This is a genomic window from Allorhizobium paknamense, assembly GCF_030815125.1.
GTDB classification, from domain to species: Bacteria; Pseudomonadota; Alphaproteobacteria; order Rhizobiales; family Rhizobiaceae; genus Allorhizobium; species Allorhizobium paknamense.
Genome location: NZ_JAUSWH010000005.1, coordinates 56,309 through 113,979, shown reverse-complemented (window position 1 = coordinate 113,979; position 57,671 = coordinate 56,309). Strand labels below are relative to the sequence as shown.

The window sequence follows — 57,671 nt, the reverse complement described above, 5'->3', positions numbered from 1 at the left end:
TGCCTGGCTTGCCGTCGCCATTGCCTTTACCCTGCATGCCAGCGCCTTTCTGGGCGAAATCTGGCGCGGCGGCATTCAGGCGGTTCCGAAAGGCCAGACGGAAGCCGCAAAGGCGCTGGGCCTGCATTATCCTTCGATCATGAAGGATGTGATCCTGCCGCAGGCCTTCAAGATCGCGCTTCCCGCAACGATCGGCTTTCTGGTGCAATTGATCAAGGGCACCTCGCTGGCGGCCATCGTTGGCTTCGTGGAACTGTCGCGGGCCGGGCAGATCGTCTCGAACCAGACCTTCCGGCCGCTCACCGTCTTTGCGCTGGTTGGCCTCATCTATTTCCTGATCTGCTGGCCGCTGTCGCTCTGGGGCGCGCGCCAGGAAGCGCGGCTGCAGACCGCTTCGCGATAAACGGACAACAATCAGAAGCATAGTTTTTTTTGCAAGGAGGAGCAAAATGAAGAGTAAGTCCATTCTTACATATAAGCGCCGCAGCCTGCTGGCGCTGATGGCGGCGGCAGCGGCCCTGCCGCTGGTGATGCCGAAATCCGCCGAGGCTGCGAGCCTTGCCGATGCCAAGGCGAGAGGCAAGGTGATCATCGGTATTCAGGGCGATAACGCGCCCTGGGGCTTCGTAAATTCCAGCGGCGTTCAGGATGGGCTCGATGCCGATATCGGCAAGGCCTTTGCCGAGTCTCTCGGCCTGAAAGCCGAGTTCGTGCCGCTGGCTGTCGCCAACCGCATCCCGGCCCTGATGACCGGCAAGGTCGACGTGCTGTTTGCCACCATGGGCATGACGGCAGAACGGGCCAAGACCATCCAGTATTCCAAGCCCTATGCCGGTAACGTGCTGTCCGTTTACGGTCCGAAGGACAAGAAGATCGGCAGCTATGCGGATCTCGCCGGCATCAAGGTGGGCGTGCCGAAATCGAGCGCCATGGATACGGCCCTGACCGCTGGCGCCGGATCGACGGCAAGCATTCTGCGGTTTGACGATGACGCGGCCAATATCCAGGCGCTTCTGTCCGGACAGGTGGAAGCGATTGGCGGCAACCAGTTCTACGGCGACCGTCTCGATGCCGCAGCCAAGGGCAAATATGAAGCGAAGTTCGATCTGACGACGCTTTATAACGGCGCGGGCACCCGTCCGGGCGAGAAGGACTGGAACGAAGCGATCAACACCTTTCTCGACAAGATCAAGGCCAATGGCGAGTTGAAGACGATCTACGCCAAGTGGATGAAGCGCGACGTGCCGCCATTCCCGGAGCAGCTTCCCGATATTCCTTTCACCGTGAAGTAATACCAGGGCGAGGATGCGTAAGCATCTTCGAACCTTGATATCAATGGAGGGTTCCATGCCACAATCCGACAGTGCCCATGCGCCGCTGATCGCTCTCGAGGGAGTGGGAAAGTGGTATGGCTCCTATCATGCGCTGAAAAACGTCAATCTGACGGTTCGCAAGGGCGAGAAAATCGTGCTTTGCGGGCCGTCCGGCTCGGGAAAATCCACGCTGATCCGCTGCATAAACCATCTGGAGGAAATCCAGGAAGGGAGCATCACCGTGGAGGGAACGCGCCTGACCGATTCCGGCCGCAGCATCGATGCGGTGCGCCGGGAGGTGGGCATGGTGTTCCAGAGTTTCAACCTCTTCCCGCACAAGACCATCATGGAAAACTGCATCCTGGCACCGATGCGGGTGAAGGGGATGGAAAAGGCCAAGGCGGAGGCTGTTGCCCGCACCTATCTGGAACGGGTGCGCATTCTCGATCAGGCGGACAAATATCCGGCCCAGCTTTCCGGCGGCCAGCAGCAGCGGGCGGCCATCGCCCGGGCGCTATGCATGGAGCCCAAGGCCATGCTGTTTGATGAACCGACCTCCGCCCTTGATCCGGAAATGGTCAAGGAAGTGCTGGATACGATGATTGGGCTGGCCCGTGACGGCATGACCATGATCTGCGTGACCCATGAAATGGGCTTTGCCCGGCAGGTGGCGGACCGCGTCGTCTTCATGGCCTCGGGCGAAATCATCGAGGAAGGGGAACCGGAGATCTTTTTCCGCAATCCCCAGCATCAGAGAACCCGTGCCTTTCTGGGAGAAATCCTGGCGCATCACTGATGCGGTGCAGAACCTGAAACAAACCTTACCGCAGCGCTTTGAGCCTGCGGTCGGTTTTTAGAGCATAATCCGACCGGAGTGAAACGGGGACGATCAAGATTATGCTTCAAAAATAAAGCGTTAGAGCGCCGCTCTGATTCAATCGGATCGAAAAGCGCTCTGGTATCGACCTCCGGGCGGGTGATCTTTACCGGCATCGGAGACTAAACCGGAGCAGGTCTCCTGCCTCCTTCAAAGCCTGATGCAATGCAATGGGATGGACCCATGAGTGAGAAGACCTCCTTTCACGTCGGCCTGATCGGCGCCGATATCCAATTGTCGAAATCCCCGGCGCTGCACATGCAGGAGGGCGCGGCCCATGGCCTCGATTACACTTATGAACTGGTGGATATTCATGCCCGGCAGGTGACGGAAAGCGCCCTGCCCGAGCTTCTGGACGAGTTGGAAGCGCGCGGCTTTGCCGGCACCAATATCACCCACCCCTTCAAACAGGCAGTCATTCCCTATCTTACGGAACTCTCCGAGGATGCCCGCATGCTCGGCGCCGTCAATACCGTGGTCTTCGACGCTGGTCGCCGCATCGGCCACAACACCGACTGGTACGGTTTCTACGAGAGTTTCCGGCGCGGACTGAAGGACGTGGCGCGCGATCGCGCGCTGTTGATCGGAGCCGGCGGTGCAGGCGTTGCGGTTGCGCATGCCGCCCTGAAGCTGGAGATCGGCAGGCTCGATATCTTCGACCAGGAGCTTGAGCGGGCAGAACGTCTGGCCTCGCAATTGAACACCCGCTTCGGTGGCATCCGCGCCTTTGCGGTCTCCGATCCGGCCGTTTCGCTTGCCAGCGGAAATGGCCTGATCCATGCCACCCCGGTTGGCATGCCCGCCCATCCCGGCATGCCGGTATCGGCAGACCTGCTACAGCCCCATCATTGGGTCGCGGATATCGTTTATATGCCGCTGGTTACGGAACTTCTCGCAACAGCTTCCGCCAAAGGCTGTCGCATTCTGCCGGGCGGCGGAATGACGGTGTTTCAGGCTGCCGAAGCCTTCCGGCTGTTTTGTGGACGCCTTCCCGACACAGACCGCATGAGCGCTCATTTCGACAGTCTGTGCCGGCAGGAGCAGGCCGCATGAGTCCCCGCGACGCCGCGACAGCCAAGTGCGCCATCTATGGCGCACAAAGGCTTGCTGTAGCGCTTCTGCCTTTCCCCTTTTCGTGGAAAGGCTTTCGCTCAGCCCGGATCGTGCCGGTCCGGCTGTCGCAGCACATAGCGCAGCACCATGTCCGCCACATGGCGCGAAAGCTGCTCCTGACCTTCGGGCGTAAACAGCACATCGCCGAAGATCAGCGAAAAACTGGCGGCATTGGAGACGTTGAAAAAGGAAAGCGCGCTGATCTGCCAATGCAGTTCCAGTGCATCGATGCCAGGCCGGAAAAGTCCCTGCGCCTGCCCGCGCTTCAGCACGCTTTGCAATTCCTCGATCGCCGGACGGTTGAGGCCGCGAATGGTGTCGGAGAGCTGCATATGGCGGCCATGATGAATGTTCTCGATCATCACCATGCGAATGAAGGCGGGGTTGCGCCGATGGTGATCGAAGGTGAAGCGACAGAGCTTGTCCAAGGCCGCCACCGGGTCGAGGCCGGAAAGCTCAAGATCGCTTTCGCCACCTCGCACCTTGCGATAGGCCTCCTCCAGAACGCGCTGGTAAAGGCCCTCCTTGTCGCCGAAATAATAGTAGATCATCCGCTTCGACGTCCGCGTGCGGGCCGCAATCTCATCGATCCGCGCCCCCGACAGGCCGTTTTGCGAAAACTCCTCCATGGCAACCGTCAGAATATCCCTGCGGACACCCTCGGGATCCCGCTTGGCAGGTCGCATCTGTTTGGTGTCTTCCGCCGTCGCGTCCTCGGTCATCGCCATGCCGCCGTCCAGCGGCCCAATCTTCGTTGCTTCAATTAACCAAGCAGTACATAAAGCCGGAAAGGAAGGCAATATGGTTAGCTTAGCCCCAGGCAGACACCAGACGACCTTGCAGACCTCGATTGCAACTGTCTCCATTGGAGGCGAATTTCCGGAAAAGCTGGCCGCCATTGCCAAGGCAGGCTTTACCGGGGTCGAGATCTTTGAAAACGACTTCCTCACCTATGACGCCTCTCCGCGTGAGGTGGCCGCCATGGTGAAAGATCATGGCTTGAAGATCACGCTTTTCCAGCCCTTCCGCGATTTCGAGGGCATGCCGGAGCCGCATCGCAGCCGGGCTTTCGAGCGAGCCGAGCGCAAGTTCGACATCATGGGCGAGCTTGGCACCGATCTCATGCTGATCTGTTCCAACGTCTCGCCGGTGTCCCTTGGCGGCATAGACCGCGCGGCTGCGGACTTCCAGGCGCTTGGAGAGATGGCCGCGAAACATGGCGTGCGGGTCGGCTATGAAGCGCTGGCCTGGGGACGGCATGTCAACGATCATCGTGACGCCTGGGAGGTCGTCCGCCGTGCCGATCATCGCTGCGTCGGTCTGATCCTCGACAGTTTCCACACGCTGTCGCGCAAGATCGATCCCAACTCCATCCGCTCCATTCCCGGCGACAAGATCTTCATCGTGCAACTGGCCGACGCGCCGCTGATCGATATGGACCTGCTCTATTGGAGCCGTCACTTCCGCAACATGCCGGGCGAAGGCGATCTGCCGGTGGTGGATTTCATGCGCGCCGTGGCAGCCACCGGCTATGACGGGCCGCTTTCGCTGGAGATTTTCAACGACCAGTTCCGCGGCGGTTCCGCCCGGGCAATTGCCGAGGACGGACATCGCTCGCTCGTGAACCTGATGGACCAGGTCCGGCGGCAGGAGCCGGATATTTCGATCACCATGCCTGAGATGCCGGACCGCATCGTCACGGCGGGCGTCGAATTCGTGGAATTCACCGCTTCGGTCGAGGAAAAGCAGCAATTGGCCGCTCTCCTCGGCACGCTGGGTTTCGTCAACACCGCGCGGCATCGCTATCGCCAGCTGGACCTCTTCACCCAGGGCAATATCCGGCTGGCCATCAACACCGACAGCAGCAACCAGAGCTTTGCGGCGGCCTCCTATGCCGTGCATGGAACGAACGCCTATGCCTTCGGCCTCAAAGTCAAGGATGCGCAGGAAGCCCAGAAGAGAGCGACGGCGCTGGACGCCGTCGGTTTTTCGGAACCGCGCAAGCCGGGTGAAGTGCTGCTGCCGGCCATTCAGGATGCCGGAAACGGCATTATCTACTTCCTCGATGACAGCCCGGAACTGGCAAGGGTCTGGGAACAGGAATTCGAGCCGGTGGAAGCCGCACCCGCGCCCGGCCCGGAGCAACTGACGCGCATCGATCATCTGGCGCAAACCACGCAATATGACCAGATGCTGACCTGGCTCCTGTTCTACACCTCGATTTTCGCCACCCGGCGCACGCCGATGGTGGATGTGGTGGACCCGGGCGGGCTGATCCGCAGCCAGGCCATCGAAAGCGTGCCCGACCGGCAATTCCGCGTGACGATGAACGGCGCCGACAACCGCAAGACCTTTGCGGGCAAGTTTCTGGCGGAAGGGTTTGGCACCAGCATCCAGCACATTGCCTTTGCCAGTGAGGATATCTTCGCAACGGCCAGGGCGCTCAACGCACGCGGTTTCGAAGCCCTGCCGATTTCCTGCAATTACTATGAGGATCTTGAGGCCCGCTTTGGTCTGGAACCTGAATTTTCCGATGCCCTGCGGGCATCGAGCATTCTCTATGACCGCGACGAACAGGGGGAATATTTCCAGATTTTCAGCCGCACCTTCGGCGACGGTTTCTTTTTCGAAATCGTCGAAAGGCGTGGGGATTATGCCGGTTACGGCGCCATGAACGCCCCCTTCCGCATTGCCGCCCAGCGCCGCCTGCTCAAGCCTGCGGGCCTGCCGAAATAACAATCTACTGGCTCCAAAGAAGGGGCACACTCAATGCCCCTTCTCTTCACCCGGCGGCGGGTTTGCGGCTGACGAAGCTGAAGGCGAGCACCAGAAAGATCAGCGTGCCCGTGCCCACCTGCTGCCAATAGAAATTCAGGCCGCTGATCAGAAGACCATTGGCAACGATGCCGAGCAGCAGCACGCCGATGGCGGTTCCGGCGACGTTGGGCCGCCGGTTGGGTGACAGGGTCGTGCCGATGAAGGTGGCGCCGATGGCGTTCAGCAGGAAGGCATTGCCCGAGAGCGGGATGTAAACGGTGACCGTCGCCGTCAGCACGAGACCGGCAAGGGCTGCAATAATGCCGGAGGCGATGAAGGCAACGGCCACCGTGCGTCCGACACCAAGCCCACTATAGCGCACGACGCTGGACTGGATGCCGATGGCGGTCACGATGCGCCCAAAGCGTGTCCCGGTCAAAATCACCGTCCCGAACCCCACCACCAGCAGCGCCAGAAGCAGCGGCACCGGAAGTCCAACGACCGTACCATGACCGATGAAGCGGAAGGCGTCTGGAACGCCGTTCGGCGGAAGATAGACAGGATTGCCGCCATTCGTCGCCAGTTGCTGCACGGAGCGCCCGATAAATAGCGTGCCAAGGGTGGCGAGAAAAGGGGAAACGCCGATGCCGGAAATCAGGATGGCATTGAAGAGACCGACAACCCCTCCCGCCAGCAGCGCGGCAATGATGGCCAGCGGCACGCTATAGCCGGACAAAACCAGCGAGACGAAGGCAAAACTGGCGAAGTCGATGGCCGTGCCGACGGAAAGATCGATGCCCCCGGCAGCCACCGCCAGCGTCATCGCCACGGAAACGATGGCCAGCAGTGCAAAATTATTGACCAGAATGCTGAGCAGGTTGGCCGGCGTGGCGAAGGTTGGCGCAATCAGGGTGAAGACGGCAAAGACCAGGACCAGCGCTAAAAGAAGCCCGTAACGGGACAAAGCGGCGGACCAGCGCCGGGCGGAAACGATCACAAACGCCATGATGTCAGCGCTCCTTCCGGCGCAGCAAGGTGGTGGCAGAGACGACGAAGAGGATCAACAGCCCCTGTACCCCGCTGACCAGTGTGCTGGAGATGTTGAGAAGCTGAAAGCCGTTGATCAGCAACCCGACAAACAGCGCCGAGAGCAGCGTGCCCGGCACTGTCGGCACGAGCCGCCTTGAAAAGACGGAGCCCAAAAGCGCGGTGACGACCACAGGCAGCAGCATTTCGGCGGAGCCTGTCGTGCTGCCGCTGAGATAGGCAGCGGACAGGATGCCCGCCACTCCACCGCAGAGCCCGCTGGCGATGAAGGCGCCCGCCAGCAGCCGTCGCACCGGCAGCCCCACGGCCCGGGCCGCTTCCGGAAAATCGCCAAGCGCATAAAGCCATTGGCCGATTGCCGTCTTCTGCACGGCAAGCGTGGCCAGCAGGCTGAAGGCGACCAGAAGATAGGCAAGCACGGGAATCCCGAACCCGTCATAGGAGGACAGGAAGCCCAGAAGATCGCTGCTGGCAGGAATGACGGTATTTTGTGTCAGAACCAATTCCAGACCTGCCACCACATTCATCACGGCAAGGGTTGCCAGAAGCGGCACGATCCGGGCCAGCACCACGGCGGCGGCATTGACGAGGCCGATAACAAGACCCGTGGCAAGCGCGGCCACGCTTGCTGCGGCATCACCGTAACCGTCACGGGACAGAGAGGCGAAGACGGCAGCGCTCAGCCCCATATTCGCCGCAAGCGACAGGTCGATGCCGCCGGTCACTACATTCGGTCCGCCCGCGATCAGCACGACCGTGAGTCCGATGGCAAGAACGCCGAGGACTGCCGACTGGCCGAGAACATTGGCGATATTGCCGAGGCTGAGAAAATAGGGTGTTGAGACGGCAAAGACCGTCAGGATCAACAGAAAGGCAAGGATGGAGCCGGACCGCACCGCCGAAGCGGCGAGGTTTCCGCTGCTAGTGACGGGCGCGACAGGATCGGCAGTTCCCAGGGTGGAATAATCGACATCAGCCGACATGGCGCAGCCCCTCCGAGGCCCCTGTCGAGAGCGCCAGGACCTCATCCGTTGTGGTGGACGATGAATCGAGATCAGCGATGATCCGCCCCCGGAACATGACGAGGATGCGGTGGGTCAGCCCCACAAGTTCCGGCAGGTCGGAGGAGAGAACGATGACCGCCGCCCCTTCCCGCGCAAGTTTGGCGACCAGCGCATAGATTTCCGCTTTCGAGGCGATATCGACGCCGACCGTCGGCTCGTCCAGCAGGTAGATGCGGGATTGACGCCCCAGCCATTTGGCGATGGCGACCTTTTGTTGATTGCCGCCGGACAGGGTGCGCACCGGTACATTCGGACCATCGGTCTTGATGCCGAGCTGGTGAATGAGCCGCATCGCCTGCTTTTGCTGCGCCCGCCGTCGGAGAAAGCCGAACCGGGCGAAACGGCCAAGATCCGGCAAGGTCAGGTTTTCCGTGAGCGTCAGATCGAGCGCGACGCCGTGGCCGCGCCGGTCTTCCGGCACCAGGGCCAGCCGCTCCCCCACCGCCGCGCCCGGATGCGACAGGGTCTGGAGCTTGCCATCCACCTCGACACGACCGGCAACACCCGCTTCAAGGCCGAAAAGCGCCCGCATCAACTCCTTGGCTCCGGAGCCGAGCAATCCGGCTATGCCGATGATCTCGCCCTCGTGCAGCGTGAAATCGACGCCGGAAAACCGGCCTGAACAGCTGAGCCCGCTGACAGACAGGATGGGCCTGCCCGTCTTCGAACCCCGCTCCGGGAAGAGATCGCCGATATCGCGGGCAATCATGCGGCGGGCAATGTCTGCCGCATTGGTCTCCTTCAGCGGCAGGGCGGCGACATCGACGCCATTGCGAATAATGGTCACGTCGTCGCATAATTCCTCGATCTCGTTGAGGTAATGCGAGACATAGAGAATGGTGACGCCTTCGGCCCTGAGCCTGCGGATCAGGCCGAACAGGATATCCGCCTCCCGCCGCACGAGAGCTGCCGTCGGCTCATCGAAAACGATGATTTTCGGCTGGTCCATCAGGGCGCGGGTGATCTGCACGATCTGACGCTCTGCCGTTGACAGATCACCGATCAGCGCATCGGGGTCGAGCTGCAGACCGAAATAGCGGCGAAGGATGTCCGACGCTTTCCGGCGCATGGCGGCGCGGTTGAGGAAGGGGGTGCGCGCAAGACGGACCTCCCGTCCCAGAAACAGCGCTTCGCTGACCGTGAAGCTTGTCGGCAGCAAGCGATCCTGATGAATGAAGCGAATGCCTACGGCATCCGCCTCATGCGGCGAAAGCGCCGGAAATATCTTGCCATCGATTTCGACCGTGCCTGCATCCGGTTTGTGGATTCCCGCCAGGATCTTGATCAAAGTCGATTTTCCGGCGCCGTTCTGCCCCACCAGACCGTGCACAGTGCCGCGCCGGACAAAGAGTGAGGCACGGTCCAGCGCCCTTGCCCCGCCGAAATGCTTTTCGATGGCGGAAAGCTTCAAAATGAGGTCTGCGGGCGCGGCCATGGCTCAGCCCAGACCGAGCTGGCGGCTGACCTCTCCGACATTCGCCTTGTTGGCGAGCAGCGCGGGAACATAGGTTTCCCGCGGCAAGGTCTGACCGGCCAGAAGGCGGGCGACATTGCGAATGGCGGTACGGCCGATTTCTGCCGGTTGCTGCGCCGCATCGGCGGCCGCAGGTGACTTGGGATCGGCCACCAATTGCAACACTTCCGGGCTTCCATCGACACCATAGGTCTTGATTTCCGTGCGTCCGGCAGCGGCAAGCGCCTGGGTTGCTCCGAGCTGGGGAATATCCCAGGCAGACCAGATGGCCTTGATCGATCCCTTTTCCGGATATTTGTTGAGAATGGCCGTGATCTGGGTGAAAGCGTCCTGCACGGTGTTGGGAATAACGTCGCGCAGTTCCGGCTGCAGGATCTTCACCTTCGGGAAATATTTGACGACATTGACCAATTGATCGTAGCGGATGGCGCAGGGGGTGACCCCGTAGAAGCCGTTGAAAACGACGATATTACCCTCGCCGCCAATATCGGAAATAAGTTGCAGGGCAAGATCCTTGCCGATGCCCCAATTGTCGGAGGTGGTGTTGTTCAGGGAGTTGGTGGAGCCGACATCCACGGTCAGCACCGGAATACCGGCATCGCGCGCGCGCTTCAGCCATGGATCGATAACGCTGAGGGTGCCGAGAATCTGGACGATGGCATCCGGCTTTTGCGCAATCAGCGTTTGCAATTGCGCCACCAGTTTGCCGTCATTACGGCCTGCATCGACGGCAATCGGCTCGCCGCCCAGCCGCTTTACCTCGGCGATCTGGGCATTATAGGCTTGCAGGTCGAAGAAGTGATCCGTGCCGGTGGCGCTGATGGCGATCCGCTTGCCTTTGAGCGACAATCCGTCATCGGCAGCGGCGGCCCGGCCTGTGAGCGCGCTGACGCCCGCCATGGTCACGCCGGCTGCGGCGGCAAGTTTGAAAAGATCCCGGCGGACAAGGCTATGGGATGGGGTATCTGTCATGGTGAAATCCCTCTCTCGTTTATTCCCTATAAAATATATGGAAAAAATCGAAATAAGAGGAATTTCGTTTCAATTACGAGCCGGAACGGGAACGGACATCATTGTCCGCTCCCGCCCCGCAGTCCTTCCGTTTTAACGCCGGTCTGGCTTCATGTGCCTATTCCGCGGGTGCCGGAATGGGTGTCACCCCTGCCTTGTCATGGGAAACAAGCGGACGGTTGCCCGTCATGCGCCGCACCAGCAGATAGAAGACCGGCGTCATGAAGATGCCGAACAGGGTCACGCCGATCATGCCGGAGAAGACGGCGACCCCCATGGCGGCACGCATTTCCGAGCCTGCCCCGGTGGAGACCACCAACGGCACCACACCCATGATGAAGGCCATGGAGGTCATCAGGATCGGGCGCAGACGCAGGCGGCTTGCTTCCACGGCTGCATCGAAGGGCGTCTTGCCGTCCAGTTCCAGTTCCCGTGCAAATTCCACGATGAGAATGGCGTTCTTGGCGGAAAGCCCAACCAGCACCACAAGGCCGATCTGGGTGAAGATGTTGTTATCCCCGCCCGTGTACCAGACCCCGATCAGGGCTGCGAGAACCCCCATGGGGACGATCATGATGATCGATAGCGGCAGTGTCAGGCTTTCATATTGCGCGGCAAGGACCAGATAGACCAGCAGCAGCGCCAGCGGAAAGACGATGATGCTGGAATTGCCCGCCAGGATCTGCTGGTAGGTCAGGTCGGTCCACTCGAAATCGATGCCGGGAGGCATGGTCTCCCGCAGGATCTTTTCGATGGCGGCCTGCGCCTGCCCCGATGAATAGCCGGGTGCCGGAGCGCCGTTGACGTCTGCCGCGAGGAAGCCGTTATAGCGCGTGGTGCGCTCCGGCCCTGCAGAGGCGTCCACCTTCAAAAGCGCCGACAGCGGGATCATCTGGCCACTGGCCGAGCGCACCTTCAACTGGCCGATATCCTCGGCCCGGGCACGGTAACGGGCATCCGCCTGTACCCGCACGCTGTAGGTCCGGCCAAAGGCGTTGAAGTCGTTCACATAGAGCGAACCCAGATAGATCTGCAATGTCTGGAAGACATCCGTGACGGCCACGCCGAGCTGCTGGGCCTTTTCCCGATCGAGATCGGCAAAGAGCTGCGGCACGTTGATCTGGAAGCTGGAGAAGATGCCGGTGAGTTCCGGCGTCTGGTAGGCTTTGCCGAGAGCGGCCTTCACCGTCTCGTCCAGGGCCGGATAGCCAAGACCCGCCCGATCCTCGATCTGCAACTTGAAGCCGCCTGTGGACCCCAGGCCATTGACCGGCGGCGGCGGGAACATGGCAATGAAGGCATCTTCAATACCGGCATATTTCTGATTGAGCGCCATGGCGATGGCCCCGCCCGACAGCGCCGGATCCTTGCGGTTTTCGAAATCATCCAGCACCACGAAAACGATGCCGGAATTCGAGCCGATGGTGAAGCCGTTGATCGAGAGGCCCGGGAAGGCCAGCGCATTCTTCACGCCGGGCTGTTTCAGCGCCACGTCGCTCATCTGCCGGATCACCTGCTCCGTGCGGTCAAGCGTCGCCCCGTCGGGCAATTGCGCAAAGCCGATGAGATATTGCTTGTCCTGCGCGGGCACAAAGCCGCCCGGCACGGCGGTGAACATGCCGTAAGTGGCCCCGACCAGCGCCAGATAGACGATCATGATGATGCTCTTGCGGCCAAGCAGCCCGCCCACCGTGCGGCCATAGCCATGCGAGGCTTTGGAAAAGCCGCGATTGAAGGCGCGGAAGAACCAGCCGAGCAGCCGGTCCATGATCCGCGTGACCAGATCGCGCGGGGCGTGGTGATCCTTGAGCAGCAGCGCCGCCAGTGCTGGTGACAGCGTCAGCGAATTGATGGCGGAGATCACCGTGGAAATGGCGATGGTCAGTGCGAATTGCCGGTAGAACTGGCCGGAAAGCCCGGAGATGAAGGCGAGCGGCACGAACACCGCCACCAGCACCAGCGCAATGGCGATGATGGGACCGGAAACCTCCCGCATGGCGCGGTAGGTCGCCTCCCGGGGAGAAAGCCCGTTTTCGATGTTGCGCTCGACATTTTCCACCACGACAATGGCGTCATCCACAACGATACCGATGGCCAGCACCAGGCCGAACAGCGACAGCGCATTGATGGAGAAGCCGAAAACATACATCACCGCGAAGGTGCCGATGATCGAGACCGGCACCGCGATCAGCGGAATGATCGAGGCTCTCCAGGTTTGCAGGAAGAGAATGACGACCAGTACCACCAGGGCCACGGCCTCCAGCAGCGTATCCACCACCTTGTCGATGGAGGCGCGGACGAATTTGGTGGTGTCATAGACGATCTGGTAATGCACGCCCTCCGGCATCGCCTTCTGCATGTCATCCATGGCATGTTGCACGGCATCGGAAATGGCGATGGCGTTGGAGCCCGGGGCCTGGAAGATTGGGATGGCGACGGCGGGCTTGCCGTCGAGCAGCGAGCGCAGGGAATAGTCCGCCGCTCCCAGTTCGACGCGAGCGAGGTCCTTGAGGCGGGTGATCTCGCCGTTCTGCCCGGTCTTGACGACGATATCGCCGAATTCCTCCGGCGTCTGCAGGCGGCCACGCGCATTGACGTTGAGCTGAAGATCGACGCCCGGAACCGAAGGCGAAGCACCGATGATCCCGGCTGCCGCCTGAACGTTCTGCGCGGCGACGGCATTGGTCACATCGGTCGCGCTCAGGCCATGCTCGGCCACCTTCTGCGGATCGAGCCAGATGCGCATGGAATAATCGCCCGCGCCAAAGACCTGGACCTGCCCGACGCCATCGATACGCGCCAGCCTGTCCTTGACATTGAGCGTGGCGTAATTGCGCAGATAGGTAAGGTCGTAACGATCGCCAGTGGAGACCAGATGCACGACCATCATCAGGTCGGGCGAGCTTTTGACGGTGGTAACACCGAGCGTGCGCACATCCTGCGGCAGGCGCGGCTCAGCCTGCGACACCCGGTTCTGCACCAGTTGCTGGGCCTTGTCCGGGTCCGTACCCAGGCGGAAGGTGACCGTCAGGTTCAAAACGCCATCCGATGTCGCCTGACTGGACATGTAGAGCATGCCCTCGACGCCATTGATCTGCTCTTCGAGCGGCGTTGCCACCGTTTCGGCGATCACGGCAGGGCTTGCGCCCGGATAGGTGGCTTTCACCACGATGGAGGGCGGCACCACCTCCGGATATTCGGAGATCGGCAAGGCTCTGAGGCCAATCAGGCCCGCCACGGTAATGAGGATCGAAAGGACACCGGCAAAGACCGGCCTGTCGATGAAAAAGCGGGAAATATTCATGTCGAAACCCTCGGGAGCGCGTCTCTGACCGATGGCGCTCAAGCTTTCTCTTTTGGCGGCAAGATCGCGATTGTCCTCGTCACGACGAGGCCGGATCATGCTCTGGCAAGACAGAAGACGGCCATCCCGCAGCCAGGCGCTGTAAGGCCGCAGGTGGCACCTCGATGAAGATGATCAGGAACGATGAGAGGGTGGCGTGGGTGTTGGTTGAAACCCGCACCCACTTCGCCCTCGTCAGTTCGCGGCAGTCTGCTCCTGCGGCTGCACTGTCGCGCCTGGCCGGATGCGTTGCAAACCGTTGACAACGATCCGCTCACCGGCCTTGAGGCCGTTTTCGACGATGCGCCCGCCTTCGACGGCAGCCCCCAGTTCGATCTGGCGATAGGCGACCTTGTTTTCCTGATCGACCACGAAGACATATTTCTTGTCCTGATCCGTGCCGACGGCGCGCTCGCTCACCAGCAGGCGTTCCTCAGCCTTGGGCTGGCCCATGCGGATGCGCACGAACTGGCCGGGCATCAGCCGTCCTTCCGGATTGGCAAAGACCGCACGCACCTTGATGGTGCCGCTGGCGGTATTGACCTCGTTGTCGATCAACTGCATCCGGCCTTCGACCGGTGCGGAGCCATCCTGCGGCGTGATCTCCACGGGAATGCGATCAATGGCGGCGCGCCCATCCTTGGCAGGGAGCAGGGCCAGCGTTCTCAGCAACAGATCCTCGCTGACATCGAAATTGGCATAGATCGGATCGATGGAGACCAGCGTGGTCAGAGGCTGCGAGGTGGAGCCTGCGGCAACGAGATTGCCGGCTGTCACCTCCAGCCGTCCGGCGCGCCCGGAAATGGGAGCGCGGATTTCCGTATAGCCGAGATTGAGTTCCGCCACCTTGCGCGCGGCTTCCGCCGATTTCAGCGCGGCAATGGCGGCGCGGTAATTGCTCTGGCGCTGGGCCTGCTCGCTTTCGGAAATCGTATTGCGGGAAAAGAGCGTCTTGCCGCGCTCGAGTTCCGTGGTGGCAAGTTCCAGCTTCGCCTCGGCGGAGGCCACGTCGCCTTCCGCCTGGGAAACGGCGGCCTGATAGGGCTCGGGATCGATGCTCACCATAAGGTCACCGGCCTTCACCAGCCCACCTTCCGGAAAATGCACAGACTGCACGACACCGGCAACGCGCGAGCGGATTTCCACCCGGTCAACGGCCTCCAGCCGCCCTGAAAAGGCATGCCAGGTCTGGACGCTGCGCGGCTGAACACTCGTCACCGTCACCGGAATGGCCTGCGGCGGGGCGGCGGCGGAGGCTGCCTCGGCATGGTTCGTGATATTGAGGGAAGCGACACCTGCCATGAGAACCAGAACAGTCCCCAGGCCCGCGCCCCACAACGCGGTTTTCTTGATCCTTGCGGTCATGATCGTCTCCTTCGATCAAGGCACAGGCCCACCCTCCCCAGCGCCTTACAGCGCCGTGCGTTTTATAAAACGCACAAAGGACGCTGTAAGACTTTAAATCTGCTGCATAATTTTCACCTTAAATCGATTCCGATTTAAGGAATTATGCAGTAACACTGAAGTGACATGATCCTGCCCTTTGCAGACCGGACGAAAGCTGAACGGCTCGCCGGACATGCACTGTTTTGAAAAAATGGCGGCGTTTGAAGAACGTCTGGCCGGAAAACCTGACAGCACCCGTATCAGGTCACGTCTTTCCGGTTCAGCCTTGCAAGCCTGCAAGGAACTGGGAGAGTTCCTCGCAAAGCTCCTGCCTCCAAAGGCCGGTTTCGCCCCGATAAAGACTGGTCCAGTCCTGTTCGGCGGCAAAGACTTTCCGCCTGACCGCCACATCGGCAGCGGTCAGGCGATCGATATAGCCCAGCGTCTCGTCGCGCAGCGGATCATCTTCCGATGTCACGACCAGGGCCGGAGCCACACCTGCCATGCGCGAACACAGACACGGTGTGGCATAAGGATGCTGGTAGCTGCAAGCCGGACCCAGATAACGGCTCCAGCCATCCGCCCAGCGATTTTGCATGCCCGCATCGGCCCCCAGGAAGGAGGAGGTCGCCATGGAGGCATCCACCATCGGAGAGAGCAGGACCTGACCCGCCAGCTCTCCGGGGCGATAGTCGCGCGCCTTCAGCGCAACGCTTGCCGCCAGGTTTCCGCCGGATTCGTGCCCTGCCACCACGAAACGGGACTTCGCACCGGCAAAGGCCTTTCGCCGCGCGGAAATCGCCATAAAGGCCCGGAACGCATATTCCAGCGCCTTCGGAAAGAGATTGCCCGAAAGGCTGGCATAATCCGCCTCCACGACAACCGCGCCCGCATCCGCAAAACATTGGGCCGCATCGGACCGTCTGCTCATATCGGGCGCAGGCTGGAAGCCCGTACCCGCCAGATAGAGAACGAGCGGCGGAGACCTTGACCCGGTCTTTCCGGGATAAAGACGGTAGGGAACGGATAGTCCGCTCTCATCCGTCTCCAGCATCTGCCAATCCGCTGCCATCGACTGTGGCCTTGCTTCCTTGAACGCTTGCTGCACTGCCTGTCTGGCCTTGCATTTGATAGGGTTTATATTATTATTCGTCTCATCTGCACAAGTTGGTGAATTCTGATATCTCTGTTCCGAAATTCGGAATAATCCCAGCAAAGGGGCGACGTATGGATCAGCTCAGCGCAATGCGCGTCTTTGTGCGGGTGGTGGAAACCGGCAATTTTTCCCGCGCCGCCACATCGCTGAAAATGCCGAAGACCACCGTGACCACGCTCGTCCAGGGTCTCGAAAGCCATTTACAGACCAAGCTCCTGAACCGCACCACGCGCCGCGTCGTGGTCACCACCGATGGCGCCCTTTATTACGAGCGTGCTTCGCGCATTCTGGCGGAATTGGCGGAACTGGATGGCAGCCTTTCCAGCTCACAAGCCCTACCCTCCGGCAAGGTGCGCGTGGCCATGTCCGGCGGCTTCGCCGACAGGATCGTCATTCCCAATCTCTGCGATTTCCATAGCCGCTATCCGCAGATCCAGCTCGATTTCGAGCTGTCGGATCGGGTCATCGACTATGTTGCGGAAAATGTCGATTGCGCGCTGCGCGGCGGCACGCTGAACGATCAGTCGCTGGTGGCGCGCAAGGTGGCGGATTTCCGGCTGAAAACCTACGCCTCCCCCGGCTATCTGCAACGCGCCGGAATCCCGAAACATCCCCGCGACCTGGAGCACGGCCACAACTGCATCGGCTATATGAAAGCCTATGAGGGGCGGATCTTTCCCATGGAGTTCCGCAAGGGAGAGGACGCTATCACTTTGCAGCCTCCCTATGTCATCTCGGTCAACGAATTCCGCAGCTATATGAGGGCCGCCGCTGCCGGGATCGGCATCATCCAGACCTCCGCCTTCATGGCAAAGCCGGAACTGGACAATGGGGAACTCGTCGAAATCCTGCCGGACTGGTCGCGCGACCCCATTCCGCTTTACGTGGTCTACCCGCAAACACGGCACTTGAGCAACAAGGTCCGTGTCTTCGTGGATTGGCTGGCGGAACGGGTGCGCCAGATCGACAGCCCATCTCCGCCGGCTGAAAAGGGCAAGGCAAAGACTGCGCGGGAGCCCGCCGCCGCCCTGTCGTGAAGTTCTGGCACCGGCGTCGCTGTAACGCTTTACATCTGCTGCATAATTTTCTCCTTAAATAGATGCCGATTTAAGGAATATGCAGTAGCCCTACAAACGGTAAAACCGGGCGGCGTTATCGTGGAAGAGAGCCTGCCTCTCCTCTTTGGAATAGGAAGCCGTGATCTGGCTGAACGCATTCCAGATCGCGCTATAGGACGAAAACAGCTTGTCGACCGGGAAGTTCGAAGCGAACATGCAGCGCTTCACGCCAAAAGCGCCAATCGCCTCTTCCACATAGGGCCTGATGCTTTCGGTCGTCCAGGTCCAGTCCCCCATGCCGAGCCCGGAAATCTTGCAGGCGACATTGGGTGCCTTGGCCAGCCCATGCATGGCCTTGCGCCAGCCCTCGAAATGCTCAGGCCCGTCCACCTGCATGCCGGTGTGGTTGAGGATGATCTGGACATCCGGAAAATCACCGGCAAGCTCCAGGAATTCCTCCATCTGCCAGTAATAGAGCTGGAGATCGAAGCTCAAGCCCCGGCGCGCCAGTTCCTTGAAGCCGCGCCGCCAGTCCGGCGTGCGGCTGACATGCGGTTCGCTCAGATAGGTCTTGGCGGGATCGGTGTGATAATTCATCGACTGGCGAATACCGCGGAAATTCGGTGACTGCATATGCGCATCCAGCAGGTCACCGACATCCGGCTTGCGAAGATCGGCATAGCCGACAATGCCCTGCGGGAAACCATGTTGATCCGCCACGCCCTGCAGCCAGCGGGTCTCGCCCGCCGGATCGCGTGGATCGAAACCGACATCGAGATGCACGGCCTTGACGAGGGTAAGGCCTGCCGCATCCGCCAGATAATCCTTAAGCAGATAGGTCTTGTTGATGGCCGTATAATCGCCAAATGCCGATGGCTTCACACCATCGGACAGCCAGGGATAGTAATTGTTTTCCAGATCCCAGAGGTGGAAATGCGGGTCGATGATCGCAAGATCGGTCATTGTTGTTCTGTTCCCCAAATTCGATGCTCGGTATCGTCACGCCGTCAGGCTGGCGGGAGGCCCAAGGAAGCAAGCCTTTGATCGAGCCATGCCCGGCATGAAAGGAGCGCATGCCGGGCATGGCAGAGCTGATATTACTTGGCCGGCGGGAAAACGCGCGCGATAACCGCCTTGGCTTCGGGCGTGTCGATCTTCTCGGCCGTGACCAACGGCATGACCAGGGCGAGATCCTTCTTCACCGGCGCACCGGTCAGCGCGTTATAAACCTGCTGCGTCCCGTCAATGCCCTGACCCACGGCCTCCTGGAAGAAGATGCCCTGGATGGCCTTGGCCTTGAGAAGGCCGATGGTCGTGGGGCTTCCGTCCGCCACGGCAACCCCGACCTTGCCGGTCAGGCCGCGGGTTTCCAATACCTTGGCAGCCCCGGTGCCTGCCTCGTCATACATGCCGTAAATCGCCTTGATATCGGGATGGGCAGTCAGCATGTCATTGGCCTGGGTCACGGCTTCGTTGACGGTCAGGCCCCGCGTTTCCAGCATCTGCGCCAGTTCGCACCCATCCGACTTGAAGGATTCCTCCGCTCCCTTCAGATATTTCTGGGCGTTCTCCCGGTCCTGCGGCAGCGAGAGCATGCCGACCTTGTTGCCGCCCCGCTCCTTTGCCAGTGAGCAGACGAAAGCGCCTTGCGCCTTGCCGGTCTCATAATTGTTGGCCGTGACGGAGGAGGTGTAATCCGTCTGGCCCGGCTGCGGGCCGATACCGGCGAAGGCCACCGGGATCTTCTGCGATTTCAGATAGGCCAGCAGCGGCGGCGTGCTGGTGGAACTGACGGGGCCGATGACGATGGCGTCCACACCCTTGGTCACGGCCGTGCGGGCATTGTCCATCTGCTTGGCGGGGGAGTTTTCCGAGGTGAACTCGACATAGTCCATGCCCAGTTCTTCCGCCTTTTTCTTCACCCCATAGCCCACCCACTGCCAGTAGGAAATGTCGAGCGAGGGCGCGAGATAGGCAACGGTTTTCTTGTCCTTCGCCTCCGCCGGGGCGATGCCGCCCAGACCGGCGGCGATGAGAACACTGACGGCAAAAGCCAGGTGTGTTTTACGGGTCTTTCTCATATTTTCTCCTCCTCCAAGGACTAGCGGTGTTTTTAGAGCATTTTCCGTCCGGAAATCTGTGAAAACAAAGAGTTAGAGCGTTTCTGTGCTCCCATGAAACACTGAAGCGCTGTAATGTTTCAGCCGGCACCGCGCCGGGATTTGCTGAAGCGGTCGATCAGCACGGCGATCAAGATCGCGACGCCCGTCACCGAACCCTGCCAGAAGCTGTTGATGCCGATGAGATTGACCCCGTTCTGGATGACGGTGATCATCAGAGCGCCCAGCACCGCGCCCACCGCCGTCCCTGTGCCGCCAAGCAGGCTGGCCCCGCCAATGACCACGGCGGCAATCGCCTGCAGCATGAGGCTGGAACCGGCGGTGGATTCAGCGTTCAGGATGTAGGAAATGGTCAGAAGCCCCGAAAAGGACGCGAGCGTCGATGAGGCGACATAGGCGAAGAAGGTGGTGCGCTTGACCGGAATACCCAGGAGATGCGCGGCAGGCGCGCTGCTGCCGACGGCATAGAACCAGCGGCCTGCCACCACTTTCTTCAGGAAGACTTCGATGATCAGCAGTAGCGCAAGGCAGAACAGGATGTAGTTCGGCATGCCGGGAATGAGGCTGCCGCTGTTCAGCAGCCAGAAATCCGGATCGCCGATCGGCATGGACCGGCCATTGGTGACGATGAAGGCCAAGGATCCGGCCACGGCAAAGGTAATCAGCGTCACAACAAAGGGTGCAAGACCGGCAATCGTCACCAGAAAGCCGTTGATCGAGCCGAAGACCAGACCGACGGAGAGACCGATCAATCCCGCCTCCACCCCGCCGAAGCCATGGGCCATGGCTTGGGCGGTCACCATGCCCGTCAGCGAAAACACCGACCCGACGGAGAGATCGATACCGCCGGTAATCACCACCAGCAGCACGCCGAGCGACATGATGACCAGCGGTGCGGCGGCCTGCGTAATGTTGGCGAAATTGCCAAAGCTCAGCGCTTGCGGCACCTGCGAGCCGACGGCCAGCATCAGCACGATGATCGCGGCGGCAATGGCGATTTCCGTCCGGTAGGCGCCGATCACGCTTTCCCTCTGGCGGATCGCAGGCAGCGGCTTGCCGCCATGGGTGGTCTGTTGAGTTGTTGCCTCAGTCATGCGGCCATTCCTGTCAATTCCGCGAGCCTGTCCTCGCTCAGTTCGTCATGATCGATGATGCCCGCGCAGCGTCCTTCCGTGTCGAAGGCCAGCACGCGGTCGCAGATTTCCATCAGTTCGGCGTTTTCGGTGGACCACCAGAGAATGATCGTGCCGCTGGCCGCCATGTCGCGGATCAGCTGGTAGATTTCCTTCTTGGTGCCGATATCGACGCCGCGGGTGGGCTCTTCCAGCACCAGCAGCCGCGAGGGCACGCCCAGCCAGCGGGCCAGCAGCAGTTTCTGCTGGGTGCCGCCGCTCAAGGTATTGGGCAGATCCCAGAGCGACGCCGCCTTGACCTTGAGGGCCTGCAAAAGATCAAAGCATTCGATCCGCTCGGCGGTCCCGGCGAAGCGCGTGCCCCGGACGACCCGGCGCGAGGCCAGAACATTGTCGATGATCGGCAGGCTGTGCAGCACGCCCTTGTTCCACCGGTCGCCGGTGATGAAGCCTGCGCCGAGATGCGCCGCCTGACGCGGCGATGAAAAGCGCTCGGGCCAGCCGGTCATGGACACGGTCCACCGCTTTGCCCGCGCCGCGCCGACAAGGGCTGCAATCAGCGTATGGGGACCGGCCGGAGCACCGGCCACGCCCAGAATCGTGCCGGGAGACAGCGTCATCTCCAGCCCCTCCTCCCGGATCGTCAGACTCTCGCCATCCCGCTTTCGAGGCTTTGCAACGGTTTCCACCGGCAGTGAGGCGGAAAGCTGGCCCATCTTCTCGACGATATCGGCATCGCTCAGCGTCTCGATGGGTTGCCGGTCCACCACGGTCCGGCCATCGCGGATAATGGTGCAGACATTGGCGATCTGGCGGATTTCCTTCATGCGATGAGAGACGAAAACGACCGAAAGCCCGTTCTCCCGGGTCAGACGCCGCAGGACGGTGAACAGCCGCTCCGTCTCGGCTGCGGTAAGGTTGGCAGTCGGTTCATCCAGAAGGATCAGTTCAGCCCCGGAGGACAGCGCCCGGGCGATTTCCACCATCTGGCCTTCATGCAGGGAAAGGCTCCCGACAAGACGATGCAGCGACTGCCGGGCAAAGTCGCTGTCGATGATCGAGAGCGCGTCGAAGGCCTGATCGAACGCCCGTTTGCGATCAAACAGCGACATGCCGCTGGCATAGCGGGGCAGGACAATGTTTTCGGCGACAGTCAGATGCGGCAGCAGCGCCAGTTCCTGATGGACGACAGTCACACCCTTACGGCCTTCGGCCTCCGAGCGAACCTGCCCATCCGCATCCCGGAAGCTGATGGAGCCGCCATCGTGATGGACAGCGCCGGTGATGATGCGGATCATCGTGGATTTGCCCGCACCATTGCCGCCGAGCAGGGCATGAACCTCACCGCGCGCCACGGAAAAGCCGACCCCTTTCAGCACCGAGGTGGCGCCATAGGATTTGACGAGCCCCTCCACCTTGATCAGAAAATTATCCTGCGCCGGCATCCTGTTATCCTTTCGTCCGAATCCGTCCAACTCGTCCCATCAAAGAAAGCCCACCGAAATCCAGGGAACGGCCGCCACGACAGCAAGCCCCACGAACATGGCCAGCATGTAGCCGATGATGGGTTTCATCCCCTCGTCCGGCTTGATACGGCTGATCGCGCAGGCGGCGTAATAGCCGACGCCGAAAGGCGGCGCGAAAAGGCCGATGCCCATGGCAAGGATGACCACCATCGAATAATGCACCTCATGCACCCCGACATCGCGCGCGATGGGGAAAAGCAGCGGGCCGAAGAGAACGATGGCCGGAATGCCTTCAAGCACGGACCCCAGAATGATGAAGGCCATGATGGAGACCGCCATGAAGGTGATGGTGCCACCGGGCAGGCTCTTCATCACCTCCGCCAAGGTGGAGGAAAAGCCGGATTGCGTCAGCGCCCAGGCCATGGCTGTCGCTGCACCGATGATCAGCAGAATGGCGCCGGACAAGGCTGCGGTATCCACCAGCATCGGATAAAGGCGTTTCCAGTCGAAGCGGCGATAGATCAAAAGCCCCGCCACCACTGTGTAGGCAATGCCGATGGTCGAGACCTCGGTTGCCGTCGCGATACCTTCGATGACGGCGGCGCGGATCACGAAGGGCAAGGCAATCGCCGGCAGCGCGACGATGAAGCTCACCCCAATCTCTCGCCAGCTTGCCCGGCGGACATTCGAAAGGTCTTCATTGCGGTAGCGCCACCAGACCACGAAAGCCAGGCCTATGCCCAGAACGACAGCAGGCAAGAGGCCACCCGTAAACAAAGCGGCAATCGAAACGCCCGTCACCGAACCGATGGTGATCAGCACGATCGACGGCGGAATGGTCTCGGTCTGCGCGCCGGTCGCGGAAAGAAGCGCCACAAGATCGCCGGGCTTTGCGCCACGCTGGCGCATTTCCGGGAAGAGCGCCGGCGCCACCGCCGCCATATCCGCCGCCTTCGAACCGGAGATACCGGACACCAGATACATCGCGCCGATCAGAACATAGGAAAGGCCGCCACGGACATGGCCGAGCAGGTTGGCGAGAAAGCCCACCATGGCCCGCGCCATGCCGGTCATCTCGATCAGCAGGCCCAGCAGCACGAAAAGCGGCACGGCAAGCAGGATGATGTGGCTCATGCCCTCATCCATGCGCCCGACAATGACCATAGCCGGGGTCGTCGTGGTGGTGACGATATAGCCGAAGGTTGCCAGCCCGAAGGAAAAGGCAATCGGCACCCCGAGGAACACCATGGCCCCCACGCCGAAGACGAAGAACAGCAGAAGATTCCAGTTTCCAAGCCCGCTGAAGAGCGGCGCGAGCAACGCCACCACGCCGATGACGGCGGCGACGCTGACAAGCGCCGTCAGCGCATGGCGAAGACCCCCGGTCTTGAAAAGACGGATGAGCCCGGTGATCATCATCAGCAAAATGCCGACGGGCAGTGCGGAGGCGCGCCAGGAATTCGGGATTTCCAGCGCCGGTGTCGTAACCCAGACCTCCTCGGCGGCAAACTCATAGGCCGGCTCGACCACCAGCGCCAGAAAGGCAAGGGCTGCGGCTATGGCTACAAGATCGAAAAAGGCCTGCCATTTCGGTTGCAGTCCCCCGACAATCGCGGTCATGCGCATATGTTCGCCGCGCTGAAACGCCACCACAGAACCCAGCATGGCCAGCCACAGGAACAGGATGCCCGCCAGTTCATCGGACCAGATCAGCGGCTGATGCAGGCCATAGCGCCAGATCACCCCCATCATCAGGACAACCACTTCCGCCAGCACCAGAAGAGCCGCAGGCACCTCGATCAACAGGCTCAGGCCTTTTTCCAGCCGGAATGCCAGGCCGGACCGGGATCCCGCCAGGGTCTCCACCTGCTCTTGCGCATGCACGTTCGCACCGCCATGGGTCGCTGCCATCGCTCCTACTCCTCCCTCAATGACTTTATGACTTTTTAAAAATATGCGGCTGCTTCAGGCCCCATGCCGGGCGCGCAACCTTTTACAAATGACACGAAACGGAACCAGTCTTTATGCGCCGCCAGAACCGCTTTTCCTGCTTGTCACATCTGATGCGGCATCGTCTGCACTGCATCGCCGCCACCTCAGCCGAGGGGACCGGAAACCTTTTCCAGCAGGCTCCAGGCCTCTTCGCCGTATTTCTGCTTCCAGTCGCTGTAGAAGCTTGTCGCGGCAAGCGCGGCGCGGAACTCCTCCTGCTTCACCTCGACCAGCGAGATCCCCTTGGACTGGAGATCGGCCTTCAGGCTTTCGCTGAGACGGGCAATGTCGGCGCGCTGATCGCTCGCGGAGCGGTCGATCTCACGGCTGATGATGGCCTGGATGTCCTCGGGCAAGCGGGCGAAAGCCTTTTTATTGCCCAGCACCCAATACCCATCCCAGACATGGCGCGTGAGGCTGCAACTCTTCTGCACCTCGTAAAGCCTTGCCGTGGAAATGATTGCGAGCGGATTTTCCTGTCCCTCGACCACCTTGGTCTGGAGCGAAGAGTAAAGCTCGTTGAAGTTGATCGGCGAAGGGGCTGCATCCAGCGCCTTGAACAGCGAGGTCAGCGACGGTGCAGGCGGAACCCGCAGCTTGAAGCCCTTGAGATCGGCAGGCGTCTTGATTTCCCGGGTGGAAGACGTGACCTGCCGGAAGCCGTTATCCCAGATCCGCGACACCGCGAAGATCGGCGTCTTGGCGATCTGTTCACGAATATGGCTGCCGAGGTCGCCATCCATGGCAGCCCAGACCTGATCATAGTTCTTGAAGGCGAAGCCGAGGCTGGTGATACCCGACACAGGCACGAAAGTGGCCAGCACCAAAGACGAGAGATTGAAGAAATCGATCGCGCCGCTGCGCACCTGGGCCAGAAGATCGGTATCGGCGCCAAGCTGGTTGGCCGGGAAAAGCTTGATATCGACCCGGCCGGAACTTGCCTCGCGAATACGGTCAATGGCTTCCTGCGCACGAATGTTGACCGGATGGGTCGGATCCTGGCCGGTGGCGTATTTCAGATTGAATTCAGCAGCCGAAGCCGGCCTTTTCAAAATCGAAACCAACGGCAGGGCGGCCGCACCGGCAAGAACCGTTCGTCTCGTCAACGTCAGATTGTTTTTCCCCATAATGCTCCTCCTGAAATATGCTGAAGGATGACAGGCCCCGTTGGCCCATCTCCTTCTTTTCTTCGAAACGGACCACTGATCTCCTCAATCCTCGGCCCGCCCTCTCCCGCAGACAGCAGAGCGAGCCTCAGAGCCAGCCCTTGATCTGCGCGATGACGGCCTGCGTCGAGATGCCATACATGTCGTGCAGCGTCGGCAGTGCTCCCGCTTCCAGAAACTGGTCTGGAAGACCGATCTGCCGGAAAGCTGAAGGCCGGACATCGGAGCGCATCAGCGTCGCGGCGACGGCCTCGCCCAGTCCGCCGATCACCGTATGGTTTTCGGCGACGACGACCAGCCGGTTCTGCTTACGGCATTCGGCAAGGATGGTCTCCTCGTCCAGCGGCTTGATGGTCGGTACATGCAGAACACCGGCATCGATCCCGTCCTTCTGCAGGGCTTTGGCTGCCTCCAGCGCCCGCATGGTCATCAGCCCGGAGGAGATGATCAGCGTGTCGCGACCGTCGCGGATCAGCTTGGCCTTGCCGAATTCGAAGCTATAGCCATACTCATCCAGCACCAGCGGCACATTGCCCCGCAGCAGGCGCATGTAGACCGGGCCTTTGTGAGCCGCGATCGCCGGCAATGCCTGTTCGATTTCCAGTGCATCGCAGGGATCGATGATCGTCAGGTTTGGCATGCCGCGGAACATGGCGATATCTTCCGTTGCCTGATGGCTGGGGCCATAGCCAGTCGTCAGCCCCGGCAGGGCGCAGACGATTTTCACGTCCAGCATTTCCTCGGCAATCGCCAGGCAGATGAAATCATAGGCGCGGCGCGATGCGAAGACCGCATAGGTGGTCACCCAGGGCTGTAAGCCCTCCCGCGCCATGCCCGCCGCCGACATCATCAGCAATTGCTCGGCCATGCCCATCTGGTAGAACCGTTCCGGGTGCGCGGCGCGGAAAATGTGCAGGTCGGTATATTTCGCCAGATCCGCCGACAGGCCGACAATCCTGTCGTCCTTTTCGGCCAGAGCCGACAGGGTGTGACCGAAGGGAGCCGGTTTCGTCGGCTGATCCGCACCCGCTATGGAGGCGATCATCGCCGATGTCGTCAGACGCGGTCTGTCCCCGCCCGCGATGAGATGCGTGGGTCTTTCATATTTCGAGCGTCTCATGCTGGAACTCCCGCGTCGATGATCCGGATGGCTTCCGCCCATTCCTGCGGCTCGACCCGCAGGAAGTGATTGCGCTCGCGCGCCTCCAGAAAGGGAACCCCCTTGGCCATTCTGGTGTCGCAGATGATGATGCGCGGCTGATTGCCCTCATGATAGCGGGCGGCATCGAAGGCCCGAACCAGCGCATCGATGTCATTGCCGTCGACGCGCTGCACGAACCAGCCGAAGGCCTCGAATTTCGGGGCGAGCGGCTCGAAATTCATCACGCCGAGCGATGGCCCGTCAGCCTGCATCTGGTTGACATCGACGATGCCGATCAGGTTGTCCAGCTTGTAGGAGCCGGCAGACATGGCCGCTTCCCAGGTGGACCCCTCATCGAGTTCGCCATCGGAAAACAGATTGTAGACAAAGGATTTGGACTGCTTGCGCTTCAGCGCGAGCGCCATGCCCACCGCGATGCCAAGACCATGGCCGAGGGAGCCGCCGGTGATTTCCATGCCGGGCGTGTAGGCAGCCATGCCGGACATCGGCAGGCGGCTATCGTCCGTGCCATAGGTTTCAAGTTCGTCCTCGGGAATGATCTTTGCCTCGATCAGCGCCGCGTAGAGCGCAATCGCATAGTGACCGATGGACAGCAGGAAGCGGTCGCGGCCTTCCCATTCCGGATCGTCCGGACGATAGGTGGTAGCGTGAAAATAGGACACCGCCAGCACATCCGCCACGCCGAGCGCCTGCGCAATATAGCCCTGCCCTTGAACCTCGCCCATGCGCAGGGCATGGCGGCGAATGCGCCGCGCCCTTTCCGCCAGGCTGACATTGTGACCGATCTCAGTCATGCTTGCTCTTCCTTTTCTGGTCTTGAACAGCGGCCACTCAATGGATGAGCATGCCGCCATTGACGTCGATCACCGCGCCGGTGACGTAGGCAGACAGATCGGAAGCCAGGAAGAGGTAGATATTGGCCACGTCGCGCGCGTCACCCAGACGGTTGAGCGGAATGCCCTTGAGAATGTCTGTGCGCATCTCAGGGGTGAGCTTGTCACCGGTGATGTCGGTCTGGATCAGGCCGGGTGTGACGGAGTTCACCCGGATGCCCGCCGGGCCGAATTCACGCGCCATGGCCTTGGCCAGACCGAGAACGCCGGCCTTGGCAGCGGAATAGTGCGGACCACCGAAAATACCGCCGCCGCGCTGGGCGGAGACCGAAGACATGCAGGCAATCGAGCCGCCACCATGATCGCGCATGTTCGGAATGAAGACCTGGCTGAGGTTCAGCACGCCGGTCATGTTGACGGCGACGATGCGCTGCCAGTCCGCATCCGAAATCTCGAGCGTCTTGACCGGCTGGGTGATGCCGGCATTGTTGATCAGAATATGAGTAACACCAAAGGCGGCGATGGCCGCATCGGCTGCCTGCTGGCAGGAGGCACGGTCGGCCACATCGCAGCGAAGGCCGATATGAGCACCTGTGTCGACCTTCGGCAGTTCGGATGCGGCAGCCGCGGCGGCATCCGCATCAATATCGAGAATAGCAATACGGGCCCCATGTTCGGCAAACAGTTCAGCCGTTGCCCGGCCAATACCGCGCTTACTCGCCGCGCCGGAAATGACGGCGGTCTTCCCTTTCAACAACATTTGTAAAATCTCCTCCCGACGCCCTTCCCAAAGCCATCGGACATGTCCATTCGCCACGGCGACCACTCGCTCGTGTGACGGAAAGGTGACGGATGACGCGCCGGCTTTCAAACGCCAAGTTTACATCGGTTGTTGAATCTGGTTCACTAATCCCATGCTGCAAATGACCTCTCTTTCCGCCATGCGCATCTTCGAGGCCGCCGCCCGGCTAGGGTCCTTCCGGGCTGCCGCCGAAGAGCTCAACCTGTCGCCAAGTGCCGTAAGCCACGCTATTGTCAGGCTGGAACGCGATCTGGGCATCGCGCTTTTCGAACGGACAACCCGGCAGGTATCCCTGACCCTCCAGGGCCAGACACTGCTGGCGCACGCCTCCAATGCCTTCGAGGAATTGCGGCGGGGAGTTGAACTGATTTCATCCAACAAGGCGCAAACCCTGCGCGTGCATTGCGCCCCGAGCTTTGCCGCCCAGGTGCTTTCGCCGAAACTGCCGGAGTTTCTCAAAGCCCATCCTGGCGTCGAGGTGCGCATTGCCGCCAGCACTAGCTATGCGCGTTTCGTGGACGGGCTGTTCGATGCAGACATCGTTTACGGCGAACCGCTGAACCGGGAAGATCTGATCATCATGCCGCTGGCGGAGGAAATCGTCTCACCACTCTGCTCGCCCGAGGTTGCAGAGCGGCTGCGCTCCCCGAAGGACCTGTTTCGGGAACCGCTGATCCGGAGCGACCTGAAGCGAATTCAATGGCTGGACTGGTTCGAGCTCAATAATCTGGGCCGCCCGCCCGCCCCCTCCATGAGCTTCGACCGCAGCTTCCTGGCGCTTTCCGCAGCCGTCAACGGGCTCGGTATCGCGCTGGAATCCGATGTGCTGGCGCGCTCCGAGCTTGCAAGCGGCAAGCTGGTGCGGCCCTTCTCCGGAACAGGACGAGACAATCGCTATATCGGCCATTACGTCGCCTACCCGAAATCCGGCAGCCAGAGACGGCTGGCGAGAAGCTTTGCGGATTGGCTGACGGGGGTTTGTTAGAGCATTTCCAGGAAAAGTGTCGTCGCGGTTTTCCGTTCGGAAATGCGTAAAAACAAATGCTTAGAGCATAAGCCGACCGGTGAATCTGTGGCGGTCGCACCTTGTGCCGGATCAAAAGGGCTTCAAGCCGATCTCGGCATTCTTCTCGTCATAGAGCACCGCAAAGTGCTTGTAGACCTCGACACCGATCAGAACCCGGGTTGGCGGCTGCTGGTAATAGGGAAAGGGCCCGACCAGCACGGTGGTGGAATCCCCCTTGGCGCGGCCAACGGTGAAGCCCGCTTTCAGCTGCGACGCCTCGTCTGGACCGAAGGCCATCGTCACGGGCGTGCCCGGCGGCAGCCTGTGTTGTGGCTCGTCGGTGATGACGGTAATCACCGGATTGCCGCTATCGAGAACGATGGGACCGCAATATCGGCGCGCGGGATGGGCAATGGTCAGGCAGCCGGGTATGGGGTTGTCCCGTCCGCCGCCGACATTGGGACCCGTCCCGGCAGGGAAGCGCTTAAATCCGGCAACCTCCTCAGCGCTGGGGTTGAGGATGATCTGCCCTTCCTTGTGGCCGGGGCGCGGCAGATCCAGGATCCAGGAATCGGCAAAGCGGGTCAGCGGATTGGGAATGGGTTTTTTCAAGGTCGCCGAGGGCATGCTCACGCCGATGATCGCCTGAAAGGCGCCCTTGCCGAGAATGTCTCCCGTCTTCCGCTGCTCCGGCGGCAGCGTGCAGCGCTTGTTGGCGGGATCGCAGTTAATGTCCTGGATGAGACCGATCGGCACCTTCTGCTGCACACTGCCATCGGCGAAGGAGAGATCTGCTATGGCAATGTCGCCCTGCAATCGCTGGCCATTGGAATAGCCGGTATGCATCTGCCGTCCCGTTTGTTCGAACGTCTGGCCCTGCACGGCATCAGCCAGCACATACAATCCCGTCGAGCCGCTGTCGAGCAGAGCCTCAACCGGAACGCCGCCGATCCGAACCTCGATTTCATAATGCGTGATACCGTAACGCTCCGTGGCGTGGATCGGGATCACCATACGCTCCGCGGCCTGGAGCGGTGAGACGCCGGCGACCTGCGGCGCAAAAGCAAGGAGGGCAAGGGTCAGGGCTTTCGATTTCATGCTGCATTCCTTCCTGAAAAAAGCAAGCCGGCGTCTTATGCGAAGAGCCATTCTCGATGGCTCTTCGTATCACCGCTCATGCAGAGCGGAGCTGGCGACATCCACGAGCGGGGCGAAGAGGTAGGCGAGGATCGTTCTGTCACCGGTATTGATATCGGCGGAAACGGACATGCCCGGAGAAAGGTAAGCGCCGCTTTGCTCCGTGCCGATATAGTTGCGCTCCAACTGGACAGTGACCGGAAACACCAGCGTATCGGAGGATTGGCCGCTGCTACCGGCGCCCGCCGTGTTCATGGTGAAGGAGGGATCGGCAAGATCGGCCTGCGCCTGCGCCGCTGACACCGCGTCCTTGCCAACTTTCACGACCGTGCCCTTGATGGTACCATATTGCGTATAGGGATAGGCGGCGACCTTGATGGTCGCCTCCTGCCCGACTTTAACGAAGCCGATTTCATCATTGGTGATGAAGGCCTGGATATCGAGATGGCTGCCTTCGGGCACCACGCGCATCACTTCCGCACCGCTGGCAACGACCTGCCCGATCGAGGTGAGGGTCGAGGCCTCGATGGTTCCCTCCACCGGGCTGAGCAGCGTCATGTCATCGAGCTGGGCCTTTGCCTCCCGCACCTGCTGAGTCAGTTCCTGCACCTGCTCATCGGCGTCCTCCAGCTTTTGGGCATAATCGGCAAGGAAGGTCTGAATGGTCGAAACCCCCTGCCGCTGCAAAACGGCAATATCGGCATCTGCATCGCTTTTCTGGCTGATATCGCTTTGCAGGGCCACCTGCTCCTTCTCTTCCTCCTGCAGGGCTGTCAGCCACTCCGCCGTAGACATGGCATCGTTGCGGCTCAAGCTCTCGCGCATGGCGGTGAGCTTGTTCATCGTGGCCAACAGGGTCTGCTGGGCGTTCACCGTAGCGGCGAAGGCATTGGAATCGATGGTTTTCTGGGTGATCTGGCTATCGATAAGATAAAGTTCGGCAGCCAGTTGCTCCATATCCCGGTCGAGAACGGTCTGCTCGCGATGGCGCAGAGTGGCATTGATATCCTCGGGCCAATCCACCACGATATGCGTCGTCCTGGACTGGAACCAGCCCGGTGACGAGACCGTGTCGATCACCGCCTTGCGGCGCGCACTTTCCGCCTCGCTCGCTGCCAGTTGCTCCGACAGATTGTCATATTGCGACGCGGCAGCCGCGTCGTCGAGACGGACAAGCACATCGCCCTTGCCGACATGATCGCCGTTCTCCACCAGTACCTCAGAAACCTTGCCGGTCGCGAGGGGTTGCACGATCTTGACCTTCAGGGTCGGCTCGATCTTGCCTCGCGCGGTTGCGATAATATCGATCCGGCTGATGGCCGCCCAGGCAATGGCCGTGGCAAACAGGACCGTCAGGATGACGATCAGGGCCATGCGGACCGGCGACGGCGGCGTTTCGAGAATTTCCAGCGCAGGCGCCAGAAATTCCTGATCGGACCGCAGGGGGTTCTGGCGTTTGCGGAACAGGCGGACCGGACCGGCTGGCTGTTTGAAAGGTGCGTTCATCACACACCCGCCGGATCGTTCTGCAGCGCCCAGAGCCGGGCATAGATGCCTTCCGGTCTTGCCAGCAGTTCCGCATGGCTGCCGACCTCGGCAATCCGCCCATCCGCCATGCCGACGATGCGATGACAAGGCCGAACAGCGGCCAACCGATGGGCGATGATCAGCACCGTGCGGCCTTGGGATATCTTGCTCATATTGTTCTGGATCACCCGTTCGCTTTCATAATCGAGCGCCGAGGTCGCCTCATCGAAAATCAGGATGGGTGGATTGGTGGCAAGCGCCCGGGCAATGGCAATCCGTTGCCGCTGACCACCGGAGAGATTGGCGCCACGCTCCTCGATCAGCGTGTCATAGCCCTGCGGCAGCTTGGAGATGAACTCATCCGCACCGGCCAGATTGGCGATGGCAATCACCGTGGCCCGTGGCAGGGCGGGATTGGCAAAGGCGATATTGTCGTGAATGGTTCTGTTGAATAACAGGTTTTCCTGGAGCACGACGCCGATCTGGCTGCGGAGCCAGGCGGGATCGAGCTGGGAAATATCCGTACCGTCGAGCAGGACCTGCCCCTGTTCCGGGCTGTAGAGCCGCTGCACCAGTTTCGTCAGCGTGGATTTTCCGGAACCGGATGAGCCGACGATGCCGATGATTTCCCCTGGCCGGACCGAGAGGCTGACGGATTTCAGGATTTCCGGTCCGCCTGGCCGGTAGCGAAAGGTGACGTCGCGAATGTCGATGCCGCCGCGAGGACGCGCCAGCGTCAGCGCCGTCTTTGGCGCATATTCCGTCGGGAAGTTGAGAATATCGCCGAGCCTGTCCATGGAAATCTGAACCTGCTGGAAATCCTGCCACACCTGCGAGAGGCGCAGGATGGGCTGGGAGACCTGCCCGGCAATCATGTTGAAGGCAATCAGCCCGCCCACCGTCAGGTCGTTATCGATGACCGCCCTGGCACCGAACAAGAGGATAAGGGCGGTGGAAATCTTGCTGACATATTGAATAGCGTTCTGACCACCGGCGCTCAGCATCGTCACCTCGAAGCTGGTGCGCACATAGGCCGCCAGCCTCTCCGCCCATTGCGCCTGCATGACAGGCTCCACGGCACCGGCTTTCACCGTGTGGATGCCAACGACAGCCTCCACCAGAAACTGCTGGCTGATGGCCCCACGGTTGAATTTCTCGTTGATCTTGCTGCGCAGGGTAGGACGGACCAGAAGAGCAATCAGCACATAGAGCGGAATCGAGGCGACGACGATCAGCGTCAGCCAGATCGAGTAGAGGGAAAGAACGCCGATCGCCACGATGGTGAAGAAAAGATCGATGACCGAAAACAGCGCCTGCCCGGTCAGGAAATTGCGGATGGTTTCCAGCTCTCTTACTCTCGCCACCGTATGGCCCGCAGGCCGGGTCTCGAAGTAACCGAGCGGCAGATGCAGAAGATGGCGGAAAAGACGCTGGCCGAGTTCGATGTCGATCCGGTTGGTGGTGTGCGACAGCGCGTAGCTGCGCAGATATTTCAGCACCACATCGAAAAGCCCGACAATGGCAAGCCCGACGACCAGGACGATGAGCGTCGAATAGCCCTTATGCGTCAGCACCTTGTCCACCACCACCTGAAAGAACAGCGGCGAGACCAGCGCGAAGATCTGGACGAAAAAGGAGGCCAGCAGCACATGCATGATCGGCCTGCGATAGCGCCAGATCGACGGCAGGAACCAGCTCAAGCCGAATTTTCGCGGATCGGTGCCCTGGCCGCCAACCTTCAATCCCACCAGGACGAGCTTGCGGCCCAGTTCCGCCAGCAGGGCTTCGAGGGTGAGCTCACGCGCCACCTTGGTGATCGGATCGACCACCCGATAGCTGCCGCCCGGCGTCTTGCCCGCATAGACCTGAAAGCCGCCATCGCTCATGCAGGCAATGGTCGGCACGGGCACGGTATTGAGCCGCTTTTCCGTCAGGCCGGTGATGGTGCGCGCCTTGAGGCCGATCATGGCGGCAGCCCGCACCAGATCATCCTCATCGGCGCTTCGCCCGATCAGGGCGAGTTCCTTTTGCAGATGCCGGGGATCGGCCGCGATCCTGAAGAAGGCGGCAATACCGCAAAGAGCAGACAGTCCGGAATCCACCGCTTCCGGGAAAACGTCAGCATTCAAAGGTGCCTCCCACAGACACGAGGGGGGGCCTGAAGCAGGGGTTCCGCTTCAGGCGATTGTTTGGTGCCCTTCCAGTTCAGGAGAAGCTGAATTTGTTCTGCTGAAGGTTCGAAAGCGCCGTGTTCTTCAATGTCAGCGTGTCGTTGGCATGGGAGGTGATGATCACATCCTGGCCGGACTGTTGCGCATTGGACAGGAGATCCGCCCAATCCGAAAAACTCGTGCGGTCAAAGGCAATCATGTCCGCGCTGCTGCCGGAGGCCTGATAGCCCGAGATCACATCCTGGCCGAAGCCTGCATGGAAGACAAAGTTATCATTGGCCCCGAAGATTTCGAGCGCCGTATACTGACCCATGGTGATCGTATCCTGCTCACCGGTCAGGGAGAGCGAGGCTCCTGCATCCAGCGTCACGCTCGATTGACTCACCGCTGTCCAGGCGCCGGCGCCCTTCACCTCGACAATGTCGTGCAGGCCAGTGCCATCGGCGGTATCCATATCGCTTCCGGCATTGAGAACCACGCTGTTGTTATTGCCGTCGACCATCACCTGAGCGCCCTCGGCAATAGTGACGGTTCCGCCCGAAAGCACGGCATTGTTGCTGCTGCCGCCGCTGACATTCAGGATATCGCCGCTACCCGTCACCGTGACATCGGCGGAACCGGTCATGACCAGCGTCGCATTCGAGGTGGTGATGCTGGTGCCGCGCCCTTCGATGGAAATGACATTGCCGCTGCCCGAAAGGGTCAGGCTTGCCCTTGTGTCCGCCTCTATGGCCAGATCGTCGCCCGTCATCGTGACGGCGGAGTCCGTGCCGACGGTGACGCTTGCATGCGACAATGCGACTGTTTCATCCGTCCCCACAATGGTCAGGGTGTCACCGCTCTCATTGCCGTTGATGCGGTTGTGATCGCCCCACACCGCGACAGTCGCATTGGCTTTGGTAATCGTGATCGTATTGTTCTCACCGTTGATGGTGGAAAAATCGCCATCGACCTGAATGCTGGCCGTGGAGATCGAGGCGAATGTCGCATCGCCCTCAATATCCAGCCTGCCGCCAGAACCGCTGGCATCGAGCGAGGAACCATCCCCGGCAAGGGTGATGGCATCGCCATCTCCTGCCAGTGAAAGGCTGGCGGCTTGCGTGACCGTCCCGACAAGAACGGTTCCGCCCGACAGCGTGGCATTGTTGCTGTCGCCAGAGACAGTCAGCCTATCGCCACCCCCGGTGACGACGGCATCCGCCGAACCTGTCATGATGATCGTTGCATTCGAGGCCGCGGCGGTCGTGCGTCGTCCGTCGATGGAGATGGTGCTGCCGCTTCCCGAAAGGGTCAGGCTGGCATCTGTATATTCATCGATCGTCAGGCCATTGCCGACCAGGGTCAGGCTGCTGCCGGTTTCCACGACAACGCTGGCATTGGAGGTCATCACCGTATTGTTTGTGCCGAAGGCTGCGACCGTATTATCGGCACCGCTGGCGATGGAGAAGACCGCGTTTCCATAGAGCGCGATGGCGTTATCATCTCCCGTCACCGTTCCCGACGCATTCTCGCCGACGGAAATGATCCAGCCGGAAAGCGCCGCATTGACGCCCTGGCCGATAACATCGAGCTCATCGTCACTTGCCGTTCGATCGGTATCGACAAGAACCGAGCCGTTGTGGGCTGCAACCTGATCGTCATCACCGCTGAGGAGGACCGTTGCCCCATCATCGATGGAGATTGTCGTGGAGGAGGCGTCGAGCCCCGTGCCGTAACCGGAGATTTCGACCGTATTATTCCTGTCGCCGCTCCAGATCCGAAGCTCGCTGTTGCCGTGCAGGACAACGCTGTCGTTTCCTCCCGAAAGGATCAGCCCGCCACCATTATCGATGACAACGGACGCATTGGAAACCGTGGCGATATTGTTGCGCCCGCTGACCTCCAGGCGTTCATTGGCCCCGTAGGCTGCAATGGTGGCAACGGTATTTCCGATTTCATGAACGGTGTTATCGTCCCCGACGAGGGCGACCTGATTGATGCCATTGCCAAGAATGATCTGGTTGGATTGGCCTTCGACGTCGATGGCATCATCGCTTCCGGATATGCTGCGGCTCGTATTGTCATCCGACACGGTTTGCGTGGTCGCGGGCTGAAAGGTGGACCGGCTGGTGCTGGTCTGGCCGGTGGCGCTGATGGTGGTGGTGGTCGATTCCGCCACGGAACCATCGCCATTCAAATCGCTGATGGTTTCGACTTCGCTTCCATCCGCCCGCATGACGGCCTTGTCGATATGGTCGATCATGCCGCTATTGCTGCTATCCTCATAGAGGATCGTCGTCAGACCATCGGCACTGATGGTTTCGAGGCCGCGCGCCGCGATCCAGCCATCGGCACCCATGTCGCTGATCGTGGCGATCTGCGATCCGTCGATGTTCCTCGTCCAGCTTTCCTGATGCTCACTGATGCCATCGCCGTCATAGTCCGACAGCACGGTGCTGCTCATGCCCGTGGAGTCCGTTGTCTGGATGCTGCTGGCCGCAACCTTCTGGTCTTGAGCGGCAAAAGCGGAATGCCAGAGCACCGTGCCGAGATGGCTTTGATAGCGTTGCGCCACTGCATTGGCGGTGGTGGTCGTGGTCTTCGACCCGTCGGCATGCGTCACGTCCGTCACAACCTTGTCGACACTGCCATCGCCATTGACGTCGGTTGTGGTGACCGTTGTCCTTCCGTCCGCGCTCTCGCTGCGCTGAACGGTCTTGATCAGCACGGGCGTGATCGCCGATATGGCACCCGATGCTGTCGTGCCGCTCGTTGCATAAGTCTGCTCCAGCAGCCTGCTTGAGCCATCGGCATTGCTGGTCGTGGTGTCGACGATCTTCCGATCCGCCAGCCCGTCGCCGTTAAGATCCTGGCTGGTCGTCATCACCAGTCCATCTTCTGTCGTCGTGGAGACAACCCGGCTGGCCGTGGAACCATCGGCATTGTAGTTGGTCTTCACCGTCTGTATGCCGCCGTCTACGGCCTGGAGGCTATCGATCACCTGATCGACCGAGCCGTTGCCATCGGCATCGGTGCTGGTGACCACATGCCGCCCGTTCAGGGTGGTCTGGGTCGTCGTCTTGTCGAGAAGAGTGCCTGCGGAATTGCTGTCGGACACCACGACAGAGCTTGAGCCGTCCGCAAGCATCGTCACGGTCCGGTTCATGATCTTCTCAAAGACACCGTCGCCATCCTCATCGATATCAGTGATGACACCGAGACCATCCGCCTGGGTGGTGACGATGGATGCCGACAGGTCCAGTCCAGGCAGAGCCACGGAATTCGTCGTCAGCACCGTCGAACCATCGGCTTCGACCACCTTGCTTGAGGAGGATTGCTGGGCTGCGGTTCCGGAGCCGGTCGCATCCCAGGAGGTCGTCGTGGTCAGGCCATTGCCGCTGACGGTGGTTGATTTCCGGCTGGCCAAAACCCCTTGGCGGACCATGCTGACGGTCTCGGTTGTCGATCCATCACTGCCGATCGTTTTCACATCGCTCTTGCTTTCGTCATAACTGCCGGAGCCGTCGAGATCCCATTGCGTGGTGGTCGTGAGACCATTAGCGCTTGAGGTGATTTGCGTCCGATCATCGACCCGGCTGTTGTAAGCAGGATTTGCCGAACTGGCATCGCCCCCGGACAAGGTCTCGTGCTGAAGGGTGGTGACGTGGCTGCCATCGGCATTGATCACCGTGGTGGTCGTCTCAGCGTTTTCGGCCAGACCGTCGCCGTTGGCGTCATAGAGAACGGTCTTGGTCAGGCCGTCCGCACTGCCGGTTTCATAGCGCCCGTCCTGAGCGCCGAAAGACCGGTCGGACGCCATTTCAACGGCTCCATCCATGGCCATGATGGTGCCGGAGCCATCAAGGTTGACGATGCTCTCAACCGTCTGGTCAACGGTCCCGTCACCATTGATGTCACGGGTGGTGGTGATGTTTTCCTTGTCGGCGCTGGTGAGCACGATGGTGCGATTATGCAGCGAACCGTCGGCATTGGTGGTAGCAGTGGTGACGGAATTGGAGCCATTCGCGTTCAAGACGCGTGTTGTGGAACTCGAATAATCGATACTGCCATCGCCATTGTCATCCCATTGCGTCACGCTCGAAAGACCATCGGCGCTGGTCTGATCGACCGTCCTGTCGACAAGCCCACCTCCTGCCCCGAAATCCGAGAATGTCTGCGTGGTGGAACCATCGGCATTCAAGGTCTTGACGGAGGTGCTCGAACGGCTGGCCGTCTGGTCCGGCCCCAGGGTCAGGGCCGTGGATTGACGCAAGCCATCGGCACTGACGGTTTTGTTGAAGGTGGATGCGAGCTGGCCGCTCCCATCGAAAACCGCCGTGATGGACGTGCTGGAGCCATCGGCATTGACGGCCAGTGTCTGCGTCTGATGCGCCGTTGTGCTGCCATCGAGATAGATGCTGACAGAGCCCGTATTTTTCACCGAATTGCTGGTGGAGACGGTTTTCGAGACGGTGCTGTTATTCGCACTCGATGCGGTGCGCGTTTCCGTGGTCGAACCATCGGCATTGAGCACGGTGATATCCGTAACCACGCTATCGAAAGCGCCATCGCCGTTGACATCGGTGCTGGTGGTGGTGCTGAGCCCGTTGCCGCTCGTGATGGTCTGCGAGCGGCCCAGAAGATGCGAACCGTCGCCGCTGAAGCTGGAGAGGGTTTCCGTCGTGGACCCATCCGCATTCAGCACCTTGATATCGGCAGTTTCGCCATCGAAGCTGCCATTGCCGTCGCTGTCCGTTCGGGTGACGACAGACAGGCCGTTGGCGCTTGTCGTTGTCTCAGTCCTGCTGACCAGATTGGCAACAGCCGTGCCGGAGCCATAATAGGTTGCGGCCGTCGTGACCGTCGAGCCATCGCTTTCCAGCACCGCTTGCGAAACGGATGTCGCATCGATGACCCCGTCCCCATTGGCATCCCGGGCGGTAGTCACCGTCAGCCCGTCCGCGCTCGTGGTCGTCACCGAGCGCGACAACAGAACCGACCCGTCGGGGCTGTAATCCGATACCGTCTGGACTTGCGATCCATCGGCGTGAATATCCGTCTCGCTGACCGCCGTTGGAGACGGGCGGTTGTCGGTAAAGGTCGAAACGGTGGTCGTGCGTTTGTCTTCGCTTACCAAGGTAACAGTCCGGCTGACCTGAACCTGATCGGTTCCAACCAATGTCGTCACCGTTTCCGTCGAGGAGCCGTCGGCATTGATCGCCTTGACATCGGTTGTTGTGTAATCCGGGCTTGTCTGGCCATCCAGGTATTTCTGAGTGGTGACAGAGTGGCCATTGGCACTGGTGATCGTTACCGTCCTGCCGGTCTCGACCGCATTGGCGCCGCTTTTCGTGATCACCGTCACGGTCGAAGAGCCGTCGCTGTTCAGAACGGTTGCCGTGGATTGCGCGGAATCGAAGCTGCCATCGCCATTGCTGTCGATCTCAGTTGTCTTGGTCAGACCATCGGCGCTCGTCACCGAGAGCGTCTTCGACACCAGAACCGATCCGTTGGGCGTATAATTCGAAACGGTTTCGGTGGAACTGCCGTCGCTGGCAGTGGTGGTGACATCGATCCGGTCGAAATGCCCATCGCCGTCGCGGTCGGTCTCCGCCGTCTTGGTCTTGCCGTCCGCACTCCAGGACGAGACCTGCTCCTGCCGCAGACTGCCATCGGCATTGCTTGTTATGGTCGTATCGGAGCCCGAACCGTCACTGTTTTGCACCACGGTTTCGGCTGTCACGATATCGAAGCTGCCATTGCCATCGAGATCGACCCTGGTGGTCTTGTTGATACCATTGCCGCTGAGGTCCGTTTCCGTCCGATCCCGCAGCGAGCCATCGCCATTGAGGTCGCTCTGGGTTGTCGTCGTGCTGCCATCGGCATTGAAGACGATCGCACTGGTGGAGACGATGTCCGTCGATCCATTGCCGTCGAGATCGCTGCTGATGGTCTTGCTGTCACCATTGGCGCTGGTAACCGTTATGGACTTGCCGACGATATTGGCTGCAGCCGTCCCGCTCCCGGCATAAAGAATGTCCGTTTCGGTCCGCGTCCCATCCGATGCACTCGTGGTGACATCGGTCTCGGCCGAATTGATCTGGCCGCTACCGGTTTTTTCAACTTCCACCGTTTTGCTCAGGCCATCGGCGCTGGTGGACACGATGGTGCGGTCCCGCAGGGAGCCATCGGCGTTCATATCGCTGGCCGTCGTGGTCTCGGAGCCGTCCGTGCCGAAGGTGACGGTTTCGACCTCGTCAAAGAAGCCCCATCCGTTGGTATCGCTCAAAATGGTCCGTGTCTTGCCATCGGCTGCGGTGATGAACTGAAGTTCACCCGTCAATCGGGTGCCGCTGCTGTCATAATTGCGAATGGTTTCCGTCAGCGAACCATCGGCATTGGTGGTTTTCGTATCCGTCTGGGTGCGATTGAAGACACCGTCGCCATTATCGTCGAATTTCCGGGTGATGGTCTTTCCATCGCTGCTATAGGTAGAGAGCGTCTCGCTGGCCAGCGTTCCATTCGCATTGAAGGATTTGCTGTCGAGCGTCACCGTACCATCGGCATTCTTGGTGCGGGTCTGCTTTACCAGGTAACCATTCGGGTCATAGGAGAAAACCGTATCAGCCGCCGTGCCCGTGGTGCCATCGCTTTTCGTAAAGGTCGTTTCTCCGGATATTCCCGAGCCGTCCGGAAGGACCGTCTCCTGATGGTTGCTGGTCAGATCGATCGAGGTAATCCCAAGCTCGGCCAGCGTCTTCAGCGTGGTCGAGCCGTCGGCATTGGTGACCATCACCTTGAAATCGGTCCAGTCGGCATCGCCGGCATCGAGCTTGCCGTTGTGATTGGTATCGAACACATCCCGCAGAGCCTGCATGTCGGAGGTCGCGGTGGGATCCCAGGCGGTAAACTGCACCTGATCCTGCTGGGTAATCTTGCCCGAACCATTCAGGTCGAGCACCAGCACGCCATCGCCCGCACCCGCCCAAGCGGTTCTGTGCTGCTTGCCATCGCCCGCCATGTCGAAATACTTGTCCGACGCGCCGAGCGCCGTGATCTGGATACCATTGCCATCGAGATCCAGAACGATCGGCGAACCACCCGATCCACCCCCGGAACCCCCGCCAGATCCCCCGGACCCACCGCTGCCGCCACCCGAGCTGCCCGTATTGCCACCGCCGGTGCTGCCCGTGCTACCGGTTCCACCACCACCGGTGCTCCCTGTGCCGCCGGTGCTCCCACCCGTGCTGCCGGTACTGCCTGTACCGCCGCCACCCGTAGCACCCGTGCTTCCGGTTCCACCACCGCCCGTACTGCCTGTGCTTCCGCCGCCGGTCCCACCGGTACTGCCCCCCGTACCGCCGCCAGTCCCACCAGTGCTGCCCGTACCGCCGCCGCCGGAGCTTCCTGTGCTACCGCTGCTGCCGGTATTGCCGCCTACGGAACTGCCATCATATGAACCGCCAGCATAGGATCCTCCACCGTAGACGCCGGAAGAGCCGAAACCCGTCTGCCCAAAGGCGGTCGATGCCCCGCCGTAGACGTTATTGTTGTTAGCACCCTGGTAACCGCCTGTCGTCGAGCCGTCCGGAGATGTTCCATAGGTTCCGCTGCCGGTTGGACCTCCGGCGGGCACTCCGTCCAGCCAACCGGAGAAGGAGAAAGGATCGACGGAACTTTCGAGCTGCACACCAGGGCCAGGCCCCATCTCGGATGGAGTATTGTAGGGATCCGTACCGTAGCCAGTATAGCCCTGAGTGGCCATGCCCGGGCCGGGGCCGGACTCCGCTGGTGTGTCATACGGATCGGTATCGATACCTGTATAGCCGCTGGGCTGCATGCCTGGCCCTGGGCCGTCTTCTGCCGGGGTATCATAAAGATCAGTACCGGAGCCTTGATAACCTTGAACGTCCATGCCGGGGCCAGGCCCACGTTCTGCAGGTGTGGCATACCCTGTATCCGAGCCCGCATATCCTGAATAAACGACACCGTACTCGGGATCGGTCCTGCGATAAGGACTCGGATCGCCAATATCAGCGTCATAAGCCGTCCAATTGCGTTCCAGGAAAATATCTGGATGCGTAAATAAATACTCCGCACCTTTTTGAAATCCGTACCCTCCAAGGGTAGATCCTAATACAACTCCTGCAGAAGCCCCAACTGGACCGAATATAGATAGGACGAAACCACCAGCAACTCCTCCGACAATGCCACCTAACTGACCGCTAACATCGCCAAAAACATCTTCTTTTATTTTATCTAATTTTTTATCGTCAGAAATATTTTTATTATTAATATCTGAAATAATCCCAACGGCATTCACAGTCCAACCCAAAGCATTACCATAGCCTGAAGATATATTTTTATATCCCTGCTCTGATAGTATTTGTGATGTTAGGTTTATGGTGAAGTTAAAAATCGCATTAATTTCGTCTGAAATTCCGCTAGGCGAACGAGAAGAATTGCTGCTTTCTCGTGATGCATTATTCGGTCCCATTGCCGCGATCCTCTCCGCGAATAATTGCCGTCAAGATAGCATTTAAAGTCGTAATCAAGACAAAATAAAAAAAAGAAAAATACAAACACGAAACAAATGGCGCCCATTGTGATTTCATTATTACTTTTACAAAGTAATTAGGGACTTCATCGTAATTTACGTTAAAATACAAATTTATATAAGCCACAAAGTAAATAAAAAAGACCGACAAAAACATTTTTAAAAATACAATAGAATCTATTTTTTTACGATAAAAAAAATTGTATTTTTTGTATTTTATAGACAAAATACAAAAAATAAAAAATAAAAAGACCATTATTGCCGTCAGAAATAAAGATATATCTGTTGCCAACTGGAACCTGTAGCCATATCCGACAGAAACTGATTCCATATAAGCTAAGCTATTAATTCGACTATAACCAATTATATAGTTAAAAAATTTCAAGTAATAAATATTCCTAATTAAATACAATGGAGAAATAATGCAAAATAATCCGATTATCGACTCTAAAAATATATTTGCGGCCATTAAAATAGAAAATATATTCAATTTTTCCATTTTTTGTTGATGGATTTTCCCAATTTCACTCATTTTTATCCAGGTTTCCTCCCATGATTAACAGGCGCACTAGACAAAGGGGCGTAAATATTGGCAATATCAAGCCCTGGATTTAAGTATCAAGCAGAATGAGACCTTGCGCTACCTTCCATAGTCACACCCGCAGTTGGCGCCAGATAGTTCATTCTCTGCATCATGGGTGCATGCTCCCTCAGCACCATTTGCACCTGGGCGGCAGAGAGAGCTTGTTGCCATTGTCCTGCCCGTCCCTCCCGGAAAAAACGCTCGGCGTGCTTGGGCTTTTCCTTGAAACCATGCTCGCTCTCCTGTCTTGTCAGTTCGGAGAAGGAAGATTTCTCCACGGCCCTTTGCAGTTGCGGGCCTGTGGGGCGCAAGCCGAGAAAACTGGCAAGCCCGCCGAAGATGCGCACCGGGTTTGCCAGCATGTCTTCGTAACGCATGATATAGACGGGCCGGGATGAGATCCCCATCCAGCTCGCCACATGCTGGCTCCAGCTTCCCAGCAATTCGCCGACATGTTTCTCCGTCGGTATCGTGCGAAATCCGGGGCGCGCCATGTCGGCGATGATGGCATCTACAGGGCGTGCGCAATGGTGGGCATAGGAAATCGCCACATCCAGGGGATTGCGGACGATATAGATGGCAGCCAGTGTGACGGACAGGTTGATGGTTGGCACGCCATGATCCGTTCCGAAGCAAAGATGCGTCTTGGTGAGCGAAAGGCCGGTCTGTTGCCGGGAAATCAGCGCCTGCACCTCAGGCCGGGCCCTGGCCAAGTCCGCAGGGCTTGCGGTCTGCGGGGATTTGCCCAGAACCTGACTATAGTGGGGATAGCTGTGCTCCCAGATGGCATAGCGGCCAAGATCGTTGATGTTCTGGGTGCCTTCGGTTTCTCCCCGCAATTCCCGCAGGAGGTTGTGAACGAAGATCCGCACCCAGGTATTCCCGGATTTCGGATAGGAAGCGATCCAGATGATATTCTGCTGGGGTGGCTGTGCAACAGTCCGTCGTTTGTGGCCAACCATGCCGGTCTCAGCCTTTACCGGCGCCTGCTCCAGCAGATCCGCATCGCAGGGATCGGGCGCAGGCACGTCAAGCGTCAACGACTCATCGCGCATATTCACAATACTCCTCCCACGAGAGCTGTAAAAACGCTGTTTCTGAAAGATAGACAAAGGCCGACAGCACGGTGATCAACCACCACGCTCAATGCGTCGGAGCATCAAAAGCCCGGGACGCGTTCATGACTGCAGAGAGGATGTATCAGCGTGAAGTACAATTTGTGGATGCTGCAACACCAGCAGAATGAATATCCGCTGTTACATGAGCATGCAAATAGATGGTCACGTTTTACTTGATCGCGCAATATGCCAGATCGGGCGCCGAAAACACAAATTTGTGTTCATTACACATCACGCTTATTTAGAAAATAAATAAGTAAAATATCGGTATATATTTCAAAGAAATACAAGTGGCACCCCTTTTCTTTTAGGGAGCAAAAGAAAAGCGTCAAGGGCGTGTTTCAAAAAGAAAAGGTAAGAGCGCCCATTTTATACCAAGGCTCGAAGATGCTAACGCATCCTCGCCTTGAAAGAATTTCGAATATCTCAAATGCATCAGGGGCTTGAGATATTCGAAAAGGGGAATACGAAGAGTCATTTTCAATGACTCTTCGTATTATTCAATCAGATCGGCGCTCAAATTGCGTCAGGCAATTTCGAAAGCGGCTCTCACCAGCTTGCGGGTGTAGTCGGTTTGCGGGTTGGAAAGCACGTCCGAGACGGAGCCTTCCTCGACAATCCGGCCATGCTGCATGACAATGACGCGGTGGCAGAGTGCACGCACCACTTTGAGGTCATGGGAAATGAAGAGGTAGCTCAGGCCGCGCTCGTCCTGCAGCTTGCGCAAAAGCTCGATGATTTGCGCCTGCACGGAGAGGTCCAGCGCCGAGGTAGGTTCATCCAGCAGGATGAATTCCGGCTCCAGCGCAATTGCCCGGGCAATGGCGATGCGTTGCCGCTGGCCACCGGAAAACTCGTGCGGAAAGCGCGACAGGATATCGACCGGCATGCCGGCGGCATGCAGCGCGTCCTGAACCCGCTCCACCCGCTCGGCACGGCTTTGACCGATTGCGTTGACGATCAGCCCCTCCTCAATGATCTGGCCGATGGTCATGCGTGGGTTGAGCGAGGCAAACGGGTCCTGAAAGACGATCTGCATGCGGGCGCGCAAGGGGCGCATTTGCTTGCGCGTGCGGCCATCGACCCTTTCTCCGTCGAACAGGATTTCGGCGGCGACCGGCTCATTCAACCGCAGCAGCGATTGGCCGAAGGTGGTCTTGCCGGAGCCGGATTCGCCGACAATGCCCAAGGTTTCGTGCCGCCGGAGCGTCAGACCAAGACTGTCAACGGCCACCAGTTCACGCAGGTCCGGCTTGAAGAAGCCGCCATGCTGCATCATGAAGGAGACCTTGACGCCGCGCGCAGTCAGGAGCGGCCCGGCCTGTTCGGGCAAAGGCGAGGCACTGCCCTGCGGCTCCGAGGCAAGCAGCTTTTTCGTATAGGGATGTTGCGGTCTGGCGAAAAGCGCTTCGGTGGTATTGTGTTCGCGCATCTCGCCATGCTGCATGACATAGACATAGTCAGAAAATTTCCGCACGATGGTCAGGTCATGGGTGATCAGCACTACAGCCATGCCCCGGGCCTGCTGCAGGTTGCGGATCAATTGCAATATCTGGGCCTGCACCGTCACGTCGAGCGCCGTCGTCGGTTCATCGGCGATCAGCACATCGGGGTCGTTGGAGAGCGCCATGGCGATCATCACGCGCTGGCGCTGCCCGCCGGACAGTTGATGAGGATATTGCTTCAGCCGCGCCTCCGGCTCCGGGATCTGCACCTGCCGCAACAGATCCAGCGCCCGCGCCTCAGCCTGCGCCTTACTCATGCGGGCATGAACACGGATCGCTTCCACGATCTGGCTGCCGATGGTGTAGAGCGGGTTGAGCGAACTCATCGGCTCCTGAAAGATCATCGAAATGCGGTTGCCGCGCAGAGCGCGGCGGGCGCGGGATGAAAATGCCAGAATATTCTGGCCATTGAAGGCGATGCTGGTCTTGGGCGAGATCGTGGCGCGTTTCGTGAGAAGCCCCATGACCGTGCGCGCCGTGACTGACTTGCCGGAGCCGGATTCACCGACAATGGCAATGGTTTCGCCCGGATAGAGCTGGAAGGAAATGTCCTTCACCGCCTCGACATGGCCATGCTCCACCCTGAAGCTCACCGCCACTTGCCGGGCATCGAGAATGGGCGAGCCGGTCTTATCCGCCATATCCAGCCGGGTTTCGGGGGCAAAGCTGCTTTGTCGTGCCAGAACCATCAAAGCCTCTCCTTTGGTTTTTACGCATTTCCGAACGGAAAACCGCCCTACACTTTTCTCAGGACAATGCTCTAATAAGGATCGATCGCATCGCGCAGACCATCGCCAAGCGCATTGAAAGCGAAGACGGCAATGAGCACGAAGGCAACGGGTGAGAGAATCCACGGATAGGAGCCGATCACCGAATAGGTAGCGGTATCCTGCAACATCACGCCCCAGGAGATCAGCGGCGGCTTTACTGCAAAGCCTAGGAATCCGAGGAAGGATTCCAACAGGATGACCGTCGGGATATGCAGGGTGACGGCAACGATCACATGGCTCATCACATTCGGAAGGATATGCTGGAAGATGATCCGGCGGTCCGTCGCGCCAACCGCAATAGCTGCCCGCACATACTCTATCCGCGCCAGCGCCAGCGTCTTGCCCCGCACCTCCCGTGACATCTGCGCCCAGCCCAGTGCCGACATCACAACGACCACGAAGGTCAGGAACACATGAGTGGGAGCGGTGACGGGGATCAGCGAGGTGAGCGCCAGATAGAGCGGCAATTGCGGAAATGCCAGCACGATTTCAACAAAGCGCTGGATCCAGGCATCGGCTGCGCCACCGAAATAGCCGGAGACAAGCCCGACGCTGGTGCCGACAATCGTCACGATGGCGACCACGCTCAGCGCAATTGCCAGCGAAATCCGAGATCCATGGATGGCGCGCGAGAGAATGTCGCGGCCAAACTTGTCCGTTCCGAGGAAATGCACGGGATCGCCATCCAGCGAGCCGAAGACGTGGCGATCGGTGGGCAGGAGACCGAACAGACGGTACTCCGCGCCCTTGACGAAAAAGCCCAGCAATCGTGGATGATCGAGATCCGGCCCCATAACGGGTTGAAAGGTTATCGGATCGAGCGCACCGGTTTCAGCATTGGCATAGACACGCGGTCGCCAGGTGAAGCTGCCGTCCTTCTCGCGAAAGCTGATCGTCTGCGGCGGTGAAAAGCTTTCATGGGTTTCGAGCGGATCCATCGGCGCGAAAAATTCGGCAAACACCGCCATCAGCACCAGCAAGGCCACGAGGAGGAGCCCCATCATGCCGGTAAAGGAGCGGCGGAAGCGCCGCCATACCAGAGCCGCATAGCTTTCATTGCGGTGGGCGGCGCGTTGGCGGGTGTCTGTCACGGCTTCGGTCTTGATCTCGTCCATGGCCAGCATCTCACGCCCTCCCGAATTGGCGGACACGCGGGTCGAGCAGGGCCAGCAGCATGTCGGCGATGATATTGCCGACCACCAGCGTTGCCGCGAGCACCATCATGAAGGTCGCGGTGACATAGACATCCCCCACCGCCATGGAGCCGACAATGGCAGGCCCCACCGTCGGCAAGGCGAAGATGATCGCGGTTTCGATCTCGCCGCTCAGCATGTAAGGCAGCACCACGCCCTGATACATCACCAGCGGATGCAGCGCATTCGGCACCGCATGGCGCAGGATCACCGTGCTTTCCGGCAGGCCTTTGGCCCGCGCTGTCTCGATATATTGCGCGTTCAGCGTATCGAGCAGATTGCCGCGCATCACCCGCATATTATAGGCAAGCCCGCCAAAGACCGCGATGGCGACCACCGGCCAGACATGGCTGACAAGATCGACGAACTTCGCAAAGGACCAGGGCGCACCGCCATATTGCGGCGAGTAGAAACTGCCGATTTCCGACACATCGAAATGAAAGACCATCAGATAGACCAGCACCAGCGCCATCAGAAAGCGCGGCACGGTCATGCCCAGGAAGGAAACCGCGGACAGAAGATTATCGATCCAGGAATATTGCCGCGTGGCCGCCCAGATGCCGAAGGTGATCCCCAGCAAAGATGCAAGGATATGGCACACCAGCGCAAGCGCAAGCGTGCGTGGCAAGCGCTCTCCCACCACGTCGGCCACCGGCTTGTTGTAATAAAAGCTGTAGCCAAAATCACCGCGCGTCACGATGCCGGTGATCCAGTTCACATACTGCACGACCATGGGCTGATCGAGCCCGTGCTCTACCCGATAGGCCTGAGCCTGGGCTTCCGCCTGTTCGAAGGAAGCACCGCCCTGGTTCATCAGTTGCGAGCGGATGTAATCGGCATAATCGCCGGGCGGTGCCTGGATAATGGCAAAGGTGACGATGCTCAGGATCAGCAGCACCGGCACCGCCGAGGCAATCCGCGTCAGGAGAAATCGCAGCATGACCTTCCCTCTGCCTTCATTCAAGAGCCGACGGATGCGGCCCTCCCGGGTTCACTCCGGCCGCGCACCACGCGCGGCCGGTCTTTTTCTCAGGGAGGAACTCTTGTTCTGTGCTTTTCGTATTTCCGGACGGACATACTTTATTCTATCGGGCCTCGGTCACCCGGCTTTCCGGGCAGTTGCTGGGGAAACAGTTCGTATTTGCCCTGTTTGTCGGCAGCCACCCAGACCCGTTCCCGCATGATGGCGTCTTCGGCCCAGTTGAACATGTAGATGGGCGTGCCCGGCGGAATGTTGGAAAAGCGCTTGTTGATGATCAATGCGCCCGGATATTCCGTGAGCCCCACCGTGTAGAGGTTCTCCGTGGAAATCTTCTGATATTGCTTCATCAGATCCACGCGCTCGGCATTGTCCTGCGAATTGATGAAACGGTTCACCAGATCCGCCATCTGCTGCTCGAAGGGCATGATGTCGAGCGTCTTGCCCTCCGGGGCGCGGTGATTCCAGCTGGTGCGGGGACCGACAGGGGCCAGTTGCTCGGTATTCTGGACGACGGAGGAAAGTTCCGAACTGTTGCGCCGCACGGCCCAGTCAAACCGCCCGCCATAATGGGCGGCGTCACGCTGGTTGGAATCGACCGCGTTGATGACGACCCGGATACCCAGCTTCGCCATCTGCCCCACCAGCCCTTCCGCCAGGCTCTTGTCCGTGGTGTAGCCATTGTTGACGAGAAGCACGATCTCGACATTCTTGCCCCCGGCGGTACCTTTCGGGAAATTGACGAAACCATCATTGTCGGTGTCGACCAGCCCGAGTTTTTTCAGTGCCGCCTTGGCCGCCTCCAGGTTATAGGGATAATAGACGGTGGAGTTGCGGTCGTAGAAACTGGTACCGGAGGAAAGGCCGCCGGGATAAATCGCCGTGAACGGCCCCTTCACCAGACTGTCGCCGATGGCCTTGCGGTCTATGGCGGATGTGATCGCCTGACGGAATTCAAGATTGCGGTTCAAGTCCCGCACCGCCTGTTCCCGTTCGTCCGGGGAGCCCCAGCCATTGGCGGAGAAATTCATCAACAGGCTATAACCGATCAGTCGCGGTCCGAAGGCCAGACGCGCCGGCGCGCTGGGCTCGGCGGCCCGTTTCAGCGAGGCCACGAAGTTTTCCGGCTGCTCCAGATTGGAAATGTCGCCGGAGCCTGCTACGGCCTGCACGTCGCGATCCGCCCAGGTGGAAAGCTTGTAATGCACTTCATCCAGATAGGGTAATTGCTGCCCCTTCTCATCGACTTTCCAGTAATAGGGATTGCGGCGCATGACGATGATGTCATCCGGCCGATAGGCCACCGGGACCCAGGCGCCCATCACCGGCATGTTCATATATTCCGGCGGAAAGGCGTTCCGGAACTGCTCATAGGTGTTCTTGGAATATTTAGGATGCTTCGGCTTCAGGATATGGGCCGGTCCGGGGCAGAAATTCGGATAGGCCATGGTGTAAAGATACTGCTTGGGAAAGGCCGCCTTGAACGTCCACTCCACCGTGTAATCATCGATTTTCCTGAGTGTCGTCCCTTCGCCGAAGGCTTCCGGCGAAGCACCGCCGCCGAGCGGCGAGACATTCGGATCGATGACGCCATCCTCCCAGTAGAACATCACATCATCGGCGGTAAAAGGAACGCCGTCGGACCATTTCGCACCCTTGACCAGATGCATGGTCAGCTTGTGCCCGTCCGCAGACCAATCCCAGCCCTTGGCGAGGTTGGGCAAGGGTTCGGTATCCTTGGCGTCGACCTGGAACAGGGGCGCCGTGCGCGTCAGGCATTCCGAAAGAGCGATGTCGATGCCGCCCCAGCCCTGGCTCTGGCCGGCCATATAATTCCAGCCCTCCGGCCGGCCACCGATGACGTGGCGCATCGTATCGCCGTAAACACCGGCACCGTCCGGCATGTTGGCGATCTTGTAGACAAGCGGCTCCTCGGGCAGGCGCTCCTTCAATGGCGGCAGCTTGCCGGTCTTCTCGAATTTATCCGCCACCCAGGCCGGTTCGCTGTAGGATGGCAAGGCCTTGAATTCCAGAATGGAATCGCGTGCCACATAGGTGATCTTGCCTTGGGCGGGAAAGGGCGGCGGCTCTGGTGGCGGACTGGTATCGAAGGCCTGGGCCTGCAAGGCGAAAGCCGAAACGCCAAGGCTGAGCGCGGCGATCCAATTGATCTTTCCGTGATAGTGCATCCTGTCCTTCCTCCCAATCGGTTTTGTTTTTTAAGAATTTTCGGTCGGAAAGCCGCGGTGCGCTTTGTCGGAACGATGCTCCGGGCACACCGCTCGTCCTTCCGAAAAGATCTGCCGAACTCCTCCTTCCGCAGATCCCGAGAGCCTCCGGCGTCAGCCTGTGCTTACCCGATAGGCTGCCGGTCCCTCAGCCGGCAGCCTTCATCCCGGCCTTTTCGGCACGCAGTTCCTCAATGCTGCGCACCTGCCGCCTGGCAGCGCCTGCCCAGTCACGAGTCTTGACCTTGGCCTGCTTGAGACGGTCGCGGGCAGCCGGGATCGCGTCGGCATATTGCGGCAGCCAGCGCGCCTGTGCCACCACCATCTCGTCGACCATTTGCCACACCTCCTCAGGCGTGGCGACCGCGCCAACCAGCGGATCATGCAGGACGGCAAGTTTCAAAAGGTCGATATCGCCCGCAATCGCGGCGTGGACCGCCATGCGCTGCACGTTGATCGAGGCCATGCATGTCGCGGCACAGGCTTCCGGCAGGGTGATGCCGGAGACCATATTGATGCCGAAACGATCGACGAAACCGGGTGACTCGATGATCGCATCCGCGGGAAGATTGGTAATCACCCCGCTATTCCTGACATTGAAATGTCCGCGATAAATCCGCCCGGTCTCCAGCGCTTCCAGAATATGACTGGCATGCTCGTTGGAGCGGCGCGCCGGATCGATGGGCTGTTTCGCCTGCTCCAGAAACTGCGGAAACTCGGTCTCGAACCAGTTGCGGGTTTCCGTGGAGTGGCGCAGATAGCCGCCGGTCTCGCCATGAATCCAGTCCGACATGTCGATCCAGCGGATGATCTCGTCGGGACGCTTGCGATACCAGGGCAGATATTCCGAAAGATGGCCGTTGCTTTCGGTGGAGTAGACCCCGAAACGCTTCAGCACATCGATGCGCAGCTTTTCCTGTTGCGAATAGACGGGATGCGCCTCGAAGGCCGCAATAAGTTCATCCTTGCCGATCTTGCGGCCATTCAGCCGCAGATCGATGAACCAGGTCTGGTGGTTGATGCCTGAGCAGACATAATCCAGTTCCTTCACCGAGGAGGCTCCCAGCACCTCGGCAATCTGTTCCGCCCCATGCTGGACACCGTGGCAGAGGCCGATCGTATCGACCTTGCCATATTCAATGGCCGCCCAGGTGTTCATGGCCATGGGATTGGCATAGTTCAGGAATTTTGCACCCGGGGCGGCAACCTCGCGGATATCACGGCAAAAATCGAGGATCACCGGGATATTGCGCTGGCCGTAGAGAATGCCGCCTGCGCAAATCGTATCGCCGACGCATTGGTCGATCCCGTATCGCAGCGGAATGGCGATATCGTCCCGATAGGCTTCGAGACCCCCCACCCGCACGCAGCTGATGATGTAACGTGCCCCTTCAATGGCCCGGCGACGGTCCGTCGTCGCCGTCACCCGGGCCGGCAGATTGTTGGCCTTCACGATCTGCTCGAGGATCTCCCGGATCATGCCGAGATTATGCTCGCTGATGTCGGTCAGGGCGAATTCCACGTCCTGAAACTCCGGCACGCACAGGATGTCCGTAAACAGCTTCTTCGTGAAGCCGACACTTCCCGCGCCGATAATAGCGATTTTGAAACTCATCAGTCCCATCCTCCTCGCAAATTTCAAGCTGAATGAACGCGCGCCTCACCACCGCTTCCCATCCCATGGAGACACCCGAAAACCATCGGAAATCCGGCGATTTTGGCGCGTAAAGCGGTGTAAGATCTGGGTTCGGCTTCTCCTCGGATGTGGATTATGCGTATATTCCTGCCGAGCGACAGAGAAGGATTATGCTTTCATGGGTAATTTTGTGCTAGATCAGCTGGTGCAAGCGGGACCAGCCATGCGCACCGTCTCACTGCCGCGCGGGCGTCAGACGCTTCACACCATGCCGACCAGCAGCGGGTATGAAATCCGGGAAAACTGTCTTTACGACTGGGACGGACGCAAGCGAGGTCTTGCCCCCTTTACCGTGCTTCAGCACACCATCAGCGGACGCGGCAACTTGCAGTATGAGAACCGCGCCATGCAGGTGAAGCCGGGCGAAACCTTGCTGGTGGTCATCCCCCATAGCCATCGCTACTGGCTGGAAGCCGGCAATCGCTGGGAGTTTTTCTGGATCTCGATGAATGGCGAAGAGGCTCTGCGCATTCATCGCTCCATCCTCGCCATTACCGGACCGGTCCTGAGATTGCAGGCAGCGACCATCGATCAATTGGCCCATTGCTGCCATCGGCTGATCACGCAAGGGGAAACGCCGGGAGCAGCATCGGCCATTGCCTATGAAGCGGCGATGGCTCTTTACGATGATGTTTTCGGTTCACACCCCACCTTTGCCCAGGAATACCGGACGCTTCAACATGTGCTGAGCTATATCGAGGATAATATCGATCAGCGGCTTTCGGTCTCTGATCTGGCCAAGGTCGCAGGCCTGAGCCGAGCACATTTTTCCCGGATTTTTGCAGCAAGTGAAGGCCTGCCCCCGGCCGAATTCGTCTTGCAGAAAAGGTTGCGCCGGGCGGCCAGACTGCTGACGAAAAACGCAGACATTCCCATCAAGGAAGTTTCCGCCCTGTGCGGTTTTGATGATCCTAACTATTTCTCCAAGGTGTTTCGCCGCCTCTATGGCACCAACCCCAGCGACTTCCGCACAAGCGGCATGTATGCAAGCCTTGATCGGCCTCAACGCGCCTCCTAAAGTGCTTCCAGAAAAAGCGTACTGCTGTACGAAGAAACAGAGAGTTAGAAGTGATCGCGGACGGAAATACTCTACCGCGATAGGCGTTGCTCATCATCAATGAGCGTCAGGCGGCAAGGGGGTGACGCGCCCCATGTCCAGAGAACGAGATTGAGATCGTCATCCGTCGCGCCGGCGGCAAAGCTTCTGACGATCAATCCTTGATAGCGGGCTTCGATGAGTTGACGGGCAAGCCTCTGGGTTTTTGCCTCCCCCGATACCTTCATCTGGTCCCGCCAGGTCGGGTCGGCCAGACCGCTGGAATCGAAACCCTGCGACCGCAGCGCTGTCTCATCCCTGCTGTCAAAAACCCTCTCGATGTCCGCCTCATAGGACACCAGCGTAGTCGGTTGCAAACTGCCGATCTGATTGGCCTCCCTCAGAGCCGTCATTACGGTGAGAGATGTGTAAAGCGCCGGCATGCCTTTCGGGTTGAACCGTCCGCCGTAAAGCTCGGCACCGCGTCCGGAAAGCGGATCGTGGGCGTAGATGGGATTGAGCGCGCGGTAAAGCCTGCCTCGATAATGCATCAGCGGCTCAGGCGTGGATGCCAGCGTCGACTGCATCGATATAGTCGAGCACATCCTCGGCGCGGCCGTTCCGCACCAATTGCATCGCGGTCTGCCCGGAAAATCCCGACAAGGGCTCCGAGCGATACCAGGCATAGGCAATGAGGGCGGAACCGAAGCGCGGCTCGACCTTGTTGACGATCTCGATCATTTCCCGCAGGCGGCGCTGGGTCTTATCGGAGCGAAGGCGGTCCTTCCGCTGGATCGCGTCTTTTCCAAGCCCCGCAGTCCGGGCGATCTCTTCGCTGGTCGTTCGAAACGCATCGGCGATCTTGCGCGGCGCAAACAGTCCGTCGTCGGCATATTGAGCAAGACCCATATTAACCTCCACCGCGTAGAGCCAAGAACATAGACGTTATATAACGTCAAAAAACATGGCATTCAAGGGAGCGGCTGTTATCATCTCCGGTGATCCGAACCCAGGCTGCTGGCGGAGCCGCCGAATTCAGAGGTTACGCTTCGGGCACAAATTTCCACCAGTTCCCCCATGGCCTGCGTGCGCGCCTCCGTAATGCGGTTTGCAGGACCGGCGATGGAAACGGCGGCATAAACGCTTCCCGTTTCATCATGAATGGGTGCCGCAATACACCGAAGCCCCAGCGAGAACTCCTCATTGTCAACCGAGAAGCCGCGCTGGCGTATCTTCGCAAGCTCGCTTCGCAGCGCCTCGGGCGTGGTAATCGTATGATCTGTATAGCGCGCCATGCCCTTGCGTTCGAGAATGGCCGCCACCTCCTCGTCGGTCATATGCGCAAGGATCATTTTTCCCGCTGCGGAACGATGCATTTCCGCCCCGCCGCCCGGGCGTGAAATGGCCCGTACCGTATGCTGGCTCTGCACTTGCGCCATGCAGACAACTTCCGATCCGTCCAGCATGAAGAAATTCACCGTCTCGCCGCTGGCAACCATCAGCCGCCGCATGAAAGGAATGGCGAGCGTCACCATGTCCCGCGATCTGGCAAAGGCATTGCCCACAAGAAACGCCTGCACCCCCACACTCCAGCACATGGTTGCCGGATCGAAACGCACGAAGCGCTGACGCTGCAATGTCGTCAGAATACGATGCGTGCTGGACGGCGGCAGCGCGACCTGAAGCGCCACCTCCTTCAACGTCAGGCCGTCTTCACAAGCACCCAGCCGCTCCAGGATTGTCAGAGCACGATGGATGGACTGAACGCTGCCGCTTTCCTTAACACGCTGCTTTTCCATGAGGATTCCCGGGTCTTGATGTATTTTCTGCAAGGGATGATCGGAGCATCATTCCACATCGTGAAATTTATTCCAATCAACTTGCACAGGTTTTAGCCGCGCTTAAGATATAGGCAAGTAACAGGGAGCAGCCGATGCGCGTTGGTGTACACAAGATCAAGATGGGCAATCCGGGTGACGTCTCCGACCTCAAGCGGCAGATCGAGGATGGTACAATCAATCCGCATGACATTGTCGCCCTGATCGGAAAGACGGAGGGCAATGGTGGCGCAAACGACTTTACGCGCGGCTTTGCCACCCAATCGCTCTCCCTGCTGCTTGGCACCTATCTCGATCTTGCGCCGGATGCTGTCGCGAAACGCATCGCCTTTGTCTGGTCCGGCGGCACCGAAGGTGTGCTGAGCCCGCATGCCACGGTCTTTACCCGTTCTGAGGCGGAACCCGCAGCCGGAAAACGCCTGGCAATGGGCATTGCACTCACCCGCGATCTGCTGCCCGAGGAAGTGGGAACCATGGTCGAGGTTCGCGCGGTGGCTGAGGCTGTGCGTCATGCGCTGATGGAGGCTGAGATCGATGATCCGCGTGACGTGCACTACGTGCAGGTCAAAGGTCCGCTTCTGACCCCAGCCTCCATTGCCGATGCGACGAGCCGTGGGGCGAAAGTCGTGACCAGCGACCCCAACGGCTCGAAACCCTATGCGCGCGGCGCAACGGCGCTGGGTGTGGCGGTTGCCCTTGGCGAAGTGGATGAAGCTGCACTGAGCGATGAAGCCATTGCAAAACGGATGGACCTTTATTCCTCCGTGGCCAACACCTCCGCCGGTGGCGAATTGCGCAATTGCGAGGTTCTGCTCTTCGGCAACTCTCCAAAGGCGGGCGGTGACCTGAGGATCGGTCATGCGGTGCTGAAGGATGTGGTCGACAGCCACGCGGTCCACGCGGCCATTCGCAATGCGGCTGGTGAAGATGGCGACGGTGATCTTTCCGTGGATCGGGTGAAGGCCATCTTCGCCAAGGCGGAAGCCCCGGTTGGCGGCATGCTGCGGGGATCGCGCACCACCATGCTCTCCGATGCCGACATCCATTACGAGCGCCATGCGCGTGCCGCTTTGGGTGCCGTCATCACCTCCGTCACCGGAGACGCGAAAATCTTCGTATCCGGTGGAACGGAGCATCAATGCATGCCCGGCGAGGCGCCGATCGCGGTCATCGTTCAGGTTTGAAGCGTTCAGATTTTCTGCTTAAAGACCACGCCCGTCCTCCGGCAGGTCGGAGTGTTGATATCGATGCCGGACGCGTGAAGCAAAAATAAGAACCAACAGAGGGTTTATCGCTATGACCAGAATGATTTCCCGTGGCCGGCGGCTGTCGGCGGCGACCGCTATCCTCATGCTTTCAACAGGCCTGAGCCTGGCGTCGGCTCAAGCCGAAGACAAGGCCGCCATTCTGCTGCCGGGCAGCGCCAACGACCAGAGCTGGAACGCGCTTGGCTATGCCATCGTCAAAAGCCTGGAGCCGCATGGCTTCAAGACGGCCTACACCGAAAATGTCGCCGACGCCGACGAGGCAGAAGCCGTTCGCGATTACGCCAGCCAGGGCTATGGCATCGTTCTCGGTCACTCGGGCCGCTTCGTCTCGGCCATGCAGCGGGTCGCTCCCGATTTTCCGAAAACGCAGTTCATCGCCGTCAGCGGCAATGAGGGCGCGGAGCCGAATGTCATGTCGATCGACTACAACAATGCGCAGTTCGGCTGCCAGCTTGGCCTTCTGGCTGCCAAGATGAGCAAGACCCACAAGGTCGGCGGCATATACGGTCTGCAGGGCGTGCCCAATATCACCGCGCAGGCGGGAGCCTTCAGGCTTTGCGCCACCAAGGCGGGTGCCGCAGTCACCATTCTCTATATCAAGGACATGGAAGACGCGGCCCAGGCGAAGGAAGCAGCCTTCTCGCTGATCGGTAATGGCGCAGACGTTCTCACCGGCAAGCTGAATGCGGCTGAAGCCGGTCTGGTTCAGGCTGCCAAGGAGAAGAAAGTTTATGTTACCGGTCGTGGTTTCGACCAGACGGCCATCGCTCCGGATCTCGTACTGACGAATATCGTCGAAGATTGGCC

40 protein-coding genes and 1 pseudogene (2 of these 41 running past the window's edge) are annotated in these 57,671 nt (G+C 59.6%); 11 read left to right on the top strand and 30 right to left on the bottom strand.

What is annotated here, in order from left to right:
* From QO005_RS09875 to QO005_RS09855, 5 genes and pseudogenes are all read left to right on the top strand, one after another.
* Window positions 1-403, top strand: the 3' portion of a protein-coding gene (locus QO005_RS09875) for an amino acid ABC transporter permease (protein ID WP_307157846.1). 248 nt of this gene lie to the left of the window's left edge; 403 of the gene's 651 nt are visible here — the last part of the coding sequence; its start codon lies off the left edge, out of view; it ends in the stop codon at window positions 401-403.
* A 46-nt stretch (window positions 404-449) separates the two neighbouring features.
* Window positions 450-1,292, top strand: coding sequence for a transporter substrate-binding domain-containing protein (locus QO005_RS09870; RefSeq protein WP_307157845.1), 843 nt, complete (start codon window positions 450-452; stop codon window positions 1,290-1,292).
* Window positions 1,293-1,347: 55 nt separating this feature from the next.
* Window positions 1,348-2,109 carry an amino acid ABC transporter ATP-binding protein gene (locus QO005_RS09865; RefSeq protein ID WP_307157844.1) on the top strand — a complete coding sequence of 254 codons (762 nt, stop codon included), beginning with the start codon at window positions 1,348-1,350 and terminating at the stop codon, window positions 2,107-2,109.
* 78 nt (window positions 2,110-2,187) lie between these two features.
* A pseudogene (locus QO005_RS09860) lies at window positions 2,188-2,271 on the top strand (invasion associated locus B family protein); the annotation flags it as partial.
* A gap of 102 nt (window positions 2,272-2,373) precedes the next feature.
* A complete protein-coding gene (locus QO005_RS09855; protein WP_307157843.1) occupies window positions 2,374-3,243 on the top strand; it encodes a shikimate dehydrogenase in 870 nt (289 codons plus the stop codon).
* 98 nt (window positions 3,244-3,341) lie between these two features.
* On the opposite strand, the gene QO005_RS09850 is transcribed toward QO005_RS09855, so the two are convergent.
* Window positions 3,342-4,025 carry a TetR/AcrR family transcriptional regulator gene (locus QO005_RS09850; RefSeq protein ID WP_307158073.1) on the bottom strand — a complete coding sequence of 228 codons (684 nt, stop codon included), beginning with the start codon at window positions 4,023-4,025 and terminating at the stop codon, window positions 3,342-3,344.
* A 115-nt stretch (window positions 4,026-4,140) separates the two neighbouring features.
* On the opposite strand from QO005_RS09850, the gene QO005_RS09845 reads away from it, so the two are divergent.
* On the top strand, window positions 4,141-6,039 hold the full coding sequence (locus tag QO005_RS09845) for a bifunctional sugar phosphate isomerase/epimerase/4-hydroxyphenylpyruvate dioxygenase family protein (protein WP_307158072.1): 1,899 nt from the start codon (window positions 4,141-4,143) through the stop codon (window positions 6,037-6,039).
* Window positions 6,040-6,085: 46 nt separating this feature from the next.
* Here the strand turns inward: QO005_RS09845 and QO005_RS09840 are convergent, their stop codons facing one another.
* The 7 genes from QO005_RS09840 to QO005_RS09810 all read right to left on the bottom strand — a co-directional run bounded on the left by QO005_RS09840 (window position 6,086) and on the right by QO005_RS09810 (window position 16,457).
* Complete coding sequence (locus QO005_RS09840; RefSeq protein WP_307157842.1) at window positions 6,086-7,066, bottom strand: ABC transporter permease; 981 nt, start codon at window positions 7,064-7,066, stop codon at window positions 6,086-6,088.
* A gap of 4 nt (window positions 7,067-7,070) precedes the next feature.
* Window positions 7,071-8,090 (bottom strand): ABC transporter permease, encoded by a 1,020-nt coding sequence (locus tag QO005_RS09835; protein WP_307157841.1) that lies wholly within the window; start codon window positions 8,088-8,090, stop codon window positions 7,071-7,073.
* Window positions 8,080-9,606, bottom strand: a complete 1,527-nt coding sequence (locus QO005_RS09830) for a sugar ABC transporter ATP-binding protein (RefSeq protein WP_307157840.1) — start codon at window positions 9,604-9,606, stop codon at window positions 8,080-8,082. Before QO005_RS09830 ends, QO005_RS09835 begins: the two co-directional genes overlap by 11 nt.
* Window positions 9,607-9,609: 3 nt before the next feature.
* On the bottom strand, window positions 9,610-10,617 hold the full coding sequence (locus QO005_RS09825) for a sugar ABC transporter substrate-binding protein (protein WP_307157839.1): 1,008 nt from the start codon (window positions 10,615-10,617) through the stop codon (window positions 9,610-9,612).
* Between the two features lie 157 nt (window positions 10,618-10,774).
* Complete coding sequence (locus QO005_RS09820; RefSeq protein WP_307158071.1) at window positions 10,775-13,960, bottom strand: efflux RND transporter permease subunit; 3,186 nt, start codon at window positions 13,958-13,960, stop codon at window positions 10,775-10,777.
* Window positions 13,961-14,194: 234 nt separating this feature from the next.
* Window positions 14,195-15,364: an efflux RND transporter periplasmic adaptor subunit gene (locus QO005_RS09815; protein WP_307157838.1), complete on the bottom strand. Its 1,170-nt coding sequence runs from the start codon at window positions 15,362-15,364 to the stop codon at window positions 14,195-14,197.
* 301 nt (window positions 15,365-15,665) lie between these two features.
* Entirely contained in the window at window positions 15,666-16,457 is a 792-nt protein-coding gene (locus QO005_RS09810) for an alpha/beta hydrolase fold domain-containing protein (protein WP_307157837.1), read from the bottom strand.
* Between the two features lie 155 nt (window positions 16,458-16,612).
* Between QO005_RS09810 and QO005_RS09805 the strand changes: the two genes are divergently transcribed.
* Complete coding sequence (locus QO005_RS09805; protein WP_307157836.1) at window positions 16,613-17,578, top strand: LysR family transcriptional regulator; 966 nt, start codon at window positions 16,613-16,615, stop codon at window positions 17,576-17,578.
* 90 nt (window positions 17,579-17,668) lie between these two features.
* Here QO005_RS09805 and QO005_RS09800 read toward each other — a convergent pair whose 3' ends face one another.
* The 9 genes from QO005_RS09800 to QO005_RS09760 form a co-directional block, all read right to left on the bottom strand.
* Complete coding sequence (locus QO005_RS09800) at window positions 17,669-18,562, bottom strand: amidohydrolase family protein (protein ID WP_307157835.1); 894 nt, start codon at window positions 18,560-18,562, stop codon at window positions 17,669-17,671.
* A gap of 134 nt (window positions 18,563-18,696) precedes the next feature.
* Window positions 18,697-19,680 carry a substrate-binding domain-containing protein gene (locus QO005_RS09795; RefSeq protein ID WP_307157834.1) on the bottom strand — a complete coding sequence of 328 codons (984 nt, stop codon included), beginning with the start codon at window positions 19,678-19,680 and terminating at the stop codon, window positions 18,697-18,699.
* Window positions 19,681-19,799: 119 nt separating this feature from the next.
* Window positions 19,800-20,813: an ABC transporter permease gene (locus QO005_RS09790; RefSeq protein ID WP_307157833.1), complete on the bottom strand. Its 1,014-nt coding sequence runs from the start codon at window positions 20,811-20,813 to the stop codon at window positions 19,800-19,802.
* Window positions 20,810-22,297 carry a sugar ABC transporter ATP-binding protein gene (locus QO005_RS09785; RefSeq protein WP_307157832.1) on the bottom strand — a complete coding sequence of 496 codons (1,488 nt, stop codon included), beginning with the start codon at window positions 22,295-22,297 and terminating at the stop codon, window positions 20,810-20,812. The genes QO005_RS09790 and QO005_RS09785 overlap by 4 nt, the downstream gene beginning before the upstream one ends.
* Window positions 22,298-22,336: 39 nt before the next feature.
* Window positions 22,337-24,229 carry a TRAP transporter large permease gene (locus tag QO005_RS09780; protein WP_307157831.1) on the bottom strand — a complete coding sequence of 631 codons (1,893 nt, stop codon included), beginning with the start codon at window positions 24,227-24,229 and terminating at the stop codon, window positions 22,337-22,339.
* A 185-nt stretch (window positions 24,230-24,414) separates the two neighbouring features.
* A complete protein-coding gene (locus QO005_RS09775; RefSeq protein ID WP_307157830.1) occupies window positions 24,415-25,437 on the bottom strand; it encodes a TRAP transporter substrate-binding protein in 1,023 nt (340 codons plus the stop codon).
* A 127-nt stretch (window positions 25,438-25,564) separates the two neighbouring features.
* Window positions 25,565-26,596, bottom strand: a complete 1,032-nt coding sequence (locus QO005_RS09770) for a transketolase family protein (RefSeq protein WP_307157829.1) — start codon at window positions 26,594-26,596, stop codon at window positions 25,565-25,567.
* Window positions 26,593-27,432 carry a transketolase gene (locus tag QO005_RS09765; protein ID WP_307157828.1) on the bottom strand — a complete coding sequence of 280 codons (840 nt, stop codon included), beginning with the start codon at window positions 27,430-27,432 and terminating at the stop codon, window positions 26,593-26,595. The genes QO005_RS09770 and QO005_RS09765 overlap by 4 nt, the downstream gene beginning before the upstream one ends.
* Before the next feature lie 37 nt (window positions 27,433-27,469).
* Window positions 27,470-28,231 (bottom strand): SDR family NAD(P)-dependent oxidoreductase, encoded by a 762-nt coding sequence (locus tag QO005_RS09760; RefSeq protein ID WP_307157827.1) that lies wholly within the window; start codon window positions 28,229-28,231, stop codon window positions 27,470-27,472.
* A gap of 154 nt (window positions 28,232-28,385) precedes the next feature.
* Here QO005_RS09760 and QO005_RS09755 point away from each other — a divergent pair, with 154 nt between their 5' ends.
* Window positions 28,386-29,258, top strand: a complete 873-nt coding sequence (locus QO005_RS09755; RefSeq protein WP_307157826.1) for a LysR substrate-binding domain-containing protein — start codon at window positions 28,386-28,388, stop codon at window positions 29,256-29,258.
* A gap of 111 nt (window positions 29,259-29,369) precedes the next feature.
* Here QO005_RS09755 and QO005_RS09750 read toward each other — a convergent pair whose 3' ends face one another.
* The 10 genes from QO005_RS09750 to QO005_RS09705 all read right to left on the bottom strand — a co-directional run bounded on the left by QO005_RS09750 (window position 29,370) and on the right by QO005_RS09705 (window position 52,641).
* On the bottom strand, window positions 29,370-30,377 hold the full coding sequence (locus tag QO005_RS09750) for a pepsin/retropepsin-like aspartic protease family protein (RefSeq protein WP_307157825.1): 1,008 nt from the start codon (window positions 30,375-30,377) through the stop codon (window positions 29,370-29,372).
* Window positions 30,378-30,446: 69 nt separating this feature from the next.
* Window positions 30,447-31,922 (bottom strand): HlyD family type I secretion periplasmic adaptor subunit, encoded by a 1,476-nt coding sequence (locus tag QO005_RS09745; protein ID WP_307157824.1) that lies wholly within the window; start codon window positions 31,920-31,922, stop codon window positions 30,447-30,449.
* On the bottom strand, window positions 31,922-34,072 hold the full coding sequence (locus tag QO005_RS09740) for a type I secretion system permease/ATPase (RefSeq protein ID WP_307157823.1): 2,151 nt from the start codon (window positions 34,070-34,072) through the stop codon (window positions 31,922-31,924). Before QO005_RS09740 ends, QO005_RS09745 begins: the two co-directional genes overlap by 1 nt.
* A 76-nt stretch (window positions 34,073-34,148) precedes the next feature.
* On the bottom strand, window positions 34,149-41,933 hold the full coding sequence (locus tag QO005_RS09735; protein WP_307157822.1) for a beta strand repeat-containing protein: 7,785 nt from the start codon (window positions 41,931-41,933) through the stop codon (window positions 34,149-34,151).
* A 1,335-nt stretch (window positions 41,934-43,268) separates the two neighbouring features.
* Window positions 43,269-44,288, bottom strand: coding sequence for a sulfotransferase domain-containing protein (locus tag QO005_RS09730; protein ID WP_307157821.1), 1,020 nt, complete (start codon window positions 44,286-44,288; stop codon window positions 43,269-43,271).
* A gap of 589 nt (window positions 44,289-44,877) precedes the next feature.
* On the bottom strand, window positions 44,878-46,497 hold the full coding sequence (locus QO005_RS09725; RefSeq protein WP_370878048.1) for an ABC transporter ATP-binding protein: 1,620 nt from the start codon (window positions 46,495-46,497) through the stop codon (window positions 44,878-44,880).
* Between the two features lie 119 nt (window positions 46,498-46,616).
* Window positions 46,617-47,750, bottom strand: coding sequence for an ABC transporter permease (locus QO005_RS09720; protein ID WP_370878040.1), 1,134 nt, complete (start codon window positions 47,748-47,750; stop codon window positions 46,617-46,619).
* A gap of 1 nt (window position 47,751) precedes the next feature.
* Window positions 47,752-48,759 carry an ABC transporter permease gene (locus tag QO005_RS09715; RefSeq protein WP_307157819.1) on the bottom strand — a complete coding sequence of 336 codons (1,008 nt, stop codon included), beginning with the start codon at window positions 48,757-48,759 and terminating at the stop codon, window positions 47,752-47,754.
* A 140-nt stretch (window positions 48,760-48,899) separates the two neighbouring features.
* Complete coding sequence (locus tag QO005_RS09710; protein ID WP_307157818.1) at window positions 48,900-50,987, bottom strand: ABC transporter substrate-binding protein; 2,088 nt, start codon at window positions 50,985-50,987, stop codon at window positions 48,900-48,902.
* Between the two features lie 187 nt (window positions 50,988-51,174).
* A complete protein-coding gene (locus QO005_RS09705) occupies window positions 51,175-52,641 on the bottom strand; it encodes an alpha-glucosidase/alpha-galactosidase (RefSeq protein WP_307157817.1) in 1,467 nt (488 codons plus the stop codon).
* Window positions 52,642-52,840: 199 nt separating this feature from the next.
* Here QO005_RS09705 and QO005_RS09700 point away from each other — a divergent pair, with 199 nt between their 5' ends.
* The gene (locus QO005_RS09700) at window positions 52,841-53,740 is read left to right on the top strand and encodes an AraC family transcriptional regulator (RefSeq protein WP_307157816.1); all 900 of its coding nucleotides are present in this window, start codon (window positions 52,841-52,843) and stop codon (window positions 53,738-53,740) included.
* Window positions 53,741-53,811: 71 nt separating this feature from the next.
* On the opposite strand, the gene QO005_RS09695 is transcribed toward QO005_RS09700, so the two are convergent.
* From QO005_RS09695 to QO005_RS09685, 3 genes are all read right to left on the bottom strand, one after another.
* Window positions 53,812-54,309: an RES family NAD+ phosphorylase gene (locus QO005_RS09695; RefSeq protein WP_307158069.1), complete on the bottom strand. Its 498-nt coding sequence runs from the start codon at window positions 54,307-54,309 to the stop codon at window positions 53,812-53,814.
* Window positions 54,310-54,316: 7 nt separating this feature from the next.
* Window positions 54,317-54,667: an antitoxin Xre/MbcA/ParS toxin-binding domain-containing protein gene (locus QO005_RS09690; protein WP_307157815.1), complete on the bottom strand. Its 351-nt coding sequence runs from the start codon at window positions 54,665-54,667 to the stop codon at window positions 54,317-54,319.
* 80 nt (window positions 54,668-54,747) lie between these two features.
* The gene (locus tag QO005_RS09685; RefSeq protein WP_307157814.1) at window positions 54,748-55,557 is read right to left on the bottom strand and encodes an IclR family transcriptional regulator; all 810 of its coding nucleotides are present in this window, start codon (window positions 55,555-55,557) and stop codon (window positions 54,748-54,750) included.
* Window positions 55,558-55,691: 134 nt separating this feature from the next.
* Here QO005_RS09685 and atzD point away from each other — a divergent pair, with 134 nt between their 5' ends.
* Window positions 55,692-56,780, top strand: a complete 1,089-nt coding sequence (gene atzD / locus QO005_RS09680) for a cyanuric acid amidohydrolase (RefSeq protein ID WP_307157813.1) — start codon at window positions 55,692-55,694, stop codon at window positions 56,778-56,780.
* A gap of 112 nt (window positions 56,781-56,892) precedes the next feature.
* On the top strand, window positions 56,893-57,671 hold the 5' portion of the coding sequence (locus tag QO005_RS09675) for a BMP family protein (protein ID WP_307157812.1). It continues 241 nt past the right edge of the window; 779 of the gene's 1,020 nt are visible here — the first part of the coding sequence; its start codon is at window positions 56,893-56,895; its stop codon lies beyond the right edge, outside the window.

What these genes read in the sequence shown, in the direction of transcription:
- QO005_RS09870 (WP_307157845.1), top strand. Translation starts at nt 450, where the DNA reads ATGAAGAGTAAGTCCATTCTTACATATAAGCGCCGCAGCCTGCTGGCG.
- QO005_RS09865 (WP_307157844.1), top strand. Translation starts at nt 1,348, where the DNA reads ATGCCACAATCCGACAGTGCCCATGCGCCGCTGATCGCTCTCGAGGGA.
- QO005_RS09855 (WP_307157843.1), top strand. Translation starts at nt 2,374, where the DNA reads ATGAGTGAGAAGACCTCCTTTCACGTCGGCCTGATCGGCGCCGATATC.
- QO005_RS09850 (WP_307158073.1), bottom strand. Translation starts at nt 4,025, where the DNA reads ATGACCGAGGACGCGACGGCGGAAGACACCAAACAGATGCGACCTGCC.
- QO005_RS09840 (WP_307157842.1), bottom strand. Translation starts at nt 7,066, where the DNA reads ATGGCGTTTGTGATCGTTTCCGCCCGGCGCTGGTCCGCCGCTTTGTCC.
- QO005_RS09835 (WP_307157841.1), bottom strand. Translation starts at nt 8,090, where the DNA reads ATGTCGGCTGATGTCGATTATTCCACCCTGGGAACTGCCGATCCTGTC.
- QO005_RS09830 (WP_307157840.1), bottom strand. Translation starts at nt 9,606, where the DNA reads ATGGCCGCGCCCGCAGACCTCATTTTGAAGCTTTCCGCCATCGAAAAG.
- QO005_RS09825 (WP_307157839.1), bottom strand. Translation starts at nt 10,617, where the DNA reads ATGACAGATACCCCATCCCATAGCCTTGTCCGCCGGGATCTTTTCAAA.
- QO005_RS09820 (WP_307158071.1), bottom strand. Translation starts at nt 13,960, where the DNA reads ATGAATATTTCCCGCTTTTTCATCGACAGGCCGGTCTTTGCCGGTGTC.
- QO005_RS09815 (WP_307157838.1), bottom strand. Translation starts at nt 15,364, where the DNA reads ATGACCGCAAGGATCAAGAAAACCGCGTTGTGGGGCGCGGGCCTGGGG.
- QO005_RS09810 (WP_307157837.1), bottom strand. Translation starts at nt 16,457, where the DNA reads ATGGCAGCGGATTGGCAGATGCTGGAGACGGATGAGAGCGGACTATCC.
- QO005_RS09805 (WP_307157836.1), top strand. Translation starts at nt 16,613, where the DNA reads ATGGATCAGCTCAGCGCAATGCGCGTCTTTGTGCGGGTGGTGGAAACC.
- QO005_RS09800 (WP_307157835.1), bottom strand. Translation starts at nt 18,562, where the DNA reads ATGACCGATCTTGCGATCATCGACCCGCATTTCCACCTCTGGGATCTG.
- QO005_RS09795 (WP_307157834.1), bottom strand. Translation starts at nt 19,680, where the DNA reads ATGAGAAAGACCCGTAAAACACACCTGGCTTTTGCCGTCAGTGTTCTC.
- QO005_RS09790 (WP_307157833.1), bottom strand. Translation starts at nt 20,813, where the DNA reads ATGACTGAGGCAACAACTCAACAGACCACCCATGGCGGCAAGCCGCTG.
- QO005_RS09785 (WP_307157832.1), bottom strand. Translation starts at nt 22,297, where the DNA reads ATGCCGGCGCAGGATAATTTTCTGATCAAGGTGGAGGGGCTCGTCAAA.
- QO005_RS09780 (WP_307157831.1), bottom strand. Translation starts at nt 24,229, where the DNA reads ATGGCAGCGACCCATGGCGGTGCGAACGTGCATGCGCAAGAGCAGGTG.
- QO005_RS09775 (WP_307157830.1), bottom strand. Translation starts at nt 25,437, where the DNA reads ATGGGGAAAAACAATCTGACGTTGACGAGACGAACGGTTCTTGCCGGT.
- QO005_RS09770 (WP_307157829.1), bottom strand. Translation starts at nt 26,596, where the DNA reads ATGAGACGCTCGAAATATGAAAGACCCACGCATCTCATCGCGGGCGGG.
- QO005_RS09765 (WP_307157828.1), bottom strand. Translation starts at nt 27,432, where the DNA reads ATGACTGAGATCGGTCACAATGTCAGCCTGGCGGAAAGGGCGCGGCGC.
- QO005_RS09760 (WP_307157827.1), bottom strand. Translation starts at nt 28,231, where the DNA reads ATGTTGTTGAAAGGGAAGACCGCCGTCATTTCCGGCGCGGCGAGTAAG.
- QO005_RS09755 (WP_307157826.1), top strand. Translation starts at nt 28,386, where the DNA reads ATGCTGCAAATGACCTCTCTTTCCGCCATGCGCATCTTCGAGGCCGCC.
- QO005_RS09750 (WP_307157825.1), bottom strand. Translation starts at nt 30,377, where the DNA reads ATGAAATCGAAAGCCCTGACCCTTGCCCTCCTTGCTTTTGCGCCGCAG.
- QO005_RS09745 (WP_307157824.1), bottom strand. Translation starts at nt 31,922, where the DNA reads ATGAACGCACCTTTCAAACAGCCAGCCGGTCCGGTCCGCCTGTTCCGC.
- QO005_RS09735 (WP_307157822.1), bottom strand. Translation starts at nt 41,933, where the DNA reads ATGCAGCCCAGCGGCTATACAGGTATCGATACCGATCCGTATGACACA.
- QO005_RS09730 (WP_307157821.1), bottom strand. Translation starts at nt 44,288, where the DNA reads ATGCGCGATGAGTCGTTGACGCTTGACGTGCCTGCGCCCGATCCCTGC.
- QO005_RS09725 (WP_370878048.1), bottom strand. Translation starts at nt 46,497, where the DNA reads ATGGCGGATAAGACCGGCTCGCCCATTCTCGATGCCCGGCAAGTGGCG.
- QO005_RS09720 (WP_370878040.1), bottom strand. Translation starts at nt 47,750, where the DNA reads ATGCTGGCCATGGACGAGATCAAGACCGAAGCCGTGACAGACACCCGC.
- QO005_RS09715 (WP_307157819.1), bottom strand. Translation starts at nt 48,759, where the DNA reads ATGCTGCGATTTCTCCTGACGCGGATTGCCTCGGCGGTGCCGGTGCTG.
- QO005_RS09710 (WP_307157818.1), bottom strand. Translation starts at nt 50,987, where the DNA reads ATGCACTATCACGGAAAGATCAATTGGATCGCCGCGCTCAGCCTTGGC.
- QO005_RS09705 (WP_307157817.1), bottom strand. Translation starts at nt 52,641, where the DNA reads ATGAGTTTCAAAATCGCTATTATCGGCGCGGGAAGTGTCGGCTTCACG.
- QO005_RS09700 (WP_307157816.1), top strand. Translation starts at nt 52,841, where the DNA reads ATGGGTAATTTTGTGCTAGATCAGCTGGTGCAAGCGGGACCAGCCATG.
- QO005_RS09695 (WP_307158069.1), bottom strand. Translation starts at nt 54,309, where the DNA reads ATGCATTATCGAGGCAGGCTTTACCGCGCGCTCAATCCCATCTACGCC.
- QO005_RS09690 (WP_307157815.1), bottom strand. Translation starts at nt 54,667, where the DNA reads ATGGGTCTTGCTCAATATGCCGACGACGGACTGTTTGCGCCGCGCAAG.
- QO005_RS09685 (WP_307157814.1), bottom strand. Translation starts at nt 55,557, where the DNA reads ATGGAAAAGCAGCGTGTTAAGGAAAGCGGCAGCGTTCAGTCCATCCAT.
- atzD (WP_307157813.1), top strand. Translation starts at nt 55,692, where the DNA reads ATGCGCGTTGGTGTACACAAGATCAAGATGGGCAATCCGGGTGACGTC.